Source organism: Variovorax sp. EL159, from assembly GCF_900100965.1.
Lineage (GTDB): Bacteria > Pseudomonadota > Gammaproteobacteria > Burkholderiales > Burkholderiaceae_C > Variovorax.
This window is the reverse complement of sequence record NZ_FMUJ01000003.1, coordinates 931,427-987,174: the sequence shown is the minus strand read 5'-3', so window position 1 is coordinate 987,174 and position 55,748 is coordinate 931,427. Positions and strand designations below refer to the sequence as shown.

Annotated in this window: 50 protein-coding genes, 4 tRNA genes and 1 riboswitch (2 of these 55 running past the window's edge); of the genes, 33 read left to right on the top strand and 21 right to left on the bottom strand. The window is 66.2% G+C overall.

What is annotated here, in order from left to right:
* Positions 1-609 carry the 5' portion of a squalene synthase HpnC gene (hpnC, locus tag BLQ28_RS16745; protein ID WP_093241786.1) on the bottom strand. Its footprint begins 306 nt before the window's first position, so 609 of the gene's 915 nt are visible here — the first part of the coding sequence; the start codon lies at positions 607-609; the stop codon falls past the left edge of the window.
* Positions 610-757: 148 nt separating this feature from the next.
* Here hpnC and BLQ28_RS16740 point away from each other — a divergent pair, with 148 nt between their 5' ends.
* The 4 genes from BLQ28_RS16740 (at position 758) to BLQ28_RS16725 (ending at position 7,330) form a co-directional block, all read left to right on the top strand.
* Positions 758-2,602, top strand: a complete 1,845-nt coding sequence (locus BLQ28_RS16740; RefSeq protein WP_093241434.1) for a potassium transporter Kup — start codon at positions 758-760, stop codon at positions 2,600-2,602.
* 163 nt (positions 2,603-2,765) lie between these two features.
* Positions 2,766-3,956, top strand: coding sequence for an efflux RND transporter periplasmic adaptor subunit (locus BLQ28_RS16735; protein WP_093241431.1), 1,191 nt, complete (start codon positions 2,766-2,768; stop codon positions 3,954-3,956).
* Positions 3,953-7,138, top strand: coding sequence for an efflux RND transporter permease subunit (locus BLQ28_RS16730; protein ID WP_093241428.1), 3,186 nt, complete (start codon positions 3,953-3,955; stop codon positions 7,136-7,138). Before BLQ28_RS16735 ends, BLQ28_RS16730 begins: the two co-directional genes overlap by 4 nt.
* A 105-nt stretch (positions 7,139-7,243) precedes the next feature.
* Positions 7,244-7,330, top strand: a tRNA-Leu gene (locus tag BLQ28_RS16725).
* Positions 7,331-7,411: 81 nt separating this feature from the next.
* On the opposite strand, the gene BLQ28_RS16720 is transcribed toward BLQ28_RS16725, so the two are convergent.
* On the bottom strand, positions 7,412-8,410 hold the full coding sequence (locus BLQ28_RS16720; protein WP_093241425.1) for a tetratricopeptide repeat protein: 999 nt from the start codon (positions 8,408-8,410) through the stop codon (positions 7,412-7,414).
* 266 nt (positions 8,411-8,676) lie between these two features.
* Between BLQ28_RS16720 and tig the strand changes: the two genes are divergently transcribed.
* From tig to BLQ28_RS16680, 8 genes are all read left to right on the top strand, one after another.
* Positions 8,677-9,993 (top strand): trigger factor, encoded by a 1,317-nt coding sequence (tig, locus tag BLQ28_RS16715; protein WP_093241422.1) that lies wholly within the window; start codon positions 8,677-8,679, stop codon positions 9,991-9,993.
* A gap of 115 nt (positions 9,994-10,108) precedes the next feature.
* The gene (gene clpP, locus BLQ28_RS16710) at positions 10,109-10,717 is read left to right on the top strand and encodes an ATP-dependent Clp endopeptidase proteolytic subunit ClpP (protein WP_081270880.1); all 609 of its coding nucleotides are present in this window, start codon (positions 10,109-10,111) and stop codon (positions 10,715-10,717) included.
* A gap of 128 nt (positions 10,718-10,845) precedes the next feature.
* Positions 10,846-12,114, top strand: a complete 1,269-nt coding sequence (clpX, locus tag BLQ28_RS16705; protein ID WP_093241419.1) for an ATP-dependent Clp protease ATP-binding subunit ClpX — start codon at positions 10,846-10,848, stop codon at positions 12,112-12,114.
* A gap of 23 nt (positions 12,115-12,137) precedes the next feature.
* Positions 12,138-14,579 (top strand): endopeptidase La, encoded by a 2,442-nt coding sequence (gene lon, locus BLQ28_RS16700; RefSeq protein ID WP_093241416.1) that lies wholly within the window; start codon positions 12,138-12,140, stop codon positions 14,577-14,579.
* Between the two features lie 53 nt (positions 14,580-14,632).
* Positions 14,633-14,708: transfer RNA gene (locus BLQ28_RS16695), tRNA-Gly, on the top strand.
* A 61-nt stretch (positions 14,709-14,769) separates the two neighbouring features.
* Positions 14,770-14,843 (top strand) — tRNA-Cys (locus BLQ28_RS16690).
* A gap of 98 nt (positions 14,844-14,941) precedes the next feature.
* Positions 14,942-15,033, top strand: a tRNA-Leu gene (locus BLQ28_RS16685).
* Between the two features lie 20 nt (positions 15,034-15,053).
* Positions 15,054-15,698 carry a DUF6806 family protein gene (locus tag BLQ28_RS16680; protein ID WP_093241413.1) on the top strand — a complete coding sequence of 215 codons (645 nt, stop codon included), beginning with the start codon at positions 15,054-15,056 and terminating at the stop codon, positions 15,696-15,698.
* Positions 15,699-15,710: 12 nt separating this feature from the next.
* Here the strand turns inward: BLQ28_RS16680 and BLQ28_RS16675 are convergent, their stop codons facing one another.
* From BLQ28_RS16675 to proV, 6 genes are all read right to left on the bottom strand, one after another.
* Complete coding sequence (locus BLQ28_RS16675) at positions 15,711-16,502, bottom strand: PA3715 family protein (protein WP_093241783.1); 792 nt, start codon at positions 16,500-16,502, stop codon at positions 15,711-15,713.
* A gap of 11 nt (positions 16,503-16,513) precedes the next feature.
* Positions 16,514-17,332, bottom strand: a complete 819-nt coding sequence (gene murI / locus BLQ28_RS16670) for a glutamate racemase (RefSeq protein WP_093241410.1) — start codon at positions 17,330-17,332, stop codon at positions 16,514-16,516.
* Between the two features lie 52 nt (positions 17,333-17,384).
* On the bottom strand, positions 17,385-18,938 hold the full coding sequence (locus BLQ28_RS16665; protein WP_093241407.1) for a fumarate hydratase: 1,554 nt from the start codon (positions 18,936-18,938) through the stop codon (positions 17,385-17,387).
* Between the two features lie 159 nt (positions 18,939-19,097).
* Entirely contained in the window at positions 19,098-20,108 is a 1,011-nt protein-coding gene (gene proX / locus BLQ28_RS16660) for a glycine betaine/L-proline ABC transporter substrate-binding protein ProX (RefSeq protein ID WP_093241404.1), read from the bottom strand.
* A gap of 23 nt (positions 20,109-20,131) precedes the next feature.
* Positions 20,132-21,304, bottom strand: coding sequence for a glycine betaine/L-proline ABC transporter permease ProW (proW, locus tag BLQ28_RS16655; RefSeq protein ID WP_093241401.1), 1,173 nt, complete (start codon positions 21,302-21,304; stop codon positions 20,132-20,134).
* A gap of 21 nt (positions 21,305-21,325) precedes the next feature.
* Positions 21,326-22,588: a glycine betaine/L-proline ABC transporter ATP-binding protein ProV gene (gene proV, locus BLQ28_RS16650; protein ID WP_093241399.1), complete on the bottom strand. Its 1,263-nt coding sequence runs from the start codon at positions 22,586-22,588 to the stop codon at positions 21,326-21,328.
* Between the two features lie 103 nt (positions 22,589-22,691).
* Between proV and BLQ28_RS33000 the strand changes: the two genes are divergently transcribed.
* Together BLQ28_RS33000 and fumC are read left to right on the top strand one after the other, a co-directional pair.
* Positions 22,692-22,925, top strand: a complete 234-nt coding sequence (locus BLQ28_RS33000) for a hypothetical protein (protein ID WP_093241397.1) — start codon at positions 22,692-22,694, stop codon at positions 22,923-22,925.
* Positions 22,926-23,144: 219 nt separating this feature from the next.
* On the top strand, positions 23,145-24,542 hold the full coding sequence (gene fumC / locus BLQ28_RS16640; protein ID WP_093241394.1) for a class II fumarate hydratase: 1,398 nt from the start codon (positions 23,145-23,147) through the stop codon (positions 24,540-24,542).
* A gap of 60 nt (positions 24,543-24,602) precedes the next feature.
* Here the strand turns inward: fumC and BLQ28_RS16635 are convergent, their stop codons facing one another.
* A complete protein-coding gene (locus BLQ28_RS16635) occupies positions 24,603-25,220 on the bottom strand; it encodes an NAD(P)-dependent oxidoreductase (protein ID WP_093241392.1) in 618 nt (205 codons plus the stop codon).
* 107 nt (positions 25,221-25,327) lie between these two features.
* Here BLQ28_RS16635 and BLQ28_RS16630 point away from each other — a divergent pair, with 107 nt between their 5' ends.
* Positions 25,328-26,245 (top strand): LysR family transcriptional regulator, encoded by a 918-nt coding sequence (locus BLQ28_RS16630; protein ID WP_093241391.1) that lies wholly within the window; start codon positions 25,328-25,330, stop codon positions 26,243-26,245.
* Between the two features lie 39 nt (positions 26,246-26,284).
* Here the strand turns inward: BLQ28_RS16630 and BLQ28_RS16625 are convergent, their stop codons facing one another.
* Positions 26,285-26,920 carry a YqhA family protein gene (locus BLQ28_RS16625; protein ID WP_093241389.1) on the bottom strand — a complete coding sequence of 212 codons (636 nt, stop codon included), beginning with the start codon at positions 26,918-26,920 and terminating at the stop codon, positions 26,285-26,287.
* 145 nt (positions 26,921-27,065) lie between these two features.
* Here BLQ28_RS16625 and acs point away from each other — a divergent pair, with 145 nt between their 5' ends.
* On the top strand, positions 27,066-29,063 hold the full coding sequence (gene acs, locus BLQ28_RS16620; RefSeq protein WP_093241387.1) for an acetate--CoA ligase: 1,998 nt from the start codon (positions 27,066-27,068) through the stop codon (positions 29,061-29,063).
* Positions 29,064-29,206: 143 nt separating this feature from the next.
* Positions 29,207-29,707 (top strand): Signal transduction histidine kinase, encoded by a 501-nt coding sequence (locus BLQ28_RS16615; protein ID WP_093241385.1) that lies wholly within the window; start codon positions 29,207-29,209, stop codon positions 29,705-29,707.
* Between the two features lie 9 nt (positions 29,708-29,716).
* On the opposite strand, the gene BLQ28_RS16610 is transcribed toward BLQ28_RS16615, so the two are convergent.
* Positions 29,717-30,022, bottom strand: coding sequence for a c-type cytochrome (locus BLQ28_RS16610; RefSeq protein WP_093241382.1), 306 nt, complete (start codon positions 30,020-30,022; stop codon positions 29,717-29,719).
* A gap of 106 nt (positions 30,023-30,128) precedes the next feature.
* Here BLQ28_RS16610 and BLQ28_RS16605 point away from each other — a divergent pair, with 106 nt between their 5' ends.
* Positions 30,129-30,383: a TIGR04438 family Trp-rich protein gene (locus tag BLQ28_RS16605; RefSeq protein ID WP_093241378.1), complete on the top strand. Its 255-nt coding sequence runs from the start codon at positions 30,129-30,131 to the stop codon at positions 30,381-30,383.
* Positions 30,384-30,443: 60 nt separating this feature from the next.
* Entirely contained in the window at positions 30,444-31,265 is an 822-nt protein-coding gene (locus tag BLQ28_RS16600; RefSeq protein WP_093241375.1) for a DUF3592 domain-containing protein, read from the top strand.
* A gap of 108 nt (positions 31,266-31,373) precedes the next feature.
* Here the strand turns inward: BLQ28_RS16600 and ilvD are convergent, their stop codons facing one another.
* On the bottom strand, positions 31,374-33,068 hold the full coding sequence (gene ilvD, locus BLQ28_RS16595; protein ID WP_093241372.1) for a dihydroxy-acid dehydratase: 1,695 nt from the start codon (positions 33,066-33,068) through the stop codon (positions 31,374-31,376).
* 108 nt (positions 33,069-33,176) lie between these two features.
* On the opposite strand from ilvD, the gene BLQ28_RS16590 reads away from it, so the two are divergent.
* Positions 33,177-34,112, top strand: coding sequence for a LysR family transcriptional regulator (locus BLQ28_RS16590; RefSeq protein WP_093241370.1), 936 nt, complete (start codon positions 33,177-33,179; stop codon positions 34,110-34,112).
* 60 nt (positions 34,113-34,172) lie between these two features.
* A complete protein-coding gene (locus BLQ28_RS16585) occupies positions 34,173-34,718 on the top strand; it encodes a hypothetical protein (protein ID WP_143012498.1) in 546 nt (181 codons plus the stop codon).
* Between the two features lie 9 nt (positions 34,719-34,727).
* Here the strand turns inward: BLQ28_RS16585 and BLQ28_RS16580 are convergent, their stop codons facing one another.
* Positions 34,728-35,630 carry a LysR family transcriptional regulator gene (locus BLQ28_RS16580; protein ID WP_093241365.1) on the bottom strand — a complete coding sequence of 301 codons (903 nt, stop codon included), beginning with the start codon at positions 35,628-35,630 and terminating at the stop codon, positions 34,728-34,730.
* A 129-nt stretch (positions 35,631-35,759) separates the two neighbouring features.
* Here BLQ28_RS16580 and BLQ28_RS16575 point away from each other — a divergent pair, with 129 nt between their 5' ends.
* The 8 genes from BLQ28_RS16575 (at position 35,760) to BLQ28_RS16540 (ending at position 43,456) form a co-directional block, all read left to right on the top strand.
* On the top strand, positions 35,760-36,533 hold the full coding sequence (locus tag BLQ28_RS16575) for an SDR family oxidoreductase (protein WP_093241363.1): 774 nt from the start codon (positions 35,760-35,762) through the stop codon (positions 36,531-36,533).
* Between the two features lie 32 nt (positions 36,534-36,565).
* Positions 36,566-36,835, top strand: coding sequence for a hypothetical protein (locus BLQ28_RS16570; RefSeq protein WP_093241360.1), 270 nt, complete (start codon positions 36,566-36,568; stop codon positions 36,833-36,835).
* A gap of 57 nt (positions 36,836-36,892) precedes the next feature.
* Positions 36,893-37,720 (top strand): prolipoprotein diacylglyceryl transferase, encoded by an 828-nt coding sequence (gene lgt, locus BLQ28_RS16565; RefSeq protein ID WP_093241358.1) that lies wholly within the window; start codon positions 36,893-36,895, stop codon positions 37,718-37,720.
* Positions 37,721-37,855: 135 nt separating this feature from the next.
* Positions 37,856-38,524, top strand: a complete 669-nt coding sequence (locus BLQ28_RS16560; protein WP_093241355.1) for a GntR family transcriptional regulator — start codon at positions 37,856-37,858, stop codon at positions 38,522-38,524.
* A gap of 52 nt (positions 38,525-38,576) precedes the next feature.
* Positions 38,577-40,043: a malonyl-CoA decarboxylase gene (locus BLQ28_RS16555; RefSeq protein ID WP_093241352.1), complete on the top strand. Its 1,467-nt coding sequence runs from the start codon at positions 38,577-38,579 to the stop codon at positions 40,041-40,043.
* 79 nt (positions 40,044-40,122) lie between these two features.
* Positions 40,123-41,106 carry a Bug family tripartite tricarboxylate transporter substrate binding protein gene (locus tag BLQ28_RS16550; protein ID WP_093241350.1) on the top strand — a complete coding sequence of 328 codons (984 nt, stop codon included), beginning with the start codon at positions 40,123-40,125 and terminating at the stop codon, positions 41,104-41,106.
* Positions 41,103-41,894 carry an enoyl-CoA hydratase/isomerase family protein gene (locus BLQ28_RS16545; RefSeq protein ID WP_093241347.1) on the top strand — a complete coding sequence of 264 codons (792 nt, stop codon included), beginning with the start codon at positions 41,103-41,105 and terminating at the stop codon, positions 41,892-41,894. The genes BLQ28_RS16550 and BLQ28_RS16545 overlap by 4 nt, the downstream gene beginning before the upstream one ends.
* Positions 41,895-41,920: 26 nt before the next feature.
* Positions 41,921-43,456, top strand: a complete 1,536-nt coding sequence (locus tag BLQ28_RS16540; protein ID WP_093241780.1) for a malonate--CoA ligase — start codon at positions 41,921-41,923, stop codon at positions 43,454-43,456.
* Between the two features lie 394 nt (positions 43,457-43,850).
* Here BLQ28_RS16540 and BLQ28_RS16535 read toward each other — a convergent pair whose 3' ends face one another.
* From BLQ28_RS16535 to BLQ28_RS16525, 3 genes are all read right to left on the bottom strand, one after another.
* Positions 43,851-45,554 (bottom strand): serine hydrolase, encoded by a 1,704-nt coding sequence (locus tag BLQ28_RS16535; RefSeq protein ID WP_093241345.1) that lies wholly within the window; start codon positions 45,552-45,554, stop codon positions 43,851-43,853.
* A gap of 74 nt (positions 45,555-45,628) precedes the next feature.
* The gene (locus tag BLQ28_RS16530; RefSeq protein WP_093241342.1) at positions 45,629-46,690 is read right to left on the bottom strand and encodes a phenylacetaldoxime dehydratase family protein; all 1,062 of its coding nucleotides are present in this window, start codon (positions 46,688-46,690) and stop codon (positions 45,629-45,631) included.
* Positions 46,691-46,707: 17 nt separating this feature from the next.
* Positions 46,708-47,742, bottom strand: coding sequence for a carbon-nitrogen hydrolase family protein (locus BLQ28_RS16525; RefSeq protein WP_093241340.1), 1,035 nt, complete (start codon positions 47,740-47,742; stop codon positions 46,708-46,710).
* 167 nt (positions 47,743-47,909) lie between these two features.
* Between BLQ28_RS16525 and BLQ28_RS16520 the strand changes: the two genes are divergently transcribed.
* Positions 47,910-48,872, top strand: coding sequence for an AraC-like ligand-binding domain-containing protein (locus tag BLQ28_RS16520; RefSeq protein ID WP_093241337.1), 963 nt, complete (start codon positions 47,910-47,912; stop codon positions 48,870-48,872).
* A gap of 3 nt (positions 48,873-48,875) precedes the next feature.
* On the opposite strand, the gene BLQ28_RS16515 is transcribed toward BLQ28_RS16520, so the two are convergent.
* The 4 genes from BLQ28_RS16515 to BLQ28_RS16500 form a co-directional block, all read right to left on the bottom strand.
* Positions 48,876-49,301, bottom strand: coding sequence for a universal stress protein (locus BLQ28_RS16515; protein WP_093241335.1), 426 nt, complete (start codon positions 49,299-49,301; stop codon positions 48,876-48,878).
* Positions 49,302-49,366: 65 nt separating this feature from the next.
* Positions 49,367-50,194, bottom strand: coding sequence for a sulfite exporter TauE/SafE family protein (locus BLQ28_RS16510; RefSeq protein WP_093241332.1), 828 nt, complete (start codon positions 50,192-50,194; stop codon positions 49,367-49,369).
* Between the two features lie 278 nt (positions 50,195-50,472).
* Complete coding sequence (locus tag BLQ28_RS16505; RefSeq protein ID WP_093241330.1) at positions 50,473-50,808, bottom strand: cell division protein ZapA; 336 nt, start codon at positions 50,806-50,808, stop codon at positions 50,473-50,475.
* Positions 50,805-51,029 (bottom strand): DUF904 domain-containing protein, encoded by a 225-nt coding sequence (locus tag BLQ28_RS16500; protein WP_093241327.1) that lies wholly within the window; start codon positions 51,027-51,029, stop codon positions 50,805-50,807. The genes BLQ28_RS16505 and BLQ28_RS16500 overlap by 4 nt, the downstream gene beginning before the upstream one ends.
* A gap of 136 nt (positions 51,030-51,165) precedes the next feature.
* On the opposite strand from BLQ28_RS16500, the gene BLQ28_RS16495 reads away from it, so the two are divergent.
* The 3 genes from BLQ28_RS16495 to BLQ28_RS16485 all read left to right on the top strand — a co-directional run bounded on the left by BLQ28_RS16495 (position 51,166) and on the right by BLQ28_RS16485 (position 53,787).
* Positions 51,166-52,761: a flavin monoamine oxidase family protein gene (locus BLQ28_RS16495; RefSeq protein WP_218121938.1), complete on the top strand. Its 1,596-nt coding sequence runs from the start codon at positions 51,166-51,168 to the stop codon at positions 52,759-52,761.
* Positions 52,762-52,786: 25 nt separating this feature from the next.
* Positions 52,787-53,209, top strand: a complete 423-nt coding sequence (locus BLQ28_RS16490; RefSeq protein WP_256327326.1) for a c-type cytochrome — start codon at positions 52,787-52,789, stop codon at positions 53,207-53,209.
* Positions 53,210-53,271: 62 nt separating this feature from the next.
* Positions 53,272-53,787: a RidA family protein gene (locus BLQ28_RS16485; protein WP_093241774.1), complete on the top strand. Its 516-nt coding sequence runs from the start codon at positions 53,272-53,274 to the stop codon at positions 53,785-53,787.
* 27 nt (positions 53,788-53,814) lie between these two features.
* On the opposite strand, the gene BLQ28_RS16480 is transcribed toward BLQ28_RS16485, so the two are convergent.
* Entirely contained in the window at positions 53,815-55,533 is a 1,719-nt protein-coding gene (locus tag BLQ28_RS16480; protein ID WP_093241322.1) for a ClcB-like voltage-gated chloride channel protein, read from the bottom strand.
* A 93-nt stretch (positions 55,534-55,626) separates the two neighbouring features.
* Positions 55,627-55,748: riboswitch (cobalamin riboswitch) on the top strand; it runs 133 nt beyond the window's last position.

Genomic DNA, 55,748 nt, shown 5'->3' with positions numbered 1-55,748 from the left:
AAAAACCTTGAAGTTCTCGCGTGTGAGGCTGCGCCGGTCGCAGTCGGTCAGCGGAAAGTAGAAGCGGCCGCGCGGCAGGTCGACGCTCGGGTCCTGCCAGAAATTGATGAGCTGCAGTGCGCTGCAGATGGCGTCGCTCTGCGCCAGCGCCCCTGAGTCGGTCACGCCGTACAGGTGCAGCAGCAGGCGGCCGACCGGGTTGGCGGAGCGGCGGCAGTAGTCGAGCAGCTCGGCGCGGTCGGCGTAGGCGCCGCGGTCGCGGGTTTTCACGATGTCCTGCACGAAGGCGCTGAGCAGGTCGGCCAGCAGGGCCTCGGGCAGGGCGTGCTGCGCAATGCTGTGGGCCAGCGGGCCGAACACCTGCGGCCAGCGCGACGAGGTGGACACCTCGCCGCGGGCGGCGGCGGCAAGTTCTTCGCGGTAGGCGGCCAGCTCGGCCAGGCGCTGCTCGGACGAGGCGTCGCCCTCGTCGGCGATGTCGTCGGCCGTGCGCGCGAAGTGGTAGATCGCGGCAATGGGCGGGCGCAGGTGCGGCGGGCACAGCCACGACGCGACCGGAAAATTCTCGTAGTGCGCCGGCGGCGCGGCGTGGGGGGGAGTGGCGGACACGCCACGATTGTCCGCGACGTCGTCTCCGGGCACTATGCTCGCGGCGTCGCCACTTCGAACTTTCCGCTTCATGAAAGCATCTGCTTCGGCCCCCAGGCCCCAGGTTTCAGCGCACGGCGAGGCTGCGCATCCGGCGGGGCCGGGGCTGATGATCGCGGCGCTCGGCGTCGTGTTCGGCGACATCGGCACCTCGCCGCTCTACGCCTTCAAGGAGACGATGAACCCCGAGCACGGCGTGCCGTTCTCGCCCGATTCGGTGCTGGGGCTGCTCTCGCTGATCTTCTGGGGGCTGATGTTCGTGGTGACGCTGAAGTACGTGGTGTTCGTGCTGCGGGCCGACCACGACGGCGAAGGCGGCATCCTGGCGCTGCAGGCGCTCGCGCGCAACGCGGTGTCGGGCCCGAAGACCAAGCCCTGGATGTGGAACGCGATCGGGCTGCTGGGCCTGGTGGGCGCGGCCATGTTCTATGGCGACAGCCTGATCACGCCGGCCATCTCGGTGCTGTCGGCGGTCGAGGGGCTGGAAGTGCAGGCGCCGGTGCTGCAGCGCGCGGTGATCCCGATCACGGTGGCGATCCTGGTGGCGCTCTTCATGGTCCAGAAGAAGGGCACGGGCGTGGTCGGCAAGGTGTTCGGGCCGATCATGCTGCTGTGGTTCCTGGTGCTGGCGGCGGCCGGGCTGTGGCAGGTACTGCAGCAGCCGCAGGTGCTGGCGGCGCTCGATCCGCGGCGCGCGTTCGGCTTCCTGATCGAGCACCGGGCGCAGTCGCTGGCGGTGCTGGGCGCGGTGTTCCTGGCCTTCACGGGCGGCGAGGCGCTGTACGCCGACATGGGGCATTTCGGCGCCAAGCCGATCCGGCTGGCCTGGCTCTTCATCGCGCTGCCGGGGCTGGTGCTGAACTACTTTGGACAGGGCGCGCTGGTGCTGGCGAACCCGGCGGCCATCGACAACCCGTTCTTCCGGCTCTTCCCCGCCTGGGGCGTGCTGCCGATGGTGGTGCTGGCCGCCATGGCCACGGTGATCGCCTCGCAGGCGGTGATCTCGGGTGCTTTCTCGCTCACGGCGCAGGCCATGCGCATGGGCTACCTGCCGCGGATGCGGGTGATCCAGACCTCGGGCACGGCCATCGGGCAGATCTACGTGCCGGCGGTCAATTGGCTGCTGATGGTGGGCGTGCTGCTGCTGGTGCTGGGCTTCCGCAGTTCGGGCGCGCTGTCGGCGGCCTACGGCATCGCGGTGTCGATCACGATGGTGACGACCACGCTGCTGGCCGGCATCGTCGCGTGGGGGCTGTGGCGCTGGAACAAGGTGGCGGTGGTGGTGGGCGCGCTGGCCTTCGCGGTGGTCGACCTGACCTTCGTGGTCGCCAACAGCCTGAAGATCGCCGAGGGCGGCTGGCTCACGCTGGCGGTGGCCGTGGTGGTGATGGTGGTCTTCACCACCTGGGCCAAGGGCCGGCGGCTGGGGCTGGAGGCGGCCGAAGCCGAGAGCCTGCCCCTGCGGCCTTTTGTCGAGTCGCTGGCGCTGCACATGCCGCACCGTGTGAGCGGCACGGCGGTGTTTCTGAACCCCGACGCCACGGCGGTGCCGCATGCGCTGCTGCACAACCTCAAGCACAACCAGGTGCTGCACGAGCAGGTGATCGTGCTGCGCGTGATGCCCTGCGACACGCCGCGCGTCGACGCCAGCATGCGCATCGAGGCCGAGCAGCTGATGGACGGCATCTGGATGGTGACCGCGCGCCACGGCTTCATGGAGCGGCCCGACGTGCCCGAGTTCATTCGCATCCTGGCCTACCAGAAGACGCTGGCCATCGATTCGATGAAGACCTCGTACTTCGTTTCCCGCGCCTCGGTGGGCGAAGAGAACCTGCCGGGCATGAACCCGATCCGGCGGGCCTTGTTCGGCTGGTTGCAGCGCAATGCGGGGCGGGCATCCGACTATTTCGAGCTGCCGGACAACCGGCTGGTGGAGATGGGACAACGGACCTGAGAACGTCCGGCAAGCGGCCCTGAGGCGGGCCGCTTCGATCGTGCAAACGGCGCGGAGGATGCTGCCAACTGACCGACGAGTCATTGACAGTATTTAACGTTTACCCTAGATTACTAACCAGTGGGTCATTAAAGGCCCGGGTTTGTCCTTTCTTGGGTGTCTCATGACCGCCTCCGCCATTTCTCCCCGTGTGCGCAGCGCCCTCTGGCTGTTGCTTCCCTCCTTGTTCCTGGCTGGCTGCTCGCCAAAGCCGGCCGCCGAGGAGCCCGTGCGAGCGGTGAAGCTCGTGACCGTCGGCACCAGCGACTTCGACGCCCAGCCCGAGTTCTCGGCCGAGGTCCGGGCCCGCGTCGAATCGCGCCTGGGGTTCCGCGTGGCAGGCAAGATCACCCGGCGACAGGCCGAGCTCGGCCAGCATGTGCAGGCCGGACAGGTGCTGGCCCAGCTCGATCCGCAGGACTACAAGCTGGCCGCCGAAGCCGCGCGGGCCCAGCAGGCCGCGGCCCTGACCAACCGCGACCTCGCCGCCGCCGACCTGAAGCGCTATACCGAACTGCGCCAGCAGAACTTCATCAGCGGCGCTGAGCTGGAGCGCCGCGAATCGACCTGGAAGGCCGCGCAGGCGCAGCTCGAACAGGCCCAGGCGCAACTGGCCTCGCAAGGCAACCAGGCCAACTACACGACGCTGGTGGCCGACGTGGCCGGCGTCATCACCGCCATCGAGGCCGAACCCGGCCAGGTGGTGCAGGCCGGCACGCCGGTCGTTCGCATTGCGCAGGACGGCGCGCGCGACGTGGTCTTCGCGGTGCCCGAAGATCGCGCCGCGCTCATCAAGGCCGGCTCGCCGGTCGCGGTGCGCGGCTGGTCGGGCGGCGAGATGCTGCAGGGCCAGGTGCGCGAAGTGGCGGCGAGCGCCGATGCGGTCACGCGCACCTATTCGGTCAAGGTCGCGATCGACGCGGCCACCTCGCCCGCGCTCGGCGCCACGGTCTACGCCCGGCCGCAGGCGCTGGCACGCACGAACACCGCGGTGATCAAGCTGCCGACCAGCGCGCTGCGCCAGGAAGGGAAGGGCTCGGCGGTCTGGGTGCTCGACAAGTCGACCATGACCGTGCGTTCGCAACCGGTGCAGGTCGCGACGGCCGACGGCAATGAAGCGGTGATCGGCGGCGGGCTCACGTCCGGCATGATGGTCGTGGCCGCGGGTGTGCATGTGCTGTCGCCGGGGCAGAAGGTCACGATCTACCAGTCCAAGGAGGCGGCCGCGGCCGCCGCCAGCGCGAAGGATGTCGTGCAGGCCGTCGAGGCCGTTGCCGCCACGCAGAAGGAGATCGCTGCGGGTGCTTCCAAATGACGGAAGGCGCAGCGACCACCACCACCGACAAGCCCGCGCGCTTCAACCTTTCCAAATGGGCGCTGGACCACGCGCCCCTGACGCGCTACCTGATGGTGGTGCTGATGGTGCTGGGTGCCTTCGCGTACTTCCAGCTCGGCCAGGACGAAGACCCGCCTTTCACCTTCCGCGCGATGGTCGTGCGGACCTACTGGCCCGGCGCCACGGCGCAGCAGGTGGCCGAGCAGGTCACCGACAAGCTGGAGCGCACGCTGCAGGAAGCGCCGTACGCCGACAAGATCCGCAGCTACTCGAAGCCCGGCGAATCGCAGATCATTTTCCAGATCAAGGATTCGTCGAAGGCCAACGAGGTGGCCAACGTCTGGTACACGGTGCGCAAGAAGATCGGCGACATGCGCAGCACGCTGCCGGCCGGCGTGCAGGGGCCGTTCTTCAATGACGATTTCGGCGACGTCTATGGCGTGATCTACGCGCTCGAGAGCGACGGCTTCAGCTACGCCGAGCTCAAGACACTGGCCGACGACGTGCGCCAGCAGCTGCTGCGCGTGAAGGACGTGGCCAAGGTCGACCAGTTCGGCGTGCAGGACGAGAAGGTCTACATCGAGATTTCGCAGAAGCGCCTGGCGCAGCTGGGACTCGACTTCAACGCGGTGCTGGCGCAGCTCGGCTCGCAGAACGCGATCGAAAGCGCCGGCACGATCCAGTCGCCGCTCGACGTGGTGCAGGTGCGCGTGGGCGGCCAGTTCACCAGCGTCGACCAGTTGCGCGACATGCCGATCCGCGGCAGCTCGGGCAACCAGCTGAAGCTGGGCGACATCGCCGACATCCACCGCGGCTACATCGATCCGCCGGCGGTCAAGGTGCATCACCAGGGCAAGGAAGTGATCGCGCTGGGCGTGTCGATGGCCAAGGGCGGCGACATCATCGCGCTGGGCAAGGCACTCAAGGAAACCACCGCCACCATCGGGCAGCGCCTGCCCGTTGGCGTGAAGCTTGCACAGGTGCAGGACCAGCCGGTGTCGGTGGCCAGCTCGGTGAACGAGTTCGTTGGCGTGTTGATCGAGGCCGTGGCCATCGTGCTGGCCGTGAGCATCATCTCGCTCGGCCTGCACAAGGGCGGGCGCTTCGGCTGGTACATCGATGTGCGGCCGGGGCTGGTGGTGGCCATCACCATTCCGCTGGTGCTGGCCGTGACCTTCCTGGCCATGAACTACTTCGGCATCGGGCTGCACAAGATATCGCTGGGCTCGCTCATCATCGCGCTCGGCCTCTTGGTGGACGACGCGATCATCGCGGTCGAGATGATGGTGCGGAAGATGGAAGAGGGCTACGACAAGGTGCGTGCCGCCACTTTCGCCTACGACGTGACGGCCAAGCCGATGCTGACGGGCACGCTCATCACCGCGGCGGGCTTCCTGCCCATCGGCCTTGCCAAGTCGGTGACGGGCGAATACACCTTCGCGATCTTTGCGGTGACGGTCATTGCGCTGGTGCTCTCGTGGATCGTCTCGGTGTACTTCGTGCCTTACCTCGGCACGCTGCTGCTGAAGGTGAAGCCGCACGACCCCGAAGCGCCGCCGCACGAGCTGTTCGACACGCCGTTCTACAACGTCTTTCGCCGCGCGGTGAACTGGTGCGTGGCACACCGCTGGATGACCATCGGCGCCACGGTGCTGATCTTTGCGCTCGGCATCGTCGGCATGGGCAAGGTGCAGCAGCAGTTCTTTCCCGATTCGAGCCGGCCGGAAATCCTGGTCGACATCTGGTTCCCGGAAGGCACCTCGTTCGCCGCGAACGAAGAGGTGGCCAAGCGGGTCGAGCAGCGCTTCATGCAAGAGGCCGGCGTCAGCACGGTCAGCACCTGGATCGGTTCGGGCGTGCCGCGCTTCTATCTGCCGCTGGACCAGGTGTTTCCGCAGACGAACGTCTCGCAGCTGATCGTGCTTGCCAAGGACCTGAAGGTGCGCGAGACCCTGCGCATCAAGCTGCCTGCACTGCTGGCCCAGGAATTCCCCGAGGTGCGCGGCCGCGTCAAGCTGCTGCCCAACGGGCCGCCGGTGCCGTACCCGGTGCAGTTCCGCGTGATCGGCACCGACCCCGCCGAGCTGCGCGGGCATGCCGACGAGGTCAAGGCCGTGCTGCGCGAGAACGCCAACATGCGCGGCGTGAACGACAACTGGAACGAGTCGGTCAAGGTCATCCGCCTGCAGGTCGACCAGGCCAAGGCACGCGCGCTCGGCGTGACCAGCCAGGCGATCGCACAGGCATCGCGCACCATGTTCAGCGGCACGACCGTGGGCCAGTACCGCGAGAACGACCTGCTGATCGACATCGTGCTGCGCCAGTCGTCCGACGAGCGCGAGGCGATCTCGGACATCGGCAATGCCTACATCCCGACGACCTCGGGCCGCTCGATTCCGCTGACGCAGATCGCCCGCCCGGTGTTCACCTGGGAGCCCGGCGTGATGTGGCGCGAGAACCGCGACTACGCGATCACCGTGCAGGGCGACGTGGTCGAGGGGCTGCAAGGCGCGACCGTCACGGCGCAGTTGCTGCCGAAGCTGCGCGCGCTCGAAGCCGGCTGGCATGCAGCCGGGCAGGGCGGCTACCGCATCGAGGTGGCGGGCGCGGTCGAGGAAAGCAGCAAGGGCTCGGCCTCGATCGTGGCGGGCGTGCCGATCATGCTGTTCCTGGTGTTCACGCTGCTGATGCTGCAGCTGCACAGCTTTAGCCGTTCGTTGCTGGTGTTCATCACCGGCCCGATGGGCATTGCCGGCGTGGCCGGTGCGCTGCTGGTGCTGAACCGGCCCTTCGGCTTCGTCGCGCTGCTGGGCGTGATCGCGTTGATGGGGATGATCCAGCGCAACGCGGTGATCCTGATCGACCAGATCGAGAGCGACCGTGCGGCGGGCGTGCCGGCCTGGGATGCGATCGTCGAGTCGGCGGTGCGGCGGCTGCGGCCCATTGTGCTCACGGCGGCGGCCGCGGTGCTGGCGATGATCCCGTTGTCGCGCAGCGTGTTCTGGGGCCCGATGGCCGTGGCCATCATGGGCGGGCTGATCGTTGCGACCGTGCTGACGCTGCTGGCGTTGCCGGCGATGTATGCCGCCGCGTTCCGTGTGAAGCGCGAGCCGGTGAATCCGGTGGAGCGCGCGCCCGAACCGGCCCCAATTCACGCTTAAAATCGCGAGTTGACCGATTTCAAGCGGATGGTCTTTGGTGCTGCGGAGACCCCGTGGCGCCGGAAGGCCGTCCGCTTTTGCATTCACCTGAAAAAGATTGGCATCGCGCGGGTGGCGAAATTGGTAGACGCACCAGGTTTAGGTCCTGACGTTCGCAAGAACGTGCCGGTTCGAGTCCGGCCCCGCGCACCAGCCCTGCCAAGTAGCCCGTTCTATCGAGCAGTGACGAAGCCCCGTTTCGCAAGGAACGGGGCTTTTTCTTTGCCTGTCTGTCTACCAGTCGCTGCTGCTGCTGTCGCTGCTTCCGCTGTCACTGCTGCTGTCGGAACTGCTGCTACTGCTGCTGGAGTCGTCCCACGAACTCGTGTCCTTGATGCCGAAGTTGTCGTCGACGAAGCTGCGGTCGGGCGCGCGGTCCGGCTCCGGATCGGATGAGGGCCAAAGGCTGCGGCCGATGTCGGCGTTGTGGTTGTGGCTGCCGTGGTTGTTGAAGATGTTGACCGTGTTGCCCCGGTGGTCGTCCGAGCGGTCGTTCAGCAGGTGACGCAGCAGCTCGCCCGCGACCACCGCACCCACGCCCGCCGCGGCACCGGCCGCCAGCGCGCCGCCGACGCTCGGCCCCTGGCTGGGCGGCGGCGAGGGCGGAAAGCCTCCGTCGCTGTTCGCCGTGGCATAGCCCATGGACGAGTCGCTCATGGGCCCCGAGAACCGAGGTGCGCCCGCGGCGCCCGCTGGCACAGGGAAGGTGACGGCGCGCGAACGCCGCCGGAAGAAGGCGTAGGCGACGACAACCAGCGCCACGACACCGAGTGGTCCCCAGGGGATCGATCCAGTGGGCGGAAAGTAGTCCGTCGGCGTGGGAGTGGACGCGGGCACCGGCGCGGTAAGCGGGCTCGGCGCAGGCACCGGATCGGGCTTGACCTCCACCGGCTTTTCGAGTTTTCGCTCGAGCTTGGCGAGCGACTCGGCCTTCGCGAACGGGAGGCCCGGCGCAATCTCCTTGGCCAGGGACAGCGCCTCGCGCGCGTCGTCGAGCTTGCCGTCCATGGCGAGCAGTTCCGCGTGAACGAAATGGGCCTTCGCGCTGTTCGGATGGTTCTTCAGCACCTTGGCGATCATCGCGTTGGCTTCCGCCATCCGGCCGTTCTTTGCCGCCTCGTAGATCTGCTGGATGCCCGGCTCCTTCGGCGCCGTCTTGGCCAGCGCGGGCGTGGGTGCGGCGAACGAGATGGCCAGCACGAAGGCGATGGCGGCGAACAGGCGCTGGAGCATGAAATTTCCTCGAGGCGATGGCGAATCGCCCGCCACTGTAAGGGCGAAACCGGGCCGCAAATCCGGTCCGATCCGCAAACTCCGCGCGTCGTGCCTTGCGCCGGCAAAAGAGGGCGTTCCCGGCCGATTAGAATCGCGGGTTGCCCAGTTTTGCGCGCGGCACGTGTGTGCCTCCGCATAAATCCCGCTAGCGCGTGTAAGTCCTTGATCTGTATTGATAAAAAGATGCAGGCCCCGCGCACCAGCCCCCTTACAAGGAAGACACCATGACCGTGAACGTTGAAACTCTCGAGAAGCTCGAACGCAAGATCACGCTGACCCTGCCGGTCGGCACCATCCAGTCCGAAGTCGATTCGCGCCTCAAGAAGCTCGCGCGCACCGTCAAGATGGACGGCTTCCGTCCGGGCAAGGTGCCCATGAACGTCGTGGCCCAGCGCTATGGCTACTCGGTGCACTACGAAGTCATGAACGACAAGGTCGGCGAAGCCTTCTCGCAAGCCGCCAACGAAGCCAAGCTGCGCGTGGCAGGCCAGCCCCGCATCACCGAGAAGGAAGAGTCGCCCGAAGGCCAGCTCGCCTTCGACGCGGTCTTCGAAGTGTTCCCCGAAGTCAAGATCAATGACCTGTCGGGCGCCGAAGTCGAGAAGCTCTCGGCCGAAGTGGGCGACGAAGCCATCGACAAGACGCTCGACATCCTGCGCAAGCAGCGCCGTACCTTCGCCCAGCGCGCACAAGACGCCGTGGCACAAGACGACGACCGTGTCACGGTCGACTTCGAAGGCAAGATCGACGGCGAGCCCTTCCAGGGCGGCAAGGCCGAAGATTTCCAGTTCGTCGTCGGCGAAGGCCAGATGCTCAAGGAATTCGAAGACGCCGTGCGCGGCATGAAGTCCGGCGACAGCCGCACCTTCCCGCTGTCGTTCCCGGCCGATTACCACGGCAAGGACGTGGCCGGCAAGCAAGCCGACTTCATGGTCACCGTGAAGAAGATCGAAGCCTCGCACCTGCCCGAAGTCAACGAACAACTCGCCAAGTCGCTCGGCATTGCCGAAGCCACCGTCGAAGGCCTGCGTGCCGACATCAAGCGCAACCTCGAGCGCGAAGTGAAGTTCCGCCTGCTGGCCCGCAACAAGAACGCCGTGATGGACGCGCTGGTTGCCAACGCCGAACTCGACCTGCCGAACGCCAGCGTGCAGTCGGAAGTCGCCCGCATGATCGAAGGCGCCCGCGCCGAGCTCAAGCAGCGCGGCATCAAGGATGCCGACAAGGCCCCGATTCCCGAGGAAGTGTTCCGTCCGCAAGCCGAGCGCCGCGTGCGCCTGGGCCTCGTCGTCGCCGAACTGGTGCGCTCGAACAACCTGCAGGCCAAGCCCGAGCAGATCAAGGCTCACATCGACGAACTGGCCGCCAGCTACGAAAAGCCGGCCGACGTGGTGCGCTGGTACTTCAGCGACAACAACCGTCTGGCCGAAGTCGAAGCCGTGGTCATCGAGAACAACGTGACCGACTTCGTGCTGGGCAAGGCCAAGGTCAACGAAAAGTCGGTGTCGTTCGACGAACTGATGGCGCAACAGCAGGGCTGATCTCCGTCGCCGCCCGCATCGCCAATGGGGCTTGTGCTTTGCGGCACGAGCCCCATTTCACTCAGGCGTACAGTTCAGAAACAGCGAACGATTCCATCTTCCGGAGAGCAAATTCATGAGCGCACAGGAAATTCAAGGCCTCGGCATGGTTCCGATGGTCATCGAGCAATCGGGCCGTGGCGAGCGGTCTTATGACATCTACTCGCGCCTTCTCAAGGAGCGCATCATTTTCCTGGTGGGCGAGGTCAACGACCAGACCGCCAACCTCGTGGTGGCGCAGTTGCTGTTCCTCGAAAGCGAGAACCCGGACAAGGACATCTCGTTCTACATCAACTCCCCGGGCGGCAGCGTGAGCGCCGGCATGGCGATCTACGACACCATGCAGTTCATCAAGCCCGACGTGTCGACCATGTGCCTGGGCTTTGCGGCCAGCATGGGCGCCTTCCTGCTGGCTGCCGGCGAGAAGGGCAAGCGCTTCTCGCTGCCCAACTCGAAGATCATGATTCACCAGGTCCTGGGCGGCGCCCGTGGCCAGGCCACCGACATCGAGATCCATGCACGCGACATCCTGCGTACCAAGGACCAGATGAACCGCATCCTGGCCGAGCGCACCGGCCAGCCATTGGAAAAGGTCAAGGCCGACACCGAGCGCGACTACTTCCTGACGGCCGACGAGGCCAAGGACTACGGCCTGGTGGACCAGGTCGTCGCCAAGCGCGGCTGACGCGGCCAACGCGGTTGCGGCCGCCTGGCGCTGAAGGCGCCAATTGGCAGAAAACGGCGTTTTCCACAAGGGGAACGCCGTTTTTGTTTAGTTATCATTGTCCCTACCCTGTAACGAGGCACCTGTCCATGGCCGATAAAAAAGGCTCTTCCAGCGAAAAAACGCTTTATTGCTCGTTCTGCGGCAAGAGCCAGCATGAGGTCAAGAAGCTGATCGCGGGCCCTTCGGTCTTCATTTGCGACGAGTGCATCGACCTTTGCAACGAGATCATCCGCGACGAACTCCCGGCCGGTGAAGAGGCGCGCGAAGCACGCAGCGACCTGCCCACGCCGCTGGAGATCAAGACCAACCTCGACAACTACGTGATCGGCCAGGAGCCGGCCAAGCGCATGCTGTCGGTGGCGGTCTACAACCACTACAAGCGCCTTCGCCACAAGGAAAAGAACACCAAGGGCGACGAGGTCGAGCTCAGCAAGAGCAACATCCTCTTGATCGGCCCGACGGGCTCGGGCAAGACGCTGCTGGCGCAAACGCTCGCGCGCATGCTCGACGTGCCCTTCGTGATGGCCGACGCCACCACGCTGACCGAAGCCGGCTACGTGGGCGAAGACGTCGAGAACATCATCCAGAAGCTGCTGCAGAGCTGCAACTACGAAGTCGAGCGCGCCCAGCGCGGCATCGTCTACATCGACGAAATCGACAAGATCTCGCGCAAGTCCGACAACCCTTCGATCACCCGCGACGTGTCGGGCGAGGGCGTCCAGCAGGCGCTGCTGAAGCTCATCGAAGGCACGATGGCCAGCGTGCCGCCGCAGGGCGGCCGCAAGCATCCCAATCAAGACTTTTTGCAGATCGACACGACCAACATCCTGTTCATCTGCGGCGGCGCGTTTGCTGGCCTCGAGAAGGTCATTGAAAACCGCACCGAGGCCTCGGGCATCGGCTTCGGCGCTTCGGTCAAGAGCAAGGCGCAGCGCAGCATCACCGAGGTGTTTCGCGAAGTCGAACCCGAAGACCTGATCAAGTTCGGCCTGATCCCCGAACTGGTGGGCCGCATGCCCGTGGTGGCGTCGCTGGCCGAGCTCAGCGAAGACGCGCTGGTGCAGATCCTGACCGAGCCGAAGAACGCGGTGGTCAAGCAGTTCACCAAGCTGCTGCAAATGGAAGGCGTGGACCTCGAGATCCGTCCGGCGGCGCTCAAGGCGATCGCACGCAAGGCGCTGGCCCGCAAGACCGGTGCACGCGGCCTGCGCTCGATCCTTGAACAGTCGCTGATCGACACCATGTTCGAATTGCCGAACGCGACCAATGTCGACAAGGTGGTGGTCGAGGAATCGACCATCGACGAAAACAAGCCGCCGCTGCTCGTGTACCGCGAAGCGGCGAAAAAGGCCTAAAGCCAAAGACGCGAAGGATCTGCATGTCTGGCCACACCCCATTGCCTCCCGAAGCCCTCGACCTGCCGCTGCTGCCGCTGCGCGACGTCGTGGTGTTTCCCCACATGGTGATCCCGCTCTTCGTGGGACGCCCCAAGAGCATCAAGGCGCTCGAACTGGCCATGGAGGCCGAGCGCCGCATCATGCTGGTGGCCCAGAAGGCTGCCGCCAAGGACGAGCCCTCGGTCGAGGACATGTTCGAGGTCGGTTGCGTCTCGACCATCCTGCAGATGCTCAAGCTGCCCGATGGCACGGTGAAGGTGCTGGTCGAAGGTCAGCAGCGCGCACGCGTCAACCGCATCGACGACGGCGAAACCCACTTCACGGCCAACGTGACGCCCGTCGAGGCGCCTGAAGGCGGCGAGAAGGGCACCGAGGTCGAAGCGCTGCGCCGTGCGGTGATGCAGCAGTTCGACCAGTACGTCAAGCTCAACAAGAAGATTCCGCCCGAGATCCTCACCTCGATCTCGAGCATCGACGATCCGGGCCGCCTGGCCGACACGATCGCCGCGCACCTGCCGCTCAAGCTCGACAACAAGCAGGCCGTGCTCGACCTGGACGACGTCAAGGCGCGCCTTGAAAACCTGTTCGGCCAACTCGAACGCGAAGTCGACATCCTGAACGTCGACAAGAAGATCCGTGGCCGCGTGAAGCGCCAGATGGAGAAGAACCAGCGCGACTTCTACCTCAACGAGCAGGTCAAGGCCATCCAGAAGGAGCTCGGCGAAGGCGAAGAGGGCGCGGACATCGAGGAGATCGAGAAGAAGATCAAGCTCGCCAAGATGTCCAAGGAAGGCCTGAAGAAGGCCGAAGGCGAACTCAAGAAGCTCAAGCTGATGTCGCCCATGTCGGCCGAGGCCACCGTGGTGCGCAACTACATCGACGTGCTGATCGGCCTGCCGTGGAGCAAGAAGACCAAGATCAAGCACGACCTGGCCAATGCCGAGGCTGTGCTCAATGCCGACCACTACGGCCTCGAGAAGGTCAAGGACCGCATCCTTGAATATCTCGCGGTGCAGCAACGCGTAGACAAGGTCAAGGCACCCATCCTGTGCCTCGTGGGCCCACCGGGTGTCGGCAAGACCTCGCTGGGGCAGTCGATCGCCAAGGCGACCGGCCGCAAGTACACCCGCATGGCGCTCGGCGGCATGCGTGACGAAGCCGAGATTCGCGGGCATCGCCGCACCTACATCGGCGCGCTGCCGGGCAAGGTGCTGCAGGGCCTGAGCAAGATCGGCACGCGCAATCCGCTGTTCCTGCTCGACGAAATCGACAAGCTGGGCACGGACTTCCGCGGCGACCCGTCGAGCGCGCTGCTCGAAGTGCTCGACCCCGAGCAGAACCACACCTTCGGCGACCACTACGTGGAAGTCGATTTCGACCTGAGCGACGTGATGTTCGTCGCCACCTCGAACTCGATGAACATTCCGCCGGCGCTGCTGGACCGCATGGAAGTCATTCGCCTCTCGGGCTATACCGAGGACGAGAAGACGCACATCGCGATCAAGTACCTGCTGCCGAAGCAGTTGAAGAACAACGGCGTCAAGGAAGACGAACTCCTCGTCACCGAAGAAGCCGTGCGCGACATCGTGCGCTACTACACGCGTGAAGCCGGCGTGCGTTCGCTCGAGCGCGAGTTGTCCAAGATCTGCCGCAAGGTGGTCAAGGGCCTGCTGCTCAAGCAGATGACGCCGAAGGTGACGGTCAACGGTGCGAACCTCAACGAGTTCCTGGGCGTGCGCAAGTACAGCTTCGGCCTCGCCGAGAAGCAGAACCAGGTTGGTCAGGTCGTCGGCCTGGCGTGGACCGAAGTCGGCGGCGATCTGCTGACGATCGAAGCGGTCACGATGCCTGGCAAGGGCGTGATCAGCCGCACGGGTTCGCTCGGCGATGTGATGAAGGAGTCGGTCGAAGCCGCACGCACCGTGGTGCGCAGCCGCTCGCGCCGGTTGGGCATCAAGGACGAGGTGTTCGAGAAGCGCGACATCCACATCCACGTGCCCGACGGTGCCACCCCCAAGGACGGCCCGAGCGCGGGCGCGGCGATGACGACGGCCTTCGTGTCGGCGCTCACGGGCATCCCCGTGCGCAGCGACGTTGCGATGACCGGTGAAATCACGCTGCGCGGCGAGGTCACGGCCATCGGTGGCCTGAAGGAAAAGCTGCTGGCCGCATTGCGCGGTGGCATCAAGACCGTGCTGATCCCGGAAGAGAACGCCAAGGACCTGCAGGACATTCCCGAGAACGTGAAGAACGGCCTCGAGATCGTGCCCGTCAAGTGGATCGACAAGGTCCTCGAGATCGCGCTCGAGAAGACGCCCGAGCCGCTGTCCGACGAAGAGGTGGCTGCATCGGCTGCGGCCTTGGCCGAGTTGGCCAAGCAGCGCGCCGGAACGCCGGCCGCCGAAGGTTCGGTCAAACATTGACGGTGCAACTTGCGAAGCCTCGAAAAACTGGTATATAATTCGAGGCTCGAAACGCGGGAATAGCTCAGTTGGTAGAGCGCAACCTTGCCAAGGTTGAGGTCGAGAGTTCGAGACTCTTTTCCCGCTCCAGTTTTGAAAAAGGGAAGCAACAGCTTCCCTTTTTTTCGCAAGTTCGTTTTTTGTTCTGCGTGGCGCGATAGCAAAGCGGTTATGCAACGGATTGCAAATCCGTCTAGCCCGGTTCGACTCCGGGTCGCGCCTCCACCTTCTCGTTAGACACGATTCGATCCGACAAACAAGCCCCGCCAACCGACGTTGCCGGGGCTTGTTTTGTTTGGGTTATCGTCGATGTTCAACCTGACGCCCGGATGGTGAAATTGGTAGACACATCGGACTTAAAATCCGCCGCTTCCTTAATCGGGGCATACGGGTTCGACCCCCGTTCCGGGTACCAAACTTACAAGGGAGCATTCGATGCCTCGCTACAACGCTCCATTTGAAATCCATGTGCACGGCGATGTGCCGCTGCGTCCGGACGTGAGCTTCGACCAGATCCAGGAAGCGCTCAAGCCATTGTGGAAGTACGCCGGTGCCAAGTCGCTGGCCGACGGCGCCACAAGCACCTACGAAGAAGAGCCGGGCATCCGCTTCGAGCAGAAGGACCACACGCTGCAGATGTGCTGGACGGTGCCGGGCGACGAAGACTTCCGCCAGGCGCTCGACGAAATGTGCATGGGCCTGAACGAACTGTCGGACCGCGGCGCCGCCATCGAAGTCACCTTCTACGACACCGACTTCGACGAAGAAGAAGGCGACCCCGACGAAGAATCGCGCGACGACTTCCTGATGCTGTTCGTCGGCCCCAACCCGGCCGCGATCATGCAGGTGCAGCGCGACCTGCTGGTCGAAGACGTCGTCAATCTCATGGAGCGCCATTTCGATGGCGCCGAGCTGGGTGGTGTCGTGTCCGAGATCGATCGCCTCTTCAGCGACCGTTTCGATGCGCTCGTGAACTCCCTCGAAATCGGCAAGCGCCCGCGTGGCACGGGCGGTACCGGCGGTGGTGGAGGCAGCGGTGGCGGTCATGGCGGCGGACGCCGTCCCCGTCACCTGCACTGAGCCGGACGGCGGTCAGTTCCGTTGTTGTTGCTGCTGTTGCAGCAACGACTTCGGCACACGGAAGCGCTCGCCGTCGTAGCGCAGCGTCACGGTGCTGAACTTGGCGGGCAGCGCTCTTTCGACACAGGTCTGATCCTCCTGCTCCTGCGCGCGGCTTTGCACGAGCGTGCGCGACAACATTAGGTCGGCAAAGCCATTGCTGCTGGCCTTGCCGACCGAGAGCATGGTCCGCAGCTTCTCGAAGTGACCGGTGCAGGTCGCGTCCCATCCCCCGTTGTCGTGGTCGAGTTCGATCTCCTGCAGCACCTGCCGCAGCTTGTTGGCGTGGTGCACATACAGGCGCACGGTCTCGCTGGCCAGCGGGCCGGCGGACGTGCTGCCGTTCTTGTAGCGAATGCGCAGGCCGAAGGCGCGCGCGTCGGCAGACAGCACATAGCGCGAGGTATCGACGCGAATATCCTGGATCGACGTGGTGGCGTCTTCGTCGAGCGCTTCGGGCTGAAAGAGCCGCCCGATCACCGTGTCGCGCTCGGTGTTGCCGTTGTCCGGCCGCTGGATCAGCAGCAGCTCGAGGTCAAAGACTTTCCCGCCGGTATCGGTGGTCTCGCGCGGCATGGGCAGCACGACGATGCTGCGCCCCGGAAAAGCCGGCCAGACCTTGCAGGCGGCCAGTCGCTCGTCGAGCGGGCGGTTCGGATGGAGCTTGGCGTGCATGCGCTCGGCCAGGCCGCTTTCGCAGGCGGCATGGCTCAGGCTGGCCGTGAAGACGCACAGCAGGAGCAGGGCGGGGCGCAGGAGGCGCATGAAGAGGTGTTTCAGGCCGGGGTGGCCGCGGATGCCGCAATGCGCTGCGAAGGGCCTTGCAGCCATCGTGCGGCGGCTGCTTCGAGCACGGCGACATCGCCGCTGCTCTGCAGCAACAGGCTGCCCTGCGGCACGCCATGTTCGTCGGCGAGGCGGCCTGCCGAAGCCAGCAGCCGTCGCGTCTGTTGTGCGACCGGCAAGCCGGTGTCGATGAAGCGCAGCGTGGCCGGTGCGTGGCGGCGCAACTCGTCCTTGACGAGCGGGTAGTGGGTGCAGCCGAGCACGACCGTGTCGACTTCGCCGGCAGCTTCGCCGAAGGGCCCGGCTTCCGCCATGTAGCGTGCGCAGAGTGCCGCGATCGACGGGAAATCCATGCCCTCGATGGCCTTCACGAGACCATCGCATGGCACGGGGCGCACATCGGCCGATCCGGCGAACGAGTCGCGCAATGCGGCGTACTTGGCGCTGGCCAGCGTGCCCCGCGTGGCCAGCACCGAGATGTGGCCGGTGCGGCTGCTCGCCACGGCGGGCTTGAGCGCGGGCTCCAGGCCCACGATTGGCAGATCGGGGTTCTCGGCCCGCAGCAGGTGGATGGCGGCGGTCGTGGCCGTGTTGCAGGCGATCACGAGCGCCTTGATGCGGTACTCGCGCACCATGTGCTCGATCACCTTGCGCGAACGCTCGATCACGTACGCGTCGCCGCGCTCGCCGTACGGCGCATAGGCCGTGTCGGCGTAATAGACGAAATGCTCGTGCGGCAGTTCGGCGCGCAGCGCGGCCTGCACGCTGAGCCCGCCCACGCCGCTGTCGAAGACGCCAACCGGGAGCATCAGAAGACCTCTGTGCTGCTGCGCAATGCGAACGGGTGGGCGGTGTGCTGCATCAGGCTTCTTCCATCATGATGGTCTTGAACTCGCCGCTGGCAATGCGCTTTTGCCACTCGGCCGGGCCGGTGATGTGCGCGCTGGTGCCGCCCGCATCGACTGCCACCGTCACGGGCATGTCGACCACGTCGAATTCGTAGATGGCTTCCATGCCGAGGTCCGCAAAGCCGACCACCTTGGCCGTCTTGATGGCCTTGCTCACGAGGTAGGCGGCGCCGCCTACGGCCATGAGGTAGGCGCTCTTGTGCTTCTTGATGGCCTCGATGGCGACCGGGCCGCGCTCGGCCTTGCCGATCATCGCGATGAGGCCGGTCTGGGCCAGCATCATTTCGGTGAAGCCGTCCATGCGCGTGGCGGTGGTCGGGCCGGCGGGGCCCACGGCTTCGTTGCCGACCGGGTCGACCGGGCCGACGTAGTAGATGACGCGGTTGGTGAAGTCCACCGGCAGCTTCTCGCCCTTGGCCAGCATGTCCTGGATGCGCTTGTGCGCGGCGTCGCGGCCGGTGAGCATCTTGCCGTTCAGCAGGATCGTGTCGCCCGGCTTCCAGCTTGCGACTTCAGCGGGCGTGAGCTTGTTCAGATCGACGCGCTTGCTCTTCTTTTCGTCCGGCGCCCAGTTCACGTCGGGCCACAGGTCGAGCGACGGCGGGTCGAGGTAGACCGGGCCGCTGCCGTCCATCACGAAGTGCGCATGGCGCGTGGCGGCGCAGTTGGGGATCATCGCCACAGGCTTGCTGGCCGCGTGCGTGGGGTACATCTTGATCTTGATGTCGAGCACGGTGGCCAGGCCACCCAGGCCTTGCGCGCCGATGCCCAGAGCATTGACCTTCTCGTACAGCTCGATGCGCAGCGCCTCGACCTTGCTCAGCTCGGCGCCGGATGCCTTCTTGGCCTGCAGTTCGTGCATGTCGAGGTCGTCCATCAGGCTTTCCTTGGCCATCAGTGCGGCCTTCTCGGCGGTGCCGCCGATGCCGATGCCCAGCATGCCCGGCGGGCACCAACCGGCGCCCATGGTCGGCACGGTCTTGAGCACCCAGTCGACCACGCTGTCGCCGGGGTTCAGCATGACCAGCTTGCTCTTGTTCTCGCTGCCGCCGCCCTTGGCCGCCACCGTCACTTCGACGGTGTTGCCCGGCACGATCTCGGTGAAGATCACCGCGGGCGTGTTGTCCTTGGTGTTCTTGCGATCGAACTGCGGGTCGCCCACGACCGAGGCACGCAGCGTGTTGTCGGGGTGGTTGTAGCCGCGGCGCACGCCTTCGTTGATGGCGTCGTCCAGGCTGCCGGTGAAGCCGCCCCAGCGCACGTCCATGCCCACCTTGAGGAACACGTTGACGATGCCGGTGTCCTGGCAGATCGGGCGGTGGCCCGTGGCGCTCATCTTGCTGTTGGTCAGGATCTGCGCGATGGCGTCCTTGGCGGCGGGGCTCTGCTCGCGCTCGTAGGCCTTGGCCAGGTGGGCGATGTAGTCGGTGGGGTGGTAGTAGCTGATGTACTGCAGCGCGGCGCTGATCGATTCGATCAGGTCGGCCTGCTGGATCGTGGTCGTCATGGTGGGGGCTTTTATTGGAGTGGGAAACGCCCCCCGATTATCTCAGCCGCCGTCTAACGGCGTCTGTCCCGATCCCGTCGGGACCACGAAGGTGGCCGCAGGGCGCGCCGCAGGGCTTTTCGGGGCAAACCCGACCCTCGCACCCCGCGGCGCCTGCCGCTACTTCGCAGCGGCGCGTGCCTCTTCGATCCAGCCGTCGAACAGCGCCTGATGGGCCTTGATCCATCCGTCCGTGTGCCGCGCCACGTCCTGTTGCGTGTTGGCGCCCTGGCTCATGCGCAGGTTCTGGGCGTTGATGTCGCTGATGGGCAGCTTCATCACCTCGAACAGCTTGCCGGCGGCCGGGTTCTTCTCGACGAAGGCCTTGTTGGCGACGATCTGCTCCTGGTTGGCCTGGAAGCCGTAGTTCTTGCCGTTCGGCAACTGCGTGTCGACACTGCCGCCATCGCCTTGCGACGACGAGAAGGGCACCTGCAGCCATACCACGTCCGCACCTGGCCGCAGCACCGCGCTGACCCAGTACGGCGTCCACGTGTAGTACAGGATCGGCTTGTCCTGCTTGAAGCGGGCGATGGTGTCGGCCATCAGCGCGGCATAGCTGCCCTGCTTGTGGGTGACCGTGTCGCGCAGCTGGTAGGCCGTCAGGTGGTTCTCGATGGCCAGCTCGCAGCCCCAGCCGGGATTGCAGCCGGTCAGGTCGGCCTTGCCGTCGCCGTCCGCATCGAACAGCTTCGCAATCGCCGGATCTTTCAGCTGCGCGATGCTGGTGATGTTGTATTGCTCGGCCGTCTTGCGGTCGATCAGGTAGCCCTGCACCGCGCCTTCGGAATACACGCCCTTGCGCGACAGCTTGGCGTCGCCACCGCTGTTCTTGTAGAAGTCGGCGTGCAGCAGGCTCCAGTGGTTGGCCATGAAGGTGGCGTCGCCGTTGGCGATGGCCAGGTGCTCGGTGGCGGGTTCGAGGTCTTTCATGGGCTCGACGGTGTAGCCGAGCTTTTCGAGCCCGCGCATCACGAGCAGCGTCTGGAACGCCTCCTCGGCGAGCGAACTTTTCAGCGGCAGCACGGTGACGCCCTTGCCGGGCAGCTCGCTGCCGGCCTGTGCGGCGATGCCAAAGGCGACGAAGCCAAGGGCCAGAAGGCCGCGTGCGATGAGGCTGGTTTTGTTCATGCGTCGGATTCCTTCGTAGCCATTCATTGCGCTTGCGTGGACAGGGCGGGAGCGGGCTCGTTCGCATGGCGCGAAGGCGTGCCCACCAGGCGTTGCAGCAGGCGCAGCGCGAAGCCGGCCGGCCCGGTGTGCCACCAGCGGCGCCCGGCGCTGCGGCGCGACTTGCCCATGGCCTGCGTCAGCCGGTCGAGCGAGATCGCCAGCAGCACGATGCCCAGGCCACCCACGGTCGCCAGGCCCATGTCGAGCCGGCCGATGCCGCGCAGCACCATCTGGCCGAGGCCGCCGACGGCGATCATCGAGGCGATCACCACCATCGACAGCGACAGCATCAGCGCCTGGTTGATGCCCGCCATGATCGACGGCATGGCCAGCGGCAGCTTCACCTTCACGAGCATCTGCCAGGGCGAGGCACCGTACGCGCGTGCCGCTTCGATCAGGTCGGGCCGCACCTGGCGCAGGCCGAGGTTGGTCAGGCGCACCAGCGGGGCCAGCGCGAAGATGATCGTCACGATCACGCCCGGCACGTTGCCGATGCCGAACAGCATCACCACCGGCACGAGGTAGACAAAAGCGGGCGTGGTCTGCATCGCGTCGAGCACGGGGCGCATCAGGCGCTGGGCTCGGTCGCTGCTGGCCAGCAAGACACCCAGCGGCAGGCCGATGACCATGCAGAAGACCAGCGAGGTCAGCACCAGCGACAGCGTCACCATGGCTTCAGGCCAGATGCCCAGCATGGCCACCAGCAGCAGTGCGACCGAGGTGCCGATGGCAAGCGCGCGGCCGGCGAACTGCCAGGCCAGCAGGCCGATCAGCGCGATCATGGCCAGCGTGGGCAGGCCGGTCAGCAGGCTCTGCACCCAGTTCAGCGTGCTGTCGATGGGCAGGCGCACGGTCTGGAAGAAAGGGCGGAAGTGCTCGACCACCCAGCCCAGGCCCTGGTTGATCCAGGACTCGACGGGCAACGAGCCGTCCCACAGGCGATGCAAGTGAAAGCCGCTGGTGGTGGCATCGACCGATCCGGCCAACTGATGGGCTGCGTCCACGGGCGCATCGAGCCAGGCGCTGGTCGCGGACGTGTCGGGCGCTGCGGACATGGCCTCCCACGGGTCGATGGGCATGGGCGCCTGCGGCGGCAAGGTGGTCGCGGCGTCGTTCAACGGCGTGAATTCGGAAGGCAGTGCGGTGTCGTTCATCAAAAGATCCTTCGAAGTCGTTCAGGCCGCAGCGGCGGTCACGGATGCAGGCACGGGTTGCTGGGGCTGGTGCGTGGGGTCGATCGGCGGCGTGTCGCGGTCGAGGAACTTCAACAGCGTCGTCTTGCTGATCGCACCGCAGAAGCGGCCGTCGCTTGCCACCACCGGCATTGCGCAAGGCGCCTGGCCCACCTGGCCGATCAGTCCGGCCACGGGCGCATCCGCCTCGATCACGCCGAGGTCGTTCAGGAACGCATGGCGCAGGCCCAGGGGGCCCGAGTGGCCGTCGAGCGCCGAGCGCAGCGTGTCGGCCGACACGGTGCCCAGGTAGCGCTTGTTCGGGTTGGTCACGTAGGCATAGTCGCGGTCCTGGTCCTCCAGCAGCTTGAGCGCCGCGCGGGCGCCGCGCTCGGGGTGCTCGCACACCACCGTGAGCGACTTGCGGGCGATGTCCGCAGCCTTGAACACGGCCGCTGCATCCACGCCGCGCACGAAGCTGCGCACGTAGTCGTCGGCGGGGCTGCGCAGGATCTCGTCGGGCGTGCCGACCTGGATGACCTGCCCGTCTTTCATGATGGCGATGCGGTCGCCGATGCGCATGGCTTCGTCCAGGTCGTGCGAGATGAAGACGATGGTGCGGCGCTGTTCCTGCTGCAGCCGCAGCAGCTCCGACTGCATTTCGGTGCGGATGATCGGGTCGAGCGCCGAGAACGCCTCGTCCATCAGCAGGATCGACGGATCGGACGCCAGTGCCCGCGCCAGGCCCACGCGCTGCTGCATGCCGCCCGACAGCTCGTCGGGGTAGCTGTCGCCCCAGCCCGCCAGCCCGACTTGCGCCAGCGCCTTGTCGGCCTGCGCAAGGCGCTCCTTCTTGCCGGTGCCCGAGAGGTCGAGGCCGAAGGCGGTGTTCTCGCGCACCGTCATGTGCGGCATCAGCGCGAAAGACTGGAACACCATGCTGATGTCCTTGCGGCGCAGCGCGCGCAGCTTGGCGTCGGAGTGCTCGTTGATGTCCGCGCCATCGATCACGATGCGTCCGGCGGTCGGCTCGATCAACCGGTTCAGCAGGCGCACCAGCGTCGATTTGCCCGAACCCGAGAGACCCATGATGACGAAGATTTCTCCGGCCTGGATCTCGAAGGTGGCGTCGAACACGCCGATCGACTGGCCCGTGCGCGCCAGGATCTCTTTCTTGGAAAAGCCCTGCCGGACCAGCGCCAGGGCTTGCTCCGGCTCGTCGCCGAAGACCTTGAAGACGTGGTCGATGAGAATTCCTTTGGCCATACGCAGCGGGCTCCTTGTGTGAGGGTGGACACGGCGCCGCCCCGCAGGGCGGCAACGGCCACGCCATCAGCCGGCGAGGCTGCCCGAACAGAGCGCGTGATGAATGCGCGTGCAATGGCCCGGCGAGCCGCAAAGGCTGCCGACAGGCACTGAAGACGACATGGCGACGAAACCAGTGCCCGCCGGATGCTTCATTCGCAGAGCGACGGGCCTGGTCGAGGGGCGCCGCCTGGAGGAGCGTGACGTGGCAATGGGGCCGGAAAAATCCGGCCGGTTTGCCGGGCTGGGCCCGGCGGATGAACCTGGCACCGCGACGGGATTCGAGATCCGCGAGTAGTGCAGGCGGGACCTACAGCGTCATCAACATGACTTATAGGTCCTCGGAAGCTCTCGATCATAACTTTTTGACATGAAGTCTGTCAATCCGACAGGCGTAAGGTGATGTCGGACCCGAGGCAAAGTCCTCGTCAGATGAGAGCTGTTCTTATCGGGGCGATACTCGGTGCCGCGCCCGGCGAGCGGGTGCATTTTTTCCCAAGACTGCGGAGCTTTTTTCATGACGACTTCCCCCAAGACCCGTGCCGAGCGCGACACCTTCGGACCGATCGACGTGCCGGCCGACAAGCTGTGGGGCGCGCAAACGCAGCGCTCGCTGCAGAACTTCGACATCTCCGGCGAGCAGCAGCCGCGCGAGATCATCAAGGCGCTGGCACAGGTCAAGCGCGCGTCGGCCGTGGTCAACCATGCGCTGGGCCTGCAGGACGCGAAGAAGACGCACGCCATCGTGGCCGCCGCCGACGAAGTCATTGCCGGCAAGCACCCGGGCGAGTTCCCGCTGGTGGTCTGGCAGACCGGCTCGGGCACGCAGAGCAACATGAACGTCAACGAAGTGCTGGCCAACCGCGCCAGCGAGCTGCTGGGCGGCGAGCGCGGGGAAGGGCGCCTGGTGCACCCGAACGACGACGTCAACCGCAGCCAGTCGAGCAACGACGTGTTCCCCACGGCCATGCATGTGGCCGCCGTCGAGGCCATCACGCACAAGCTGCTGCCGGCCATCGCCAAGCTGCGTGGCACGCTGGAGCAGAAGTCGAAGGACTTCGCCGACATCGTGAAGATCGGCCGCACCCACCTGCAAGATGCCACGCCGCTCACGCTGGGCCAGGAGTTCTCGGGCTACGTGGCGCAACTGGCGCACGGCGAGGCCCACGTGCGCGCCGCGCTGCCGCACCTGTGCGAACTGGCGCTGGGCGGCACGGCCGTCGGCACCGGCCTCAATGCGCCCAAGGGCTACGCGGTGCAGGTGGCGGCCGAACTGGCGAAGCTCACGGGCCTGCCTTTCGTGACTGCGCCGAACAAGTTCGAAGCCATGGCCAGCGTCGATGCGCTGGTGCATGCGCACGGCGCGCTGAAGACGCTGGCGGCCAGCATGAACAAGATCGCCAACGACGTGCGCTGGCTCGCGAGCGGCCCGCGCAGCGGCATTGGCGAGCTGAGCATTCCCGAGAACGAACCCGGCTCGTCGATCATGCCGGGCAAGGTCAACCCGACCCAGAGCGAAGCCGTCACGATGCTGGCCGCGCAGGTGTTCGGCAACGACGTCGCCATCAACATCGGCGGCGCCTCGGGCAACTTCGAGCTGAACGTGTTCCGCCCGATGGTCGCGCACAACTTCCTGCAGAGCGTTCGCCTCCTGGCCGACGGCATGGTGAGCTTCAACGACCACTGCGCGGTGGGCATCAAGCCGAACCGCGAGCGCATCACCGAGTTGGTCCAGCGTTCGTTGATGCTGGTGACGGCGCTGAACACGCACATCGGCTACGACAAGTCGGCCTACATCGCGAAGAAGGCGCACAAGGAAGGCACGAGCCTGCGCGACGCGGCGATTGCCTCGGGGCACCTGACGGCCGAGCAGTTCGACCAGTGGGTGGTACCGGAGAACATGACCGGCCGTTGAGTCGAAGCACCCCTGAAAAAGAAAAGGACCCGCGAGGGTCCTTTTTTTGTTGCCGGCCGATCAGTAGCCGATGGTGTAGCGCTGGCGGGAGTGCGCGGGCTTTTCCAGCTCGTCGATGAACGCGATCGCGTAGTCCTCGAAGGTGATCCAGCTGCGGCCTTCGGCGCTCACCAGCAGGTCGTCCTTGCCCAGGCGGAACTTGCCGGTGCGCTCGCCTTCGACGAATTCGGCGGAGGGCGACAGGAAGGTCCAGTCGAGTTCCTTCTCGTTGCGCAGCGCATCGAGAAACACGCCACCGGCCGAGGCTTCGGCGCGGTACGCATCGGGGAAGTTCGGCGTGTCGATCACCTTGAGGCCCGGCGCCGCGAACAGGCTGCCGGCACCACCGACCACCAGCAGGCGCTTGACGCCCGCGCGCTTGACCGGACCGATGACGGCTGCGGGCGGCACGGTGGCGAAGTGCGCGGCGCTGAACACGGCGTCGTGGCCGGCCAGTGCCTTTTCAAGCGCGGGTGCGTCGAGCACGTCGAGGTCGACGGCTTTCACGTTGGCGCGACCCGACAGCTTCTCGCTGGCCTTGCGGGCGATGGCGGTGACGGTGTGGCCGCGACGCAGCGCTTCTTCGAGAAGGCGGCCGCCGGCGCGTCCGGTGGCACCGATGATGGCGATGTGGCTCATGAGGGACTCCAGTCAAAAAGTTGGGAAGGGATGAGCCGCATCTTAGGTTTCTGCTTTCGAAAGAAATACCTCGAATTGCGCGTTTCTTTATTTCTAAAATCGTTCATATGGATCGATTGAACGCAATGCGGGTGTTCGTGAACGTGGTGGATTCGGGCAGCCTCTCGGCCGCGGCCGACAAGCTCGACATGTCCCGCCCCGTGGTCACGCGCTATGTGGCCGAACTGGAGCAATGGACCGGCGCGCGCCTGCTGCACCGCACGACGCGCCGCCTGAGCCTCACGGCCGCGGGCGAAGAGCTGCTGCCGCGTTGTCGCCAGGTGCTGGAGTTGACGGGCGACATGCAGGCTGCGGTGCGCCATCCGGCCGAGGCGCCGCGCGGCCAGTTGCGCATTACCGCCAGCACCTCGTTCGCGCAGGCGCAGCTGGCCGATGCGGTGGCCGACTATGTGCGGCTCTATCCGGGTGTGGCGGTCGACCTTGTGCTGCTGGACCGCGCCGTGAACCTGGTGGACGAGCGCATCGACCTGGCCATCCGCGTCGCGGTCGAGATCGATCCCAACCTGATCGCACGACGGCTCACCGTGTGCCGCTCGGTGGTCTGCGCATCACCGGCGTATCTGCAGGAGCATGGCAAGCCGCTGCGGGTGGAAGAGCTGGCCCAGCGCAACTGCCTCACGCATTCCTACTTCGGGCGCAGCCTCTGGAATTTCACGCGCAAGGAAGATGGGGAGCCGGTGTCCGTGGCCGTGGGTGGCAACGTGTCGACCAACGATGCGGCCAGCCTGATGTACCTGGCGCGGTCGGGGGCGGGTATCGCGATGCTGCCGACCTACCTGACGTCGGAGCTGGTTCAGGCCGGGGAACTGGTGCCGCTCTTCACCGATTTCGAGCCGCAGGTGGTGGGCATGTATGCCGTCTACGCCTCGCGCAAACACATGCCGGCCACGCTGCGCACCATGCTCGACTTTCTGGCCGAGCGCTTCACCGAAATGCCTGCGTGGGACCTGCCGCACGCAGGATAGGCAGGCGAAGCGGCAGGCGCGTCGCCCGCCGCCGAAGGATCAGTGAGGGGCGCCGCCTTGCGCCGCGTTCGCCGTCATCAGCTTGTCGGTATAGGCGATGGCCATCGCCGAGAGCAGGAAGGCGATGTGGATCACCGTCTGCGCAATCAGCACGCGGTCGGTGTAGTTGTCCGCGTTGATGAAGGTCTTGAGCAGGTGGATCGAGCTGATGCCGATGATGGCGGTGGCCAGCTTCACCTTGAGCACCGAGGCGTTCACGTGGCTCAGCCACTCGGGCTGGTCGCGGTGGCCTTCGAGGTTCATGCGGCTCACGAAGGTCTCGTAGCCGCCCACGATCACCATGATCAGCAGGTTGGAGATCATCACCACGTCGATCAGTGCCAGCACCACCAGCATGATCACCGTCTCGTTGAGCGCGCCGACCGGCGCGGTCGTCTTGTAGCCGATGCTGGTGATCAGGGCCTGCAGCGCGGTCTGGCTGCCGAACGCGGCTTCGACCAGGTGCAGCAGCTCGACCAGGAAGTGCACCACGTACACCGCCTGCGCCACGATCAGGCCCAGGTACAGGGGCAGTTGCAGCCAGCGGCTCGCAAAGATCAGCCGGGGCAGCGGCCCCATCGGCATGGTCCGGGGGGCGGGCGGGTTCAGAGGGTCGAAAGGATCGGGCGCGGACATCGGGTGGAGGTTCGTGGAAGACCGGCGATTCTAGGGGTGCCCCCGTGTCGTACTCGTGATAACCCCGCGAACTAACATCGGGCCGTCAGTAGCCCGTAAGTGGGCCCGCCGACATTACGGCCGCATCCATCCAGGAGACATGAGAATGAGCAGCGCATCGAAGAACATTGAATCCGTCCTGGTCGAGAACCGCGTGTTCCCGCCCGACGCCCGTGCCACCGAAGGCGCCCGAATTTCCGGCATGGCCGCCTACGAGGCGCTGTGCAAGGAAGCCGAGCAGGACTTCGAAGGGTTCTGGACCCGGCTGGCCAAGGGCAACCTGCAGTGGACCAAGCCGTTCACCAAGACGCTCGACGAATCGAAGGCCCCGTTCTACGAATGGTTCGGCGACGGCGAGCTCAATGCCAGCGCCAATTGCCTGGACAAGCACATCGGCACCCCGGTCGAGAACAAGACCGCCATCGTCTTCGAGGCCGACGACGGCACCGTCACCAACGTCACCTACAAGGAACTGCTCGCCCGCGTGAGCCAGTTCGCCAACGCGCTGAAGGCCGCGGGCATCAAGAAGGGCGACCGCGTCATCGTCTACATGCCGATGACGGTCGAGGGCGTGATCGCCATGCAGGCCTGCGCGCGCATCGGCGCCACCCACAGCGTGGTGTTCGGCGGCTTCTCGGCCAAGGCGCTGCAGGAGCGGATCATCGACGCGGGCGCCGTGGCGGTCATTACCGCCAACTACCAGCTGCGCGGCGGCAAGGAACTGCCGCTGAAGGCCATCGTGGACGACGGCATCGCGCTCGGTGGCTGCGAGTCGATCAAGACCGTGTTCGTGTACGAGCGCACGCCCACCGCGTGGAACCGCGTCGAGGGCCGCGACAAGACCTTCGCCGAAGCGCTGAAGGGCCAGAGCACCGATTGCCCGCCCGTGCCGGTGAACGCCGAGCACCCGCTCTTCATCCTCTACACCTCGGGCTCCACCGGCAAGCCCAAGGGCGTGCAGCACGCCACTGGCGGCTACCTGCTGTGGGCCAAGCTCACGATGGACTGGACCTTCGACTCGCGTCCAGAAGACGTGTTCTGGTGCACGGCCGACATCGGCTGGATCACCGGCCACACCTACGTCGCCTACGGCCCGCTCGCGGCCGGCGCCACGCAGGTGGTGTTCGAGGGCATCCCGACCTTCCCGCATGCAGGCCGCTTCTGGCAGATGATCGAGAAGCACAAGGTCAGCGTGTTCTACACCGCGCCCACCGCCATCCGCTCGCTCATCAAGGCCGCCGACGGCGACGAGAAGGTGCACCCGAAGAACTGGGACCTGTCGAGCCTGCGCATCCTCGGTTCGGTCGGCGAGCCGATCAACCCCGAGGCGTGGATGTGGTACCACCGGAACATCGGCCATGAGAAGTGCCCGATCGTCGACACCTTCTGGCAGACCGAGACCGGTGGCCACGTCATCACGCCGCTGCCGGGCGCCACGCCGCTGGTGCCGGGCTCGTGCACCTTGCCGCTGCCGGGCATCATGGCCGCCATCGTCGACGAGACCGGCAAGGACCTGCCCAACGGCGCAGGCGGCATGCTGGTCATCAAGCGGCCCTGGCCCTCGATGATCCGCACCATCTGGAACGACCCCGAGCGTTTCAAGAAGAGCTATTTCCCCGAAGAGATGGGCGGCACGATCTACCTGGCCGGCGACGGCGCGGTGCGCAGCGCCGACCGCGGCTACTTCCGCATCACCGGCCGCATCGACGACGTGCTGAATGTGTCGGGGCACCGCCTGGGCACCATGGAAATCGAATCGGCCCTCGTCTCCAAGACCGACCTCGTGGCCGAAGCCGCGGTGGTGGGCCGTCCCGACGACGTGACCGGCGAGGCCGTGTGCGCCTTCGTCGTGCTCAAGCGCAGCCGCCCGACCGGTGAGGAAGCCAAGCAGATCGCCAACGAGCTGCGTGCCTGGGTCGCGAAAGAAATCGGCCCCATCGCCAAGCCCAAGGACATCCGCTTCGGCGACAACCTGCCCAAGACGCGCAGCGGCAAGATCATGCGGCGCCTGCTGCGCAGCATCGCCAAGGGCGAGGCGATCACGCAGGACACCTCGACGCTGGAGAACCCGGCGATCCTGGAACAGTTGTCGCAGACGAACTGATCCGCCCTCTGTAGGACATGGCCGTTTGTGCGGCCATCTGCGCCGAAGAGGCCTCTTCAGTGAGGTAAAACCATCGCAGTCACCGCGCGCCTCGACGCGCGCGGGAGTTTCCGATGTGTTCGATCTTTCCGAAGGAGGCCCCCATGGGCGTGAGATCCGCTTTCCTGTTCGTCATCGTGCTGCTGATCGCGGCACTTGCTGCCCTGAACTGGGGAACGCTGTCGGCACCCACCGATGTGTGGCTCGGCTTCATGACCGTCTCGGCGCCGCTGGGGCTGATCATGCTGGGGCTTACCGGCGTGCTTGCCGCTTTCTTCCTGGTTTATGTGCTGTACCTGCACAGCTCGGTGCTGCTCGACACCAAGCGCCACACGAAGGAAATGCAGGTCCAGCGCGACCTTGCCGACAAGGCCGAGGCCTCGCGCTTCACCGAGTTGCGCAACTTCCTCGAAGCGCAGGAGAACAAACACATGGCGCACAACGCAGACCGTCACACGGCGCTGCTGGCGCGCATGGATCAGCTTGAAGCGGCGGTCCGCTTGCGCTCGGACCAGACCGACAACACCGTGGCCGCGCACATCGGCCAGCTCGAAGACCGCATCGAGCGCCGGCCGCTGCCGGTGGACATCAACCCGCAGGGTTGATGCGGGTTATTACTTCGTCGACAGCACCCAGGCCGCCAGCTTCTTCGCATCCGCTTCGCTGACCTGGTTGTTCGCCGGCATCGGCACCGGGCCCCACACGCCGGAGCCGCCCTTCATGATCTTGGCGGCGAGCGTGTCGACGGCGCCCTTGTCGTCCTTGTACTTCGCGGCCACGTCCTTGAACGATGGCCCGAGCACCTTGCGCTCGACCGCGTGGCAGCTCATGCAGTTCTTCGAGGTGGCCAGGGCGAGATCGGCGAAGGCGGGGGCCGCAACGCCGAGGCCCAGGGCGACCAACAATAGGACTCTTTTCATGGGGATGTATTTCGTAAGGGCTGAGTTACATTCGATGCAACGCGATTGTAGGTAGCGCCGTGCACTGGCGCCCGGATGCGTTGCCACAAACCCCGGGGGATTCGCGATGTTGTTTTTGCTGCTGGGCCTGCTGGGCATTGCCCTCAAGTACTTCGAAATCGGCATGGTCGCCGGCTGGAGCTGGTGGATCGTGCTGTCGCCGTTCGCCATGGCCGTCGCGTGGTGGGCCTGGGCCGATTCGTCGGGCTACACCAAGCGCAAGGTGATGGAGCGGGAAGCAAAGCGCAGGCAGGCACGCATCGACCGTCAGAAGACCAACATGGGCATGAAGACCAGCAACGGCCAGCCCCCGCGCCGCTGAGCGCGGCACTGCCGCTTCCGGCCTGACAGACCCGCGCCCCATGCCGAAAGGAGGTGCGCCATGGATGACCAGGCCACTACCCGTGCACTGCTCGTCTTCGGACTTTCGCTGCTGGTCGGGCCGGCCATCGGCGGGCTCGTGGGGTGGCTCAAGACTTTCTTCTGGGGTGTCGGCGTCGGTGCGCTGCTGATCGGCTGCGCGGGCCTGTACGGTGCGGTCACGGTCGGCTGGCACCGCTACCAGTCGATTGCCGGCACGGCCAGCGTGCAGGGCAGCCTGGTCGAGTTCGTGGAAGAACGCAGCAAGGACAGCAACGGCCGCACCATCGTCACGCGTGCACCCATCGTCGAATACACCGCATCCGATGGATTGAAGCGTCGCGTCAAGGGGCTGGGCGGTGGCCTTGGCGACAAGGAGTGGGGCGACCCGGTCGAGGTGCGTTACAGCAAGGCCGACCCGGCGCAGGCGTTGGTGGCCGATTTCCAGAACATGTGGGGCATCGTCTGGGGGCTGGGCATCTTCGGCGGATTTCCGACGATGTTCGGCCTGTTCTTCACCGGCATGGCGGTCAGGGAAAGCCGGCACCAGGATGGGCTTCGGGCAACGCGCGACCCTACGCCGGCACAGCAACGCTGGCGCACGCGCGGCACCGTGCTCGCGAACTTCGTGTTTCTCGCGGGCTTCGCGCTCGTGTTCTTCTATCCCGATCCGAGCTTGGCGAAGCAGTTAGGTGCGGGCTTCATGACCATCGGCGCCGGGGCCATGCTGCACTTCATCGTGCAGAGCCTGCCACCGGCGACGGATTTCCAGTTCCGCAGCATCCTCGCGATCGTTGGCCTCGGGTTCCTGGCCTTCGGCTACGGCGCGTGGATGATGGGGTAGACAAGGCTCGCCCCCAAGCTGCGTGCACTTCGTGTCACTTTTCCAACCCCCTACCGGGGGCAACACCAGAGGCCCGGCAAAGCCGGTTCCTCGGTGTTTCCCGAAGGATCAGAACTTGTCGAGCACAGCGCCCGAGCTGGCGCTCGATGCGTTGAACGCGAACTTCGCCTGCACGCCACGCGTGTAGCGCGGCGCCGGGGCCTTCCAGCCTTCGCGACGCTTGGCCAGTTCGGCTTCGGGCACGTTGAGTTCGAGCACCAGCTTGTGTGCGTCGATGGTGATCGAGTCGCCTTCGTTCACGAATGCGATGGTGCCGCCGGCTGCCGCTTCGGGCGCGACGTGGCCGACCACCATGCCCCAGGTGCCGCCCGAGAAGCGGCCGTCGGTGATGAGGCCCACGCTTTCGCCGAGGCCCGCGCCGATCAGCGCACCGGTGGGTGCCAGCATTTCGGGCATGCCTGGGCCGCCCTTGGGGCCGAGGTAGCGCAGTACCATCACGTCGCCGGCCACGATCTTGCCGTCCAGGATGGCCTTGAGCGCCGACTGCTCGTCGTCGAACACGCGCGCCGGGCCGGTGATGACCGGGTTCTTCAGGCCCGTGATCTTGGCGACTGCGCCTTCAGGCGACAAGTTGCCCTTCAGGATGGCCAGGTGGCCTTCGTCGTACATCGGCTTGTCGATCGGGCGGATCACGTCCTGGTCGGCGCGCGGCACATCGGGCACGTCCTTCAGCACTTCGGCAATCGTCTGGCCGCTGATGGTGATGCAGTCGCCATGCAGCAGGCCCGCGTTCAGCAGCACCTTCATGACTTGCGGAATGCCGCCGGCCTGATGCAGGTCGACCGCCAGGTACTTGCCCGAGGGCTTCAGGTCGCACAGCACCGGCACCTTCTTGCGCATGCGCTCGAAGTCGTCGATGGACCAGTCCACGCCGGCCGCGTGCGCGATCGCCAGGAAGTGCAGCACCGCGTTGGTCGAGCCGCCCGTGGCCATGATGACCGCCACGGCGTTCTCGATGGCCTTCTTGGTCACGATGTCGCGCGGCTTCAGGTCTTTCTTGATCGCCTCGATCAGCACCTTGGCCGATTCCTTGGCCGAGTTGGCTTTCTCGTCGTGCGGGTTCGCCATGGTCGACGAGTAGGGCAGCGAGATGCCGAGCGCCTCGAATGCCGAGCTCATCGTGTTGGCCGTGTACATGCCGCCGCACGAGCCGGTGCCGGGAATGGCGCGCTTCTCGATCTCGTGCAGGTCTTCGTCGCTCATGTTGCCGGCGGCGTTCTGGCCCACGGCTTCGAACACGCTGACGATGTTCAGGTCTTGCCCCTTGTACTTGCCGGGGAGGATGGTGCCGCCATACACGTAGATGGCCGGCACGTTGGCGCGCAGCATGCCCATCAGGCCGCCGGGCATGTTCTTGTCGCAGCCACCGACCACCAGCACGCCGTCCATCCACTGGCCGCCGACGCAGGTTTCGATGCAGTCCGAAATGACTTCGCGGCTCACCAGCGAGTACTTCATGCCTTCGGTGCCCATCGCCATGCCATCGGAAATGGTGGGCGTGCCGAACACCTGCGCGTTGCCGCCGGCTTCCTCGATGCCCGCGATGGCCGCGTCGGCCAGCTTCTGCAGGCCCGAGTTGCAAGGCGTGATGGTGCTGTGGCCATTGGCCACGCCGACCATCGGCTTCTTGAAGTCGCTCTCTTCGTAGCCCATGGCGTAGAACATCGAGCGGTTGGGCGCGCGGCTCTTGCCTTCGACGATGTTGGCGCTGCGGCGGTTGATCTGGATCGGTTTGGTGTCCATGGTGTCTCTTCTGTCGTGGGGAGTGGGTGTCGCGGGGAGCACCGAGTATCGGACTTCTGATTGATTGGTTCCAATCCAATTTGAAGCATGGATTGATATGCTTGGCATATGAATGAAGCCCTGATCGACCTGCGAGCCTGGCGCCAGTTCGTCGCCGTGGCCGAAGAGCTGCACTTCGGCCGGGCCGCGCTGCGGCTGCACATGACGCAGCCACCCGTCACGCAGGCCATCGCCCAGCTCGAGAAAACGCTGGGCGTGGTGCTGTTCGACCGCACCCGCCGGCGCGTCGCGCTCACGCCCGCCGGCGAGGCGCTGCTGCCCGACGTTCGCGAGCTGCTGGCCCGCGCACAGGCGCTGCCGGCGCGGGCGCGCGCGGCGGCGGCGGGGCAGGTGGGCCGCGTGCGCATCGCCTTTGTGTCGACGGTGGGCTTCGAGCAGTTGCCGGCCTGGGTGCGCGAATTTCGCGTGCTCTGCCCCGAGGTGGCGCTCGAACTGGTCGAGGCCACCGGCGACGTGCAGCTCGAAGCCTTCGCGCGCGGCGAGATCGATGCCGGGCTGATGCTGCATTCGCCCGGCGCGGCGCCGCCCGGACTGACGCGGCTGGCCGTGTCCGAAGAGCCGCTGGTGCTGGCGCTCCCGGCCCGGCATGCGCTGGCCCGCACGCAGAAGTTGTTGCTGGCCGACGTGCTGGCCGAGCCGCTGGTGATCTTTCCGCGCCGCATCGTGCCCTCGCTGCACGACGCGATCTTTGCGCTGTACCACGCGGCCGGCCGGGTGCCGCAGCTCGCACAAGAGGCGATCCAGATGCAGACCATCGTCAACCTCGTGTCGGGCGGCATCGGCGTGGCCTGGGTGCCGGAGAGCGTCACGCAGTTCAGGCGCGAAGGCGTCGTGTACCGGCGCGCCGCGGAATTCGCGCCGGCCGCGCGGCGACGCAGCGCACCGGCGTTGCCCGCCTGCGAAACCAGCCTCGTGTGGCCCGCCGGGGCGGCCAACCCGGCGCTGGAGCGCTTCGTGGCGTTCGTGCGCGAGCTCAAGCTATAAACGGCGGCGTCGGCGCCGCGTCGGTGCGCTCACTCACTCAAAGAAGAAAAGAAGAACTGCATGAAGACCGCATCCTCTTTCATCGTCCGTTGCGCTTTGACAGTGGCAGCGTTGTGCGCGATGGCCGTGCAGGCGCAGCCTGCGGCGCCGCAGTTCAAGGACTATCCGGCCGATGCGCCCTACACCGGAGCGAACCACGCACTGGTCATCGACAGCGAGTTCGCTAAGCTCTTCCGCACCCGGCTCAGGAACGCGCTCGAGTCGAGCAAGCCGGATTTCGCGGGTCGCTACATCGTGGTGCGCTGGGGCTGCGGAAGCGGCGGATGCAACATGGGCGCGGTGATCGATGCGGCCACGGGGCATGCCACGCGGCTGCCGGTGGTGCTCTCGAGTGCGTATCCGCTGAAGCCCGAGTTCGAGAAGGAGGACGGGCAAGAGCTCATCTTCAAGCTCACCAGTCGCCTGATGGTCTTTGCGGGCGACATCAACATCGAGCAGCCGGAGGGCGGCAGCGGTGACACGGTGGCGTTCTACGAGTTCACCAAGGGCAAGTTCCGGTTGGTCAAGAGCCTTCCTTACGGGCGCAAGGACATGAAGGCGCGCTGACCTGATCGATCAGGCGCCGAGCGAATCGGCCAGCAGCGTTTCGAGCCAGCCCGCGAAGGCCTGCATCCGGCGCGACAGGTTGCGCCGGTGCGGGTACACCAGATGCACCGGCAGCGGCTCGGCACGTGCATCGGGCATCACCTCGACCAGTTCACTGGCGGCCAGGTGCTCGCGCACGTCGTAGGCGGGAATCTGGATCAGGCCCAGCCCCGCCAGCGCGCAGGCGATGTAGGTTTCGGCGTTGTTGGTCGTCACCTGGTTGCGCATGCGCAGGGTGTGGGTTTCGCCGTCGCGCTGCCATTCCCAGGGCGCCGCGCGGCCGCTGGTTGGCGAGGCGTAGTTGATCGCGAGGTGCTGTGGCAGATCCGCGGGCGTGCGCGGCGTGCCGTGTTGCGCCAGGTAGGCCGCGCTTGCGCAATTGATCAGCGTGAAATGCCCGAGCGGCCGCGCGACGAGGCTGCTGCTTGCCAGCGGCCCGACGCGCAGCGCGCAATCGACGCCTTCGAGCACGAGGTCCACCGCGCGGTCGCTGGAGCCGAGTTCAAGCTCGATGCCCGGAAAGCGCTCGAAGAAGCCCGGCAACGCCGGTGCGATCAGCCGCCGCGCGATGCGGCTCGGCACGTCGACCTTGAGCCGGCCGCTCACATGGCCGTGCGCGGGCAGGAACTGCTGCTCGATGTCTTCCATGTCGGCGACCAGCGCGCGGGCCCGCTCCAGCATCACTTCGCCATCGGGCGTGAGGCTCACGCGCCGCGTGGTGCGGTGAAGCAGCCGCGAGCCCAGCCGCGTTTCGAGCTGCTGCACGGCCGTGGAGATGGTGGCGCGCGGCAGGCCCAGCCGGTCGGCGGCCCGCGTGAAGCTGCCGGTTTCGGCCACGCGCAGGAAGACCTGGAGGAGGTCGATGCGGTCCATTCGCTGTTTGCCTGATTGTTCGTGATTTATTGAACAGTCTAGCCTTGGATCAATGATTTATCAGCGCATTGGCGACCAATAGACTGCAACCCGCAGTCACACATTCACATCACCTCAAGGAGTCCATTCATGTCCGCACGCACGCTCAAGAACAAGGTCGCCGTCATCGCCGGCGGTGGCAAGAACCTCGGTGCCCTCATCGGCCATCAACTGGTCGATGGCGGCGCCCGCGGCATCGCCATTCACTACAACAGCGATGCCTCGCGCGCCGACGCGGAAGCCACCGCCGCATCGCTCAAGGCCAAGGGCGCCGACACGCTGCTGGTGCAGGGCGACCTGTCGGTGGTGGAGAACAACGTCAAGCTGTTCGACCAGGCCGTCAAGCACTTCGGGCAGGTCGACATCGCGATCAACACCGCCGGCGTGGTCATCAAGAAGCCGATCCTCGATGTCACCGAGGCCGACTACGACAAGAGCTTCGATGCCAACGCCAAGGCAGCCTTCTTCTTCATCCAGCAGGCCGGCCGCACCCTGGCCGAGGGCGGCAGCATCGTGTCGATCGTGAGTTCGCTGCTGGCGGCCTACACGCCGTTCTATGCGATCTATCCTGGCTCGAAGGCCGCGGTGGAGCACTTCACGCGTGCCGCATCGAAAGAGTTCGGCGAGCGTGGCATCTCGGTCAACGCGATCGGCCCCGGCCCCATGGACACGCCGTTCTTCTACGGCCAGGAAAGCAAGGAAGCCGTCGAGTACCACAGCAGCGCCGCGGCTCTGAGCAAGTACTCGAAGAAGGGCCTGACCGACATCGAGGACATTGCACCCATCGTGCGCTTCCTCGTCACCGAAGGCTGGTGGATCACGGGCCAGACCATCTTCGCCAACGGTGGCTACACGACCCGCTGACACGGCAACATCCCGCCTGGAGAACAAGCGACATGCACACGATCCTGGTGATGGGCGGCGGCTTCGTGCTGCTGGTGGTGTTCCTGCTGGCTGGCCGCCTCATGGGCGACGGCTCCGCGCTGGCGCTCGCCACGGCGGCCAAGTGGTTCATTCCGGCATGGTTCATTGGTGCCGGCATCAACATGGCCGTGGGCGTGATCAAGGCGGGCTATTCGGTGGCCGAAGAACTGCCGATCTTCCTGCTGATCTTCGCGGTGCCGGCCGTGGTGGCGGGGCTCGTGTGGTGGAAGTTCGGGCGCTGACATTGCCCTGAATGTCCCCGTGCCTGCCTCGACATTCGGGGCGGGCACAATCTGCGAATGCTCATGTATCCGCAGATCAATCCCATCGCCCTGCAACTGGGGCCGGTGGCCATCCACTGGTACGGCCTGACCTACCTGGCCGCCTTTGCGCTGTTCTACTTTCTCGGCACGCGCCGGCTGCGACATGAGCCGTACCGCTCGCTCGTCGGTGCCGGCGCATGGCAGCGCAAGGACATCGAGGACATTCTTTTTCTTGGTGTGATGGGCGTCATCGTCGGTGGCCGGCTTGGCTACTGCCTGTTCTACAAGCCCGAGTTCTATCTGACGCATCCGCTCGAAATTTTGTACGTGTGGCAGGGCGGCATGAGCTTCCACGGCGGCATGCTGGGTGTGATCGGCGCGATGGTCTGGTTCTCGCATTCGCGTGCGCGGCCGTTCTGGCAGGTGATGGACTTCGTCGCGCCGTGCGTGCCGACCGGCCTGGCCGCTGGCCGCGTGGGCAACTTCATCAACGGCGAACTCTGGGGCCGCTTCAGCAATCCCGAGCTGCCATGGGGCATGGTGTTTCCGCAGAGCGGCTCGATGCTGCCGCGCCACCCTTCGCAGATCTACCAGTTCCTGCTCGAAGGCCTGCTGCTGTTCGTGATCATGTGGCTCTACGCGCGCAAGGAGCGCAAGCAGGGGCAGGTGGCGGCCGTGTTCCTGATCGGCTATGGCGCGCTGCGCTTCTTTGCCGAGTACTTCCGCGAGCCTGACGATTTCCTTGGCCTGCGCGCACTGAGCCTGAGCCAGGGGCAGTGGCTCAGCGTGCCGATGGTGATCGCCGGCATTGCGCTGTGGTTCTGGTTCGGCCGCGCCAAGGCCGCGACCGCCGCTCGCGCCTGAGCAGGAAGTTCGCAGGGTAAATCCCTGCCCTGAAAGCGGGGCAGGGCACTTGCGCGGTGTCGTGTCCGTCCTCACAATTACGCGTAATTACAGGAAATTACGCCGAGCCGCCCGAGGTCAACGCTTCGAATTCCCATGCGCCTGGTTCCCAACTCCCTGCACGACGAAGTCGCGGCCACCCTGCGCGAGCAGATCTTCGACGGCACGCTGGCCCCCGGCAGCTTCGTGGACGAGGTGGCCCTGTGCGAGCGCCTGTCCATCTCCCGCACGCCATTGCGCGAAGCGCTCAAGGTGCTCACCGCCGAAGGCCTGTTGCGGCACGAACCGCGACGCGGCTGCTTCGTCAACGAAGTCACCGAGCGCGACCTTGACGAAATCTTCCCCGTCATCGCGCTGCTCGAAGGCCGCTGCGCCTACGAAGCCGCCCGCAACGCGAGCGACGTCGAGTTGCACGAGCTCGACGCACTGCACGAACGGCTGGTGCGCCATGCCAAGGCGCGGCGCATCAACGACTACTACGCCACCAACCACATCATTCACGAGGCGATCATCAAGCTCGCCGACAACAAGTGGCTGGCGCAGGTGATCGGCGATCTGCGCAAGATCCTCAAGCTCGCGCGGCTGCAGCAGCTGCATGCGCCGGGCCGGCTCGACCAGAGCCTGTCCGAGCACCTGGCCATTTTTGCGGCCCTCAAGGCGCGCGACAGCGAAGGCGCCGACGCCGCCATGCGCACGCACATGACGCGCCAGCGCGAGGCGCTGCGCGAAGTCATGCAGCAACAGAAATCCAGGGTGATGCCATGACGCTCGAGCGTCGCCACGGCATGCCCGGCCCCCTCAGCATTGGAGTGACCCGATGAGTGCGACCGAATGGTTCCAGGCGCGGCTGCGTTCTGGCGAAAAGTCCAAGGTGCCCGTGGCGCCCGAAAGCACCGCGAAGAGCGCATCGAAGAACGCGCCCAAGCCCAGCGTGCGTTCGACCGCCGAGCGTCTGCAGGTCACGCTACGCAAGGCCGACGAGGCGCTGTCGCCGCGCGCGCTGCGCCGCGTGCTGGCCGATCTGCAGGCCGTGATCGATCCGCGCGTGAGCGAGGTCGAAGGCGGCCGCCGTGCCCACGCCATCGCCGTGGCCTACGCCGCCGCGCAGCCCGAAGAGCGCCGCGACTACTGGGCGCTGATGAGCGAGCATTTCGCCGCCGATGCGCAAAAGCTCAAGACCGCGCGCGACCAGCACCAGGCCGCCGTCGGCACGCCCGATGAAGGGCAGGCCGAACTGCGCCTGCGCCGCGCGCTCGTGTCGCCGCGCATGCGCCTGCTGCAGCGCTTCGCGGTCGAGCCCGAGGGCATGCGCTTCCTGGTCGACCTGCGCGCCGACCTGCTGCCTTGCCTGAAGGCCGACAAGCGCCTGCTCGCGCTCGACGCCGAGCTGGAGCAGCTGTTCTCCACCTGGTTCGACGTGGCTTTTCTCGAACTGCGCCGCATCGACTGGGATTCGCCGGCCTCGCTGATCGAGAAGCTCATCCGCTACGAGGCCGTGCACGACATCAAGAGCTGGTCCGACGTGAAGAACCGGCTCGACGACAGCGACCGCCGCTGCTACGGCTTCTTTCATCCGCGCCTGCCGAACGAGCCGCTGATCTTTGTCGAAGTGGCGCTGGTCGACCGCATCAGCGACGGCATCGTGCCGCTGCTCGATGAGGCCGCCGTGCCCGTGCCGCCCGCCAGGGCGACCACCGCGATCTTCTATTCGATCAGCAACACGCAGAACGGCCTGCGCGGCGTGAGCTTCGGCGACTCGCTCATCAAGCGCGTGGTCGAGACCCTGCAGGACGAGTTGCCGCGCCTGAAGACCTTCGCCACGCTGTCGCCCATTCCGGGCTTTCGCACCTGGCTGGCCAAGAACGTGGCCGACCTGCTGCCCCGCCTCGACGAAAAGCGCGAGGCCGAGATCGGCCGCCTCATCGGCTCGCTGCCGCCCACCGCTGAACGGCTGTTGGCTGCCGTCGATGCGGCCGCCACCTTCGATGCGAAGTCGCCGCTGCGCCAGTGGCTGCTGCAGGCCGCCGCCGAATACCTGGGCCGTTCGCTCGTCGACGGCACGCCGGCCGACCCGGTCGCGCGTTTTCATTTGGGCAACGGCGCACGCGTCGAGCGGCTGAACTGGGCCGGCGACCCGTCGCCCAAGGGGCAGAAGCAGTCGTACGGGCTCATGGTCAATTACCTCTACGACCTCAAGCGTCTGGACAAACATCGCACCTGGCTGGCGGATGGCAAGGTGGCTGTATCGGGAGATATCGAGAGCCTGTTCTTCAAAAAAGGCTGACAAGGCGCCAGAAGCCGATGCAAGAAACATCGGCGGCCGCATCGGGCGGCAAAATCCACAACGACAGGAGATGAGACAAATGAACCCAAGCTTTCAACGCCGCGACGTCTTGCGCGTGGCTGCCGCCGGTGCGGCCGTTCTTTGCGGCGCGGCGCGCGCGCAGGGCTGGCCGACCAAGCCGGTGACGATGGTCGTGCCGTTCCCGGCCGGCGGCGGCACCGACGCGTTTGCGCGGCCGATCTCGGGCCAGTTCTCGCGGCTGACGAACCAGTCGCTCATCATCGACAACCGTGGCGGCGCCGGCGGCACGCTCGGCGCGAGCGTGGCCTCGAAGGCGTCGGCCGATGGCTACTCGCTGTTCATGGGCGCGGTGCACCACGCCATTGCGCCTTCTGTCTACCCCAAGCTCGACTACGACATCGAGAAAGACTTCGTGCCGCTGATGCTGCTGGCCAACGTGCCGCAGGTGGTGGTGGTCAATCCGCGCCGCGTGGCCGCCACCAACATCAAGGAGCTGATCGTGCTGGCCAAGGCCAATCCCGGCAAGCTGAACTACGGCTCGGCCGGCGCGGGCACCTCGCACCATCTGGCGGGCGAGCTGTTCAAGATCCAGACCGGCACCTTCATCACCCACATTCCCTACCGTGGCGCCGGGCCGGCGCTGGCGGACCTGATCGCGGGCAACGTCGACCTGATGTTCGACGGCCTCGGTTCTTCGGCGCAGTACATCAAGAGCGGCCGCATCAAGGCGCTGATGGTGGCCGGTGCCAAGCGCAACCCTGCCTTTCCCGATGTGCCGTGCGCTGCCGAGGTTGGCTTGCCCGACTACACCGTGACCACCTGGTACGGGCTGTGGGCGCCCAAGCGCACGCCGGCCGACGTGCAGCCGCAGATCGTTGCCGAGATGCAGAAGGTGCTGGCCGCCGACGACATCAAGGCCATCTGGGCGCAGAACGGCTCCGAGATCCCGACGCTGACCGGGCCGGCCTACGGCAGCTTCGTGAACGCCGAAATCAAGCGCTGGGCCGCGGTGGTGAAGGCCTCGGGCGCCAAGATCGAATGACGGTCGGAAGCAGCGTTCTATTTCGCCAGGAAGGCGCCATCGCGGTTGTCACGCTGTCGAACGCGGGGCGCCTCAATGCCATGACGCGCGCGATGTGGCGCGAACTGCGGGCCGTGTTCGACGGCCTTCGCGCCGGCGCCGACGACACCGGCAGCAGCGTGCGCTGCGTCGTCGTGCGGGGCGAGGGCGGTGCGTTCTGCGCGGGTGGCGACATCTCCGAGTACCCCTCGTTCCGCTTCGAAGAACCCAGCCTGCGCGAGTTCCACGAGAACGAAGTCTGGGCCGCGCTGCAGTCGATGCTCGACTGCCCGTTGCCGCTGATCGCGCAGATCGAAGGCGCCTGCATGGGCGCCGGCATCGAGATCGCGAGCTGCTGCGACATCCGCCTGGCCGGTGCCGCCGCCAGGTTCGGCGCGCCGATCGCCAAGCTCGGTTTTCCGATGGCCCCGCGCGAAGCTGCGCTGGTGCATGGCGCCATCGGCGATGTGCTCGCGCGCGACATGCTGCTGGCCGCCGGCGTGCATGGTGCGCAGCGCCTGTACGACGCGGGCTTTCTGCTGCACGTGCTGCCCGACAACGAAGTCGCCGCCACCGTGCAGGCCCATGCCACGCGCGTTGCCGCGCTGGCGCCGCAGGCCGCGCGCCTGCACAAGAAGACCTTTGCCGCATTGCGGGCCGGCGCACCCTCGGCCCACAGCCTGCTGGCCACCGCCTACGACTACGCCGATTCCGCCGAGCACCGCGAAGGCATTGCCGCCTTCCTTGCCAAGCGCACACCGAATTTCTGATGAAGTACCCGTTCAAAGACGAAGCGATGAAGAAGACTGCCAACGCCAACCTGTTCGCCGCCCTGCGCGCGGCCTTTCCCGCCGACCTCGACGGCATTGCCGTCGAAACCGACAACGGTCTTTTCTACTCGTGGCGCGACATCGAGCGCGCGAGCGCGATGATTGCCAACCTGCTCGATGCGCTGAAGCTCGAGAAGGGCGCGCGCATCGCGGTGCAGGTCGAAAAGTCGGTCGAAGCGATGCTGCTCTACCTTGCCACGCTGCGCGCCGGCCATGTGTTCCTGCCGCTCAACACCGCCTACCAGAGCGCCGAGATCGAGTACTTCATCGGCAACGCCGAACCTGCCGTGGTGGTGTGCACCAGCCGCAATGCCGCGTGGGTCGGACCCATCGCGACCGCGGCCGGCACCAAACACGTCTTCACGCTGGACGACGACCGCACCGGCACGCTGCTTGAAGTTGCCGCGCAATGCAGCGACCGGCACGAAGTCGCGCAACGCAAGCCCGACGACATGGCCGCGATCCTCTACACCAGCGGCACCACCGGCCGCAGCAAGGGCGCGATGCTCACGCACCGCAACCTGCTGTCGAACGCCGAGGTGCTGAAAGACTACTGGGGCTGGACCGAAGGCGACGTGCTGATCCATGCGCTGCCCATCTTCCATGTGCACGGCCTCTTCGTGGCGCTGCATGGCGCGCTGCTCAACGGCAGCAAGATGCTGTGGTTCTCGAAGTTCGATCCCAAGCGCATCGTGCAGAAGCTGCCCGAGGCGACCGTATTCATGGGCGTGCCCACGCTCTATGTGCGGCTGCTGGCCGAAGCGGGCCTCACGCGCGAGGCGGTGCGCAACATGCGGCTGTTCATCGCGGGCTCGGCACCACTGCTGATCGAGACCTTCGACGAATGGCGCGAGCGCACCGGCCACACGATCCTCGAGCGCTACGGCATGAGCGAGACCGCCATGCTCACGTCCAATCCCTACAACCCCGCGCAGGGCGAGCGCCGTGGCGGCACCGTCGGCTTTGCCTTGCCCGGCGTGCAACTGCGCGTGCGCGACGACAGCGGACGCGACTGCACCACCGACGAGATCGGCAACATCGAAGTCAGCGGCCCCAACGTGTTCGCGGGCTACTGGCGCATGCCCGAGAAGACGAAGGAAGAATTCACCGCCGACGGCTTCTTCAAGACCGGCGACGTGGGCAAGATCGATGGCCGTGGCTACATCACCATCGTTGGGCGCAGCAAGGACCTGATCATCAGCGGGGGCTACAACGTCTACCCGGCCGAGATCGAGGGCTACATCAACGAGATGGCCGGCGTGGCCGAAAGCGCCGTGTTTGGCGTGCCGCATCCCGACTTCGGCGAAGTGGGCGTGGCCATCGTGATCGCGAAGGCCGGCGCCGCGCTCGATGCCGAAGCCATCGTGGCCGACCTCAAGGCGAAGCTTGCGAACTTCAAGATTCCCAAGCGCTGCTTCGTGGTGCCCGAGTTGCCGCGCAACACCATGGGCAAGGTGCAGAAGGCGCTGCTGCGCGCCGAGCACAAGGGGTTGTTCGCCTAGGGACGCACTGAGAAAGTTGCCACCGTGAGGTGCCGGTGCATTACTTTCGGCACTGGTGCCTGCACGGCCCCGTTGCCAGCAGGAGGAGAGTTGCTCGCGTCGAAAAAAGCAAGGGAGGACCTCAATGAACCAACGTGCCATGCGCGCGGTCGTTGCAGTCCGGATGCTCTGCATGGCCGGTTCTGCCGCTGCGCAATGCCAGGCCGGCATGCCCACCGTTTCGGGCGCGGGTGCGTTCCGCGCGAATACATCGAGAACAGCAAAAGGGGGGCGCTGCAGCCGCAGTACGCCCCCGAGGCGCCGCCGCAGCGCAGGGCGGCAGGTGCGCCTGCAGTGCCGACGACATGGTGCGCCGCGTGCTCTGCACCAAGAGCCGATAGGCGCAGCGTTCCGGCTAGGTGCCGGCCACTCTCGGCGCGATGGCAGTGACGCGTGGCTCGTGAAAGATCAGCGCGTCCACCGCATCCGGTGAAGCTCGGCGGAACTCCACGCCGAAGCCTTCCAGCGTATCGACCTTGAACCGGCGTCCATCGGCCGGAAGCAGGCGATAGGTCGGCTGGCCCGGGATCGTCATGGCGAGTTCGCCCCGCGCGTCGAGACGGATCTCTATCACGCGGCCGGCGTGCAGGTAGTCGCCAGCACACAGGCGGCGGAACGCGGGGTCGAGCACGTCGCCGGCCGCGACGCGGCGGAACACGATGTCGTCCACCATCTGCTCGAACGGGATTTCGAGGCGGTCGATGTGGCCGTGCCGGTCGTAGCGGAAGGTGACGGTGTGGTCGCTGGGATGCATCAGCGTCGGCCGGTCGGGGGTGACGAAGACATCGTAGTGGCGATGCGCGAGCTTCTCCGCGATGCCACGCCAGCGCCACGCGAGGCCGTCGGCTTCCTTGTCGATGCGGATGCGCCCGTAGGCCGGGTGTTCGTAGTCGCCCGCATAGTCGTCCAGCGCGTGGCTGGGCAGCGTGTCGCCGTGGCGGACCTCCGCTCTGGACTTCTTGTCGAGCTTGATCTGTTCGACGGCCTGCCTGCGCTTGGGCGCGAGCCTGCCGAACCAGTCGACGGGTTCGCGGCCGCAGAGGCGGTCGAGCGCCGCGAAGGTGAGGATGGGCGTGGCGCCGCCCGGCGCGCGGTTCGTCAGCACCACCACGCCCGCACGGCGTTCGGGCAGCATCGTCATGAGCGTGCTCCAGCCGGCCCAGGAGCCCGAATGCGCGATCGTGCGTTCGCCGCGGTATTGCTCGCAGAAGAGGCCCAGGCCGTAGTGCGAATCGCCGATCTCGGCATGTTCGGAGCGGCCCATGTGCACGCGCGGCGTCGTCATTTCGCGCAGCGACTTCGCCGAAAGCAACTGCCGGCCGTCCGCCTTGCCGTCGAGGAGAAAGCGCGCCCACTTAGCCAGGTCGGCGACCGAGGTGTTGATGCCGCCGGCGGGCGTTGCGCGAATGGGCGACAGCGGCGTACGGTAGCGCGCATCGCCGTCCATCGCATGCGGGCGCGCACCGTCTTCGGCGGCGCCGAGCGCCTCGATGGAGAAGCCGAAGTGGCGAAAGCCCAGCGGCTTCATCAGGCGCTCGGTGGTGAATTCTTCGTAGCTCTGGCCGCTGATCCGCTCGGTGATCATTCCCGCGACGAGGTAGCCCAGGTTCGAGTACTGGAAGGTGTCGCGCAGGTCCTTGTTCGGCGCGAGATGCCTGAGTGCCGCGAGCATCTGCGCGTTGCTCAGGTCGCCGGGCATGTGGATCCAGTCGTGGCGCGGGAGGCCACTGTGGTGGCACAGCAGGTCGCGCACCGTGAGCAGCCCGGTCGCCACCGCGTCGTGAAGGCGGAATTCGGGGATCACCTCGCGCACGGACCGGTCCCAGTCGAGCTTGCGCTCGTCGACCAGCAGGCCAAGCCCCGCCGCGGTGAACGACTTGGTGATCGAGCACAACAGGAACTGCGTGTCGGTGGTCACGGGCAGGCCGGTGTCGGTGTCGCGCACGCCGTAGCCTTTCTGCAGCACCACCTCGCCGTCCTGGATCACCGCCAGCGCGAGGCCGGGGACTTGCCATTCCTGCATCGAGGCTTCGACGAGGCTTTCGAGTTCGCTCCACATGGTCTGGGTCCTTGCCTTGCGGCCTTGAGAAACAGGGGGCGAATCCTAAGGCAATCCCGCGCGTGGAATTTCTCCTATGTGGCAGCCAGCCCGTTCATGAGGCCGCTGCGCGCGTGGCAGTTGATGTATTCATAGCTCTGCTCGTCGGCCTTGAGCACCGACACCTCGTGGTACACGCGCAGTTGCAGCTGGAAGTTCAGCGCCTGCACGTAGCGCATGAAGCTGCCGAAGATCGCGACGTGCGTGGGGTGCGACTCGGCCCAGCGTTCCATGTCGGCGAGCGAACGCCAGTAGCTCAGGCCGAAGGACTTCTGCAGCGGCGTGCCCTTCGCGTCGAGGTGATGCATGTAGCGGTTGCTGTAGCAGCCGATGCCCAGGCCCTGGTCGCGCAGGAACTCCATGCCTTCGCGCAGCACCGGTTCCATGTCTTCGAGGTAGAGCGTGCGCTCCTGGCCGGTGGTGTCGGTCCATTCCTGGCCGGAGCGGATCATCGCGATGTTCTCGTGGCCTGCGATGCGCACGCGCTGGCCCGGCGCGGGCGTGCCGGCAACTACTGCGCGCGTGCCTGAGGGCGACAACGCATCGGTCTGCGAAAGCGGGATGCGGTCGCGCATCGACCCCCAGTAGCCGTGCTCCTGCAGCTCGCCGCTGACCTCGCCCATGACGACGCCGACGCCCTCGAAGCGGTCAGGCGTGTTGAACATGGTCTCGAAGTGCTCGACGCGCGGCGAGGCGATTTCGCGGAAGTAGCCGAGGCCTTCGTTCAGCCGCTCGTCGGAGCGCCACCATGCGTCGACGGCGGGCGTGGCCCTCCAGCGCGCGAAGGCTGTGGCGTCGTTCCAGTAGGCGATGGCGATCATGTTGTCGAAGCCGTCGGCATCGACGTGGTGCGTCAGGTCGTGGTGGCCCGGGCCGTCGGGCAGGGCGAAGTCGCGTGCGATCTTCATCAGCGCGGCGCAGGCGCGGCCCTGCATCTCGGAACCGCGCGACTGCACGCCGAAGTGGCCCATCACCACCTGCGTCACCGAGGTGGGCGCGCGGGCCGACCAGACGGGGTAGGGCGGCGTGTAGTCGTCCTCGACGCGGCGGTGTCGCGTGCGGAGGCATCTCAGGTGCTCGGCAATGGCGGATTCCATGGCGGGACTCCGGGCGGTCAGGCGGCGAGCTGCAGGCGCGGCTCGGTGCCTGCTGTCACTGCTTCGGGGGCGCCGCTCTCGGGCTCGGGCGTGCGCTGCAGCACCACGGGCTCGCGGCGCGTCTTGTTCAGCAGAAGCTGCGTGACGTCGGGCCGCGAGTAGTGGCCGCTCGGGTCGGCCGCCGCCTTGGCGAGCGAGATCATGCCCAGGTCGATGTCGGCGATCACCAGGCCTTCCTGGTCTTCGGCCAGCGGCGTGCCGAGCGGCGAGCCGTCGGGTGCGTAGATGCGCGCGTAGCCGCCGCCGGTGCGCAGCATCTGCTGCTTGGCCGGGTCGGTGCACATCAGCTCGCTCATCGCCTGCGAGACGGTGGCACACGGCGCGACCACGAAGCACTGGCCCTCGGCCGCGTAGATCTGGCTCGCCGCGTTGTTGACCTCCGGCCCGAGCGCATAGGCCGCGCCGCGGTAAAGCGAGAAGCTGGGCCATGCGCCGCAGTGGATCTGCTCGTTCTGCGCATACATCGCGTACTTGCTGAGCGGCTGCAGGTGCTCCCAGCACGAGAGCGATCCGACGTTGCCGATGGCCGTCTCGGCCACCGCGAGGTCGGAGCCGTCGCCTTCGCCGAACACGGTGCGCTCCACGTGCGTGGGCTTGAGCTTGCGGCGCGTCTGCACGGTGTTGCCCTGGTCGTCGATGAGCGCCTGTGCGATGTAGAGGCTGCCCGCAGCCTTCTCGCTGTAGCCGAGCGACACCCAGATCCGGTGCTTGCGCGCCGCGTCCTTGATGCGGTCGAACTCGGCCGAGCCGACCACCAGCGAGTTGTCGTGGTAGCGCTGCACGAACTGCATGCCCCAGGCGGGCGAGTCGAGCCAGATCCACCACGGGTAGCCGGGCACCCAGGTCTCGGGAAAGGCGATGAGCTTCACGCCCTGGCCGGCTGCCTGGGCCATGAGGTCGATGGTCTTGTCGATGGTGCCGTCGAGGTCGAGGAACACGGGCGCGGCCTGCACGGCGGCAACGCGGAGCTTGGGGTGAACGGTGGTGGGCATGGCGGGCCTCTCGAGGGGGTGGATGAAACAACTTCGCACGCCCCGGCGCGGGTTTGCGCGGTGGCATGCGGGTTGCTTGAAGCGTAGATTCGCCGCCGCGGAACGCCTTGATCCGAACTGGCGGCGTTCTTGTTCCAGCGTTGCACGCGCGCTTTCCGGGGAACCCCATGAACCAGTTGCTCAGCACCGATGCCGTGGCGCGCGACCAGCGCCTGGCCTATTGGACCGACATGATCTGCAACGTCTACGTGCAGCTCGGGTGCGACCCGGTGCGGCCGGACGACATCGGCCGCTTCGAAGGCAGCATCCGCCAGCACTCGCTGCCGAGCCTGGACGTGTCGGTGGTCAAGTCGAGTGCGCAGAAGGTCAGGCGCACGAGCGGGCACATCGCGCGCTCGGGCGACGACTATTTCCTGGTGAGCATCCAGGCGCAGGGGCAGGGCGTGGTGCGGCAGGACGGGCGCGACGCGGTGCTCTCGGCCGGCGACTTCGCGCTGTACGACAGCACGCGGCCCTACGAGCTGCTGTTCGACGACAGGTTCGAGCAGATCGTGCTCAAGCTGCCCGGCGAGCGCCTGCGCAGCGAACTGCGCGACACCGAGGCGCTGACGGCCACGACGGTGTCGGGCAAGGAGGGCGCAGGGCATCTGCTGCTCGGCATGATCCGCACGCTGCGGGAGGACATCGACACGCTGCAGCCCGCCTCGGCGCTGGCCGTCGCCAACGGCGTGCAGAGCATCCTCGTGGCGGGCCTGCAGACGCTGCCGGTGGCGCGAGCGCCATCGCTGAGCAATCTCACGGCGTACCACCTCGCGCGCGTGAAGCGGTGCATCGACGAGCAACTGGCCGATCCCTCGCTGTCGGTGGGCAGCATCGCGGCGTCGCTCGGGGTGTCGGCGAGCCATGTACATCGCGTCTTCAAGAGCGAGCCGCTGACGCCCGCGCAATACATCTGGGAACGCAGGCTCGAAGCCTGCAGCCGCGACCTGCTGGAGCCGCGTCTTGCAGGCAAGCCGGTGGGGGAGATCGCGTATGGGCGCGGCTTCAACGATGCGGCGCATTTCAGCCGCGCGTTCCGCGAGCGCTTCGGCTGCTCGCCGCGCGAGTGGCGGCAGCAGCGGGTGCAGTAGGGCCTACTGAACCAGCAGCACGGTGATGTCGGTTTCGGAAAGCACCTTGGTGGAGACCGAGCCCATGAGCGCACGCCCGAAGATGCCGTGGCCGTGGGTGCCGAGCACCATCAGTTCGGCCTGCGCGTCGTTCGCGGCCTTCAGGATTTCTTCGGCCGCATGGCCGTGGCGCGAGTCGATCGTGTAGTTGCTCAAGCCCTTTTCGGCGAACAGCGCCTTCACCGGGTCGAGCACCTTGGCGCTTTCCTCGGCGTAGTAGCCCGCGACCACTTCCTTGCTGAGGTGGCGGGCCACATTGGCCGAGACGCCGGTGCACACATGCACCACCACGAGCTGATGCCCGTCCACGAATATCGCGCGGTGGCTGAACAGGTAATCGAGTGCCTTGCGCGTGTAGGCGCTGCCATCGACGGCGATGAGGATTTTCATGAAATCCTTATACGCCTGCCCCTGTGAAATGCCAGGAGTCGCACCTGGGCGACAAGGGCCTTGAATCAGCCGTGCAGCCCCTTCCAGAGCATGTAGGCGGCCAGCAGGTAGAGGATGCTGGCGAACACGCGCTTGAGCTTCTTCACCGGCAGGCTGTGCGCCGCCTTCGCGCCCAGCGGCGCGGTGAACACGCTGCACGCGGCGATCACCGCCAGAGCGGGCAGCCAGATATAGCCGAAGGCGCCGGCCGGCAGGCCCTGCACCGAGTGGCCGCTGATGACATAGCCAAGCACATTGGCCACCGCGATCGGAAAGCCGAGCGCCGCGCTGGTGGCCACCGCGTTGTGAATGGCTACGTTGCACCATGTCATGAACGGCACGCTGATGAAGCCGCCACCAGCGCCCACCAGGCCCGAGATGAAGCCGATGGCGCCGCCGGCTGCAAGCTGGCCGCCCGTGCCCGGCATCTGCCGCGTGGGCTTGGGCTTCTTGTCGAGAAACATCTGCGTGGCCGAGAAGCCCACGAACAGCGCGAAGACGATGGCCAGTGCCGTGCCCTTGAGCAGCGCGAACACGCCCAGGCTGCCCGCGAGACTGCCGATCACGATGCCGGGTGCAAGGCGCTGCACGATGTCCCAGCGCACCGCGCCGCGCTTGTGGTGCGCGCGCACGCTCGACACCGACGTGAAGATGATCGTCGCCATCGACGTCGCGATGGCCATCTTCACCGCGAGGTCGGCCGGCACACCGCGATGGCCCATGATGATCGTGATGAAGGGCACCATCATCATGCCGCCGCCGATGCCCAGCAGGCCCGCGAGAAAGCCCGTGCCCAGCCCGAGCGCGGCGAGTTCGGCAATCAACAAAGGGTCGAGCAGGGCGGCGAGGTTCACGGCGGAGGGCTCTTCAAAAAGCAACGGCCCCGTGCGGTGAGGCAGGGGGCCGTGGCGGGAAAAGGTGTCTGCAGATGGTGTGCCGGACCCGCATCCTGAACCAGGGTTCAGGTGGGCGAGGGCAGCAAGACTTCGGGTTCATCTGACGCGAGATGATCACGCCCGTCAAGCGATGTACCAAGCCCGGCTCCGGAGAGCATTGGAACAAGGAAATATTAAGCCCGACACGTCTGCAGACGAGGTGGATTTTACGCCTCGTATGTGTCCGCCGCGCTCATTCAGAGCAAATGTCCATCGCCGGCCAGCGCCTGATCGAGTCTTTGAATGAGTTGCGCGGCCTTCGGGTCGGCTTCGCCGGTCTCGGCTGGTGCCGTGGCAGCGGGCACCGCCGCCGGCGCTGCGGCCGCCGCGGCCTGTTGCGCCGCGAGGTCGAACGCCAGGTTCAGCGATGCCAGCACCGCGATGCGGTCGCGGGCCTTGACCTTGCCCGCGTCGCGGATCTTGCACATGGCCGCGTCCACGCGTTCGACCGCATCGCGCAGTTGCGATTCGCCGCCGTCGGGACAGCCGAGCAAATAGCTCTGGCCCATGATCTGTACTTCAATCTGCTTCATGCGGGGGAATCTTGGGATGGGGGTTCGGCCGGCAGCCGTTCGAGCAGGGCGTCCAGGCGCGTGCGGGCTGCGGCGAGCCGCGACTTCAGGGCGTCGCGTTCACGCGTGAGCGCATCGACCTGTTCCTGCAGCAGCACATTGGTGCGCTGCACCTCTTCATGACGCACAAGCAGTCGTTCAACACGCTCGGCGATCTGATCGATGGGGCTGGAGGCGGGCATGGTTGGCGATTGTAGTTTCCCGGGGAGGCCGTACCGCCGATGGCGCGCGCGGCCCCGTTTGAATGTCGATTCACCCTAGGGCTTGGCATGGATTCTGCTGCCTTCCAGTTGCCTTTCAAACTCCCACAGCCAGTCAATGACCACGAAGAACAACACTTTATTCAGTCGGCGCGACCTGCTCTCCCTCATCGGCAAGACCGCCGGAGGCGGCGCGATGTACCAGGCGATGACCTCGCTGGGCTTTGCCGCCGAGTCCAACTACAACGGGCCACCGAAGCTCGATGGCGCAAGGAAGGGTGCGTCGGTGCTGGTTCTTGGTGCGGGGCTGGCCGGCATGGCCGCCGCGCTCGAGTTGCGCAACGCGGGCTACTCGGTCAAGGTCCTTGAATTCAGCAACCGCGCCGGTGGCCGCTGCTGGACGCTGCGCGGCGGCGACATCTTCACAGAGCTCGGCGGCGCGGTGCAGCAGTGCGGCTTTGCCAAGGGCGAGTACTTCAATCCGGGGCCGTGGCGCATTCCTTATCACCACCATGCAGTGCTCGGCTACTGCAAGCGCCTGGGCGTGGCGCTGGAGCCTTTCGTCCAGGTCAACTACAACGCGCTGGTGCATTCGAGCAAGGCCTATGGCGGCAAGCCGCAGCGTTATCGCCACGTGCAGGCCGACTACCAGGGCTATGTCGCCGAGTTGCTCGGCAAGGCCGCCACGCAAGGCAACCTCGATGCAGCACTCACGAAAGAAGACAAGGAAAAACTGCTCGAAGGCCTGCGCCGCTGGGGCGCGCTCGACACGCAATTCCGTTATCGCGAAGGCCCCATCAGCAGCGACCGCCGTGGCTACGAAGTCGATGCGGGCGGCGGCCTCATGCCGCTGGCCACGCCATCGAAGCCGCTCGACATGAGCGAGCTGCTGCAATCGAATCTCTGGCGCTACATCGCGAGCGGGCAAGACTACGAATTCCAGAGCGCGATCTTCCAGCCCGTGGGTGGCATGGACATGATCGCCAAGGCCTTCCAGAAAGAAGTCGGCAGCCTGATCCGCTACGGCGCCAAGGTCACGAAGATCGAGCAGAACGACCGCGGCGTGACCGTCACCTACACCGACGCGTCCAAGGGCGGCGCGGTCACGCAGGCCAAGGCCGACTGGTGCCTGTGCACCATTCCGCTGTCGGTGCTGAGCCAGATCGACATCCAGGTCAGCACTCCGATGCAGGAGGCCATCAACGCCGTGCCCTACGGCGCATCGGTCAAGGTGGGCCTGCAGTTCAAGCGCCGCTTCTGGGAAGAAGACGAGCACATCTACGGCGGCATCAGCTATACCGACCTGCCGATCTCGCGCATCTCGTACCCCTCGACGCGCTATGGCGCCAAGGGCAAGTCGGTGGTGCTCGGCGCCTATGTGTTCGATGGCCCGAACTCCTACGAATTCACCGCCATGGCGCCCGAGGAGCGCGTGCGCCGCGCGGTCGAGTTCGGCACGCAACTGCACCCGCAGTACGCGCGCGAATTCGACAACGGCATCTCGGTCGGCTGGCACCGCGTGCCGGGCTCGCACGGCTGCTATGGCATGTGGACCGACGAGACACGGCAGAAGCACTACAAGAACCTGTGCCAGGTCGATGGCCGCATTGCGCTGGCGGGAGAACACGCTTCCTACATTCCGGCCTGGCAAGAGGGCGCACTGCTCTCGTCGCTCGATGCCATCCAGCGGCTGCACGCCCGTGCCGTGGCCTGACCGTCGCATGAAGGACACACCCACCATGAACCACGACATCACGACCTTCAAGCGCGCGCTGCTCGGCCTTTCGTTCGGCGCACTGGCCTCGGTGACCGGCCCGGCTGCATTCGCGCAATCGCCCGAGCCTGCGTTCTCCGTCGGCCCCCGCTTCCAGGAAAGCTCGGGTGAGTCGATCTACCGTGCCACCTGCCAGGGTTGCCACATGGCCCAAGGGCAGGGCGCGAAAGGGGCTGGTGCGTACCCGGCACTTGCCTCGAACCCGCGGCTCGCGAGCCCTGAATATCCGCTCTACGTGGTGATCAACGGGCAGAAGGGCATGCCCGCTTTCGGCAAGATGCTGAGCGACGAGCAGATCGCTTCGGTGGTCGCGTACGCGCGTACCCATTTCGGCAACCAGTACCCCGACGCCATCGCGGCGGAGAACGTCAAGAAGCTGCGGCCTTGACCTGGCTCCCATATCCGGCAGACCCTTCCTTTCATCCCTGTAGAGAGACAACACACATGACCATGACCTCCATCACGAAGAAGCTGGCGCTCGTCGCCGCACTGTTCGCAGCCGGCACCGGTGCCGCCCACGCGGCCGACGAAATCATTCGCCATCGCATTCCGAATTCGTCCTTTCCGATTTCGGCGGCGGTGGAAATTCCATCGTCGTTCACCAGCGTCTACCTCTCGGGCCAGGTGCCGCCCCTGCAGGACGCGACCGCGCCCAAGAACAGTGCCGCAGCCTATGGCGGCGACACCAAGGGCCAGACCATCGGCGTGCTCAAGGCCATCGAGAAAAGCCTTGCGGGCCTGGGTCTCACGATGGGCGATGTGGTGAAGATGCAGGTGTTCCTGGTGGGTGATCCGGCCAAGGACAACAAGATGGACTTCGCCGGCTTCATGGAGGGCTACACCCAGTTCTTCGGCACCACCGCGCAGCCCCGGCTGCCGGTGCGCTCGGCGATGCAGGTGGCGGCGCTCGCCAATCCGGCGTACCTGGTCGAGATCGAGGTGATGGCGGTGCGTCCGGCCAAGTAAGCAGCGCAGTACGGCGCAGCGCGCTGCTTACTCGCTCAGCCGCACGTAGGTGGCGAGCAGCGCGCTCTTCGCGGCCACGCCCAGCAGCACGGGTTGCTCGGTGCTTTCGATCACCGGCAAGCGTTCGCCACGGTGCTCCAGAAAGCGCTGCAATGCCTCGCCGAGGCTGGTGTCGGCCGTGATCGGCTGGATGGTCTGCGAAAGCAATGCGGCCGCGGTCGTCTCCGACGGCGCCGTGCCAAGCGCGGCCAGCGGCACCACGCCGAGGTAGCGGTTGCCGGTGTCGACCACGTAGAGGTACTTCACTGGATGCTGCAGAAAGATCCGGCTCATCGTTTCGCGGCCGGCGTCCGGGCCGACCACGGTTTCGGCGGGCTGCACCAGATCGCGCATGTGCAGCCCGCGCAGGCGCAATTGCGCATCGCGCTGTGCATTGCGGTGCAAGGTGATCTCGTACATGGAACCGGCGTTGGCCGAGCGCGCCACGAAATACGCGATCACACTGGCGGCCATGAGCGGCAGCATCACCTGGTAGCTCAGCGTCATCTCGAAGATCATCAGGATCGCCATCAGCGGCGCCTGTGTCGCGCCCGCCAGAAAGGCGCCCATGCCGACGATGGCGTAGGCGAACGGGGCTGAACTTGCCGCCGGCCACAACGCCTGCACGCCCAGCCCGAACAGCGCGCCGATCATGCAACCGAAGAACAGCGCGGGCGTGAACACGCCGCCCACCGCGCCCGAGCCGGCCGTGGCCAGCGTGGCGACGGCCTTGGCCACGAGCACCATCGCGATCAGCGTCCAGGGCCAGGGCGTGTGCAGCACTGCATTGACCACGCTGTAGCCGTTGCCCCAGACCTCGGGCAGCGGCACCGAAATCACGCCCATCACCAGCCCGCCCAGGGCCAGCCGCCACGGCAGCGCGATCGGCAACTTCGCAAACAACGCGCGGCTGCCATGCAGCGCCCGCAGGAAGCCGACCGAGACAAAGCCGAGCAGCACGCCCAACAGCGCGAACAGCACGACCTCGGTGCCGTGGATCTCGGGAAACACCGGCATCAGGTAGGGCGGCTGGTAGCCCGGCAGCGCGCGCATGGCCACGTTGGCGACCACCGAGGCAATGATGATCGGCCCCACGCTTTCCATCGCGATGGAGCCGAGCACGATCTCGGCGACGAAGAAGGCGCCGGCGATCGGTGCGTTGTAAGCGGCGGTCAGGCCGGCCGCCGCACCGCAGGCCACCAGCAGGCGCAGCCGCTCGACCGGAAAGCGGAACACCCGGCCCAGCAGCGAGGCGGCCAGCGCCGCGAGCTGCACCATGGAGCCTTCGCGCCCGATGGAGCCGCCGCTGCCGATGCTTACCAGCGACGACGCGCTGCGCACCAGCGTCTGCGCGACCGGAATGCGCCCGTCGCCGAGCACGATGGCTTCCATGTAGTCGGAGGTGGCGCTTTGTACCGTCACGCGTTTGGCCAGTACCAGCAGCCCGCCGGCCACCAGCCCGCCGAGGGTGGGGCAGGCGATGCGCGCCCACCACGGCAGATGGCGCGCCATGGCCACGAGGCCTTCGCCGGGGCCGAGCACCAGATGCTCGAAGGCATACAGCGCGGCACGAAAAAGTTCGGTGGCCAGCGCACCGAGCAGCCCGGCCACGATGGACCACAGCAGCATCGACTGCCAGCCCGAGACGCCGAAGAGCCGCTGCAGCGCCGAACGAAGACTCAGAAAAAGCGAAGCCGGCCGCATCATGCCGATGCCCGTTTCATGGTCTTCAAAACGCAACAGTCCATGGCGTCGATGTTAGCGGGGCGCAACTTTCGACTTAAACGGGCGGTGGCAGGGCCTAAAATCCCGCCCGTTGGTGCTCGCGGCGTGGTTCACACGGCGCAGTTCAACGGGAAGCAGGAGTGGAAGCCCCCGAACACGGGACCCAAGGCCCAAGCCACCTGCGCTGCCCCCGCAAC

Excerpts from the sequence above, each read along its gene's own strand:
- BLQ28_RS16740 (WP_093241434.1), top strand. The coding sequence starts at position 758 with ATGATCGCGGCGCTCGGCGTCGTGTTCGGCGACATCGGCACCTCGCCG.
- BLQ28_RS16735 (WP_093241431.1), top strand. The coding sequence starts at position 2,766 with ATGACCGCCTCCGCCATTTCTCCCCGTGTGCGCAGCGCCCTCTGGCTG.
- BLQ28_RS16730 (WP_093241428.1), top strand. The coding sequence starts at position 3,953 with ATGACGGAAGGCGCAGCGACCACCACCACCGACAAGCCCGCGCGCTTC.
- BLQ28_RS16720 (WP_093241425.1), bottom strand. The coding sequence starts at position 8,410 with ATGCTCCAGCGCCTGTTCGCCGCCATCGCCTTCGTGCTGGCCATCTCG.
- tig (WP_093241422.1), top strand. The coding sequence starts at position 8,677 with ATGACCGTGAACGTTGAAACTCTCGAGAAGCTCGAACGCAAGATCACG.
- clpP (WP_081270880.1), top strand. The coding sequence starts at position 10,109 with ATGAGCGCACAGGAAATTCAAGGCCTCGGCATGGTTCCGATGGTCATC.
- clpX (WP_093241419.1), top strand. The coding sequence starts at position 10,846 with ATGGCCGATAAAAAAGGCTCTTCCAGCGAAAAAACGCTTTATTGCTCG.
- lon (WP_093241416.1), top strand. The coding sequence starts at position 12,138 with ATGTCTGGCCACACCCCATTGCCTCCCGAAGCCCTCGACCTGCCGCTG.
- BLQ28_RS16680 (WP_093241413.1), top strand. The coding sequence starts at position 15,054 with ATGCCTCGCTACAACGCTCCATTTGAAATCCATGTGCACGGCGATGTG.
- BLQ28_RS16675 (WP_093241783.1), bottom strand. The coding sequence starts at position 16,502 with ATGCGCCTCCTGCGCCCCGCCCTGCTCCTGCTGTGCGTCTTCACGGCC.
- murI (WP_093241410.1), bottom strand. The coding sequence starts at position 17,332 with ATGCTCCCGGTTGGCGTCTTCGACAGCGGCGTGGGCGGGCTCAGCGTG.
- BLQ28_RS16665 (WP_093241407.1), bottom strand. The coding sequence starts at position 18,938 with ATGACGACCACGATCCAGCAGGCCGACCTGATCGAATCGATCAGCGCC.
- proX (WP_093241404.1), bottom strand. The coding sequence starts at position 20,108 with ATGAACAAAACCAGCCTCATCGCACGCGGCCTTCTGGCCCTTGGCTTC.
- proW (WP_093241401.1), bottom strand. The coding sequence starts at position 21,304 with ATGAACGACACCGCACTGCCTTCCGAATTCACGCCGTTGAACGACGCC.
- proV (WP_093241399.1), bottom strand. The coding sequence starts at position 22,588 with ATGGCCAAAGGAATTCTCATCGACCACGTCTTCAAGGTCTTCGGCGAC.
- BLQ28_RS33000 (WP_093241397.1), top strand. The coding sequence starts at position 22,692 with ATGCGCGTGCAATGGCCCGGCGAGCCGCAAAGGCTGCCGACAGGCACT.
- fumC (WP_093241394.1), top strand. The coding sequence starts at position 23,145 with ATGACGACTTCCCCCAAGACCCGTGCCGAGCGCGACACCTTCGGACCG.
- BLQ28_RS16635 (WP_093241392.1), bottom strand. The coding sequence starts at position 25,220 with ATGAGCCACATCGCCATCATCGGTGCCACCGGACGCGCCGGCGGCCGC.
- BLQ28_RS16630 (WP_093241391.1), top strand. The coding sequence starts at position 25,328 with ATGGATCGATTGAACGCAATGCGGGTGTTCGTGAACGTGGTGGATTCG.
- BLQ28_RS16625 (WP_093241389.1), bottom strand. The coding sequence starts at position 26,920 with ATGTCCGCGCCCGATCCTTTCGACCCTCTGAACCCGCCCGCCCCCCGG.
- acs (WP_093241387.1), top strand. The coding sequence starts at position 27,066 with ATGAGCAGCGCATCGAAGAACATTGAATCCGTCCTGGTCGAGAACCGC.
- BLQ28_RS16615 (WP_093241385.1), top strand. The coding sequence starts at position 29,207 with ATGGGCGTGAGATCCGCTTTCCTGTTCGTCATCGTGCTGCTGATCGCG.
- BLQ28_RS16610 (WP_093241382.1), bottom strand. The coding sequence starts at position 30,022 with ATGAAAAGAGTCCTATTGTTGGTCGCCCTGGGCCTCGGCGTTGCGGCC.
- BLQ28_RS16605 (WP_093241378.1), top strand. The coding sequence starts at position 30,129 with ATGTTGTTTTTGCTGCTGGGCCTGCTGGGCATTGCCCTCAAGTACTTC.
- BLQ28_RS16600 (WP_093241375.1), top strand. The coding sequence starts at position 30,444 with ATGGATGACCAGGCCACTACCCGTGCACTGCTCGTCTTCGGACTTTCG.
- ilvD (WP_093241372.1), bottom strand. The coding sequence starts at position 33,068 with ATGGACACCAAACCGATCCAGATCAACCGCCGCAGCGCCAACATCGTC.
- BLQ28_RS16590 (WP_093241370.1), top strand. The coding sequence starts at position 33,177 with ATGAATGAAGCCCTGATCGACCTGCGAGCCTGGCGCCAGTTCGTCGCC.
- BLQ28_RS16585 (WP_143012498.1), top strand. The coding sequence starts at position 34,173 with ATGAAGACCGCATCCTCTTTCATCGTCCGTTGCGCTTTGACAGTGGCA.
- BLQ28_RS16580 (WP_093241365.1), bottom strand. The coding sequence starts at position 35,630 with ATGGACCGCATCGACCTCCTCCAGGTCTTCCTGCGCGTGGCCGAAACC.
- BLQ28_RS16575 (WP_093241363.1), top strand. The coding sequence starts at position 35,760 with ATGTCCGCACGCACGCTCAAGAACAAGGTCGCCGTCATCGCCGGCGGT.
- BLQ28_RS16570 (WP_093241360.1), top strand. The coding sequence starts at position 36,566 with ATGCACACGATCCTGGTGATGGGCGGCGGCTTCGTGCTGCTGGTGGTG.
- lgt (WP_093241358.1), top strand. The coding sequence starts at position 36,893 with ATGCTCATGTATCCGCAGATCAATCCCATCGCCCTGCAACTGGGGCCG.
- BLQ28_RS16560 (WP_093241355.1), top strand. The coding sequence starts at position 37,856 with ATGCGCCTGGTTCCCAACTCCCTGCACGACGAAGTCGCGGCCACCCTG.
- BLQ28_RS16555 (WP_093241352.1), top strand. The coding sequence starts at position 38,577 with ATGAGTGCGACCGAATGGTTCCAGGCGCGGCTGCGTTCTGGCGAAAAG.
- BLQ28_RS16550 (WP_093241350.1), top strand. The coding sequence starts at position 40,123 with ATGAACCCAAGCTTTCAACGCCGCGACGTCTTGCGCGTGGCTGCCGCC.
- BLQ28_RS16545 (WP_093241347.1), top strand. The coding sequence starts at position 41,103 with ATGACGGTCGGAAGCAGCGTTCTATTTCGCCAGGAAGGCGCCATCGCG.
- BLQ28_RS16540 (WP_093241780.1), top strand. The coding sequence starts at position 41,921 with ATGAAGAAGACTGCCAACGCCAACCTGTTCGCCGCCCTGCGCGCGGCC.
- BLQ28_RS16535 (WP_093241345.1), bottom strand. The coding sequence starts at position 45,554 with ATGTGGAGCGAACTCGAAAGCCTCGTCGAAGCCTCGATGCAGGAATGG.
- BLQ28_RS16530 (WP_093241342.1), bottom strand. The coding sequence starts at position 46,690 with ATGGAATCCGCCATTGCCGAGCACCTGAGATGCCTCCGCACGCGACAC.
- BLQ28_RS16525 (WP_093241340.1), bottom strand. The coding sequence starts at position 47,742 with ATGCCCACCACCGTTCACCCCAAGCTCCGCGTTGCCGCCGTGCAGGCC.
- BLQ28_RS16520 (WP_093241337.1), top strand. The coding sequence starts at position 47,910 with ATGAACCAGTTGCTCAGCACCGATGCCGTGGCGCGCGACCAGCGCCTG.
- BLQ28_RS16515 (WP_093241335.1), bottom strand. The coding sequence starts at position 49,301 with ATGAAAATCCTCATCGCCGTCGATGGCAGCGCCTACACGCGCAAGGCA.
- BLQ28_RS16505 (WP_093241330.1), bottom strand. The coding sequence starts at position 50,808 with ATGAAGCAGATTGAAGTACAGATCATGGGCCAGAGCTATTTGCTCGGC.
- BLQ28_RS16500 (WP_093241327.1), bottom strand. The coding sequence starts at position 51,029 with ATGCCCGCCTCCAGCCCCATCGATCAGATCGCCGAGCGTGTTGAACGA.
- BLQ28_RS16495 (WP_218121938.1), top strand. The coding sequence starts at position 51,166 with ATGACCACGAAGAACAACACTTTATTCAGTCGGCGCGACCTGCTCTCC.
- BLQ28_RS16490 (WP_256327326.1), top strand. The coding sequence starts at position 52,787 with ATGAACCACGACATCACGACCTTCAAGCGCGCGCTGCTCGGCCTTTCG.
- BLQ28_RS16485 (WP_093241774.1), top strand. The coding sequence starts at position 53,272 with ATGACCTCCATCACGAAGAAGCTGGCGCTCGTCGCCGCACTGTTCGCA.
- BLQ28_RS16480 (WP_093241322.1), bottom strand. The coding sequence starts at position 55,533 with ATGATGCGGCCGGCTTCGCTTTTTCTGAGTCTTCGTTCGGCGCTGCAG.